This is a genomic window from Photobacterium sp. 53610, assembly GCF_036409375.1.
Taxonomy (GTDB): domain Bacteria; phylum Pseudomonadota; class Gammaproteobacteria; order Enterobacterales; family Vibrionaceae; genus Photobacterium.
On the sequence record NZ_JAXOFS010000001.1, the window covers coordinates 170,103 to 227,773 of the forward strand.

Annotated in this window: 54 protein-coding genes (2 of these 54 cut by a window edge); 35 read left to right on the forward strand and 19 right to left on the reverse strand. The window is 50.2% G+C overall.

What is annotated here, in order from left to right; translation table 11 throughout:
- Positions 1–362, reverse strand: the 5' end (the start) of a protein-coding gene (locus tag SPK40_RS00850; RefSeq protein WP_330959124.1) for a hypothetical protein. The gene continues 526 nt to the left of window position 1, outside the view; the window shows 362 of its 888 coding nt (coding positions 1–362); the start codon lies at positions 360–362; its stop codon lies beyond the left edge, outside the window.
- 520 nt (positions 363–882) lie between these two features.
- On the opposite strand from SPK40_RS00850, the gene SPK40_RS00855 reads away from it, so the two are divergent.
- Positions 883–3,150, forward strand: coding sequence for a tetratricopeptide repeat protein (locus SPK40_RS00855; RefSeq protein ID WP_330959125.1), 2,268 nt, complete (start codon positions 883–885; stop codon positions 3,148–3,150).
- A 125-nt stretch (positions 3,151–3,275) separates the two neighbouring features.
- On the opposite strand, the gene SPK40_RS00860 is transcribed toward SPK40_RS00855, so the two are convergent.
- Together SPK40_RS00860 and metG are read right to left on the reverse strand one after the other, a co-directional pair.
- The gene (locus tag SPK40_RS00860; RefSeq protein WP_248140977.1) at positions 3,276–4,577 is read right to left on the reverse strand and encodes a dicarboxylate/amino acid:cation symporter; all 1,302 of its coding nucleotides are present in this window, start codon (positions 4,575–4,577) and stop codon (positions 3,276–3,278) included.
- Positions 4,578–4,983: 406 nt separating this feature from the next.
- Complete coding sequence (gene metG / locus SPK40_RS00865) at positions 4,984–7,023, reverse strand: methionine--tRNA ligase (protein WP_330959126.1); 2,040 nt, start codon at positions 7,021–7,023, stop codon at positions 4,984–4,986.
- Between the two features lie 154 nt (positions 7,024–7,177).
- On the opposite strand from metG, the gene apbC reads away from it, so the two are divergent.
- The 5 genes from apbC to SPK40_RS00890 all read left to right on the forward strand — a co-directional run bounded on the left by apbC (position 7,178) and on the right by SPK40_RS00890 (position 13,529).
- Positions 7,178–8,266: an iron-sulfur cluster carrier protein ApbC gene (apbC, locus tag SPK40_RS00870; protein WP_330959127.1), complete on the forward strand. Its 1,089-nt coding sequence runs from the start codon at positions 7,178–7,180 to the stop codon at positions 8,264–8,266.
- A gap of 213 nt (positions 8,267–8,479) precedes the next feature.
- Positions 8,480–9,124: a uridine kinase gene (gene udk, locus SPK40_RS00875; protein WP_248140971.1), complete on the forward strand. Its 645-nt coding sequence runs from the start codon at positions 8,480–8,482 to the stop codon at positions 9,122–9,124.
- 213 nt (positions 9,125–9,337) lie between these two features.
- Positions 9,338–9,934 (forward strand): dCTP deaminase, encoded by a 597-nt coding sequence (dcd, locus tag SPK40_RS00880; protein ID WP_248140970.1) that lies wholly within the window; start codon positions 9,338–9,340, stop codon positions 9,932–9,934.
- A 165-nt stretch (positions 9,935–10,099) separates the two neighbouring features.
- Complete coding sequence (locus tag SPK40_RS00885) at positions 10,100–12,343, forward strand: AsmA family protein (protein ID WP_330959128.1); 2,244 nt, start codon at positions 10,100–10,102, stop codon at positions 12,341–12,343.
- Positions 12,344–12,476: 133 nt separating this feature from the next.
- Positions 12,477–13,529: a metal-dependent hydrolase gene (locus SPK40_RS00890; protein ID WP_248140967.1), complete on the forward strand. Its 1,053-nt coding sequence runs from the start codon at positions 12,477–12,479 to the stop codon at positions 13,527–13,529.
- Here the strand turns inward: SPK40_RS00890 and cobO are convergent, their stop codons facing one another.
- Together cobO and SPK40_RS00900 are read right to left on the reverse strand one after the other, a co-directional pair.
- The gene (gene cobO / locus SPK40_RS00895; protein WP_330959129.1) at positions 13,530–14,135 is read right to left on the reverse strand and encodes a cob(I)yrinic acid a,c-diamide adenosyltransferase; all 606 of its coding nucleotides are present in this window, start codon (positions 14,133–14,135) and stop codon (positions 13,530–13,532) included.
- Between the two features lie 197 nt (positions 14,136–14,332).
- Positions 14,333–16,771 (reverse strand): arylsulfatase, encoded by a 2,439-nt coding sequence (locus tag SPK40_RS00900; RefSeq protein WP_330959130.1) that lies wholly within the window; start codon positions 16,769–16,771, stop codon positions 14,333–14,335.
- A gap of 336 nt (positions 16,772–17,107) precedes the next feature.
- Between SPK40_RS00900 and SPK40_RS00905 the strand changes: the two genes are divergently transcribed.
- Complete coding sequence (locus tag SPK40_RS00905) at positions 17,108–17,539, forward strand: glycine zipper 2TM domain-containing protein (RefSeq protein WP_248141693.1); 432 nt, start codon at positions 17,108–17,110, stop codon at positions 17,537–17,539.
- 40 nt (positions 17,540–17,579) lie between these two features.
- Here SPK40_RS00905 and SPK40_RS00910 read toward each other — a convergent pair whose 3' ends face one another.
- Positions 17,580–18,140: an NADPH-dependent FMN reductase gene (locus tag SPK40_RS00910; protein WP_330959131.1), complete on the reverse strand. Its 561-nt coding sequence runs from the start codon at positions 18,138–18,140 to the stop codon at positions 17,580–17,582.
- 344 nt (positions 18,141–18,484) lie between these two features.
- On the opposite strand from SPK40_RS00910, the gene SPK40_RS00915 reads away from it, so the two are divergent.
- Together SPK40_RS00915 and SPK40_RS00920 are read left to right on the forward strand one after the other, a co-directional pair.
- Positions 18,485–18,889 carry a hypothetical protein gene (locus SPK40_RS00915; RefSeq protein WP_248140960.1) on the forward strand — a complete coding sequence of 135 codons (405 nt, stop codon included), beginning with the start codon at positions 18,485–18,487 and terminating at the stop codon, positions 18,887–18,889.
- A 5-nt stretch (positions 18,890–18,894) separates the two neighbouring features.
- Complete coding sequence (locus SPK40_RS00920; protein WP_330959132.1) at positions 18,895–19,356, forward strand: hypothetical protein; 462 nt, start codon at positions 18,895–18,897, stop codon at positions 19,354–19,356.
- 76 nt (positions 19,357–19,432) lie between these two features.
- Here SPK40_RS00920 and SPK40_RS00925 read toward each other — a convergent pair whose 3' ends face one another.
- Positions 19,433–19,963, reverse strand: a complete 531-nt coding sequence (locus tag SPK40_RS00925; protein ID WP_330959133.1) for a hypothetical protein — start codon at positions 19,961–19,963, stop codon at positions 19,433–19,435.
- 252 nt (positions 19,964–20,215) lie between these two features.
- Here SPK40_RS00925 and SPK40_RS00930 point away from each other — a divergent pair, with 252 nt between their 5' ends.
- Positions 20,216–20,674, forward strand: coding sequence for a low molecular weight protein-tyrosine-phosphatase (locus SPK40_RS00930; RefSeq protein WP_330959832.1), 459 nt, complete (start codon positions 20,216–20,218; stop codon positions 20,672–20,674).
- An 80-nt stretch (positions 20,675–20,754) separates the two neighbouring features.
- Here SPK40_RS00930 and SPK40_RS00935 read toward each other — a convergent pair whose 3' ends face one another.
- Both SPK40_RS00935 and rne read right to left on the reverse strand, forming a co-directional pair.
- A complete protein-coding gene (locus tag SPK40_RS00935; RefSeq protein WP_248140953.1) occupies positions 20,755–22,311 on the reverse strand; it encodes a SulP family inorganic anion transporter in 1,557 nt (518 codons plus the stop codon).
- A 169-nt stretch (positions 22,312–22,480) separates the two neighbouring features.
- The gene (gene rne / locus SPK40_RS00940; RefSeq protein ID WP_330959134.1) at positions 22,481–25,681 is read right to left on the reverse strand and encodes a ribonuclease E; all 3,201 of its coding nucleotides are present in this window, start codon (positions 25,679–25,681) and stop codon (positions 22,481–22,483) included.
- Between the two features lie 442 nt (positions 25,682–26,123).
- Between rne and rluC the strand changes: the two genes are divergently transcribed.
- The gene (gene rluC, locus SPK40_RS00945) at positions 26,124–27,068 is read left to right on the forward strand and encodes a 23S rRNA pseudouridine(955/2504/2580) synthase RluC (protein WP_330959135.1); all 945 of its coding nucleotides are present in this window, start codon (positions 26,124–26,126) and stop codon (positions 27,066–27,068) included.
- Positions 27,069–27,176: 108 nt separating this feature from the next.
- Here the strand turns inward: rluC and SPK40_RS00950 are convergent, their stop codons facing one another.
- Entirely contained in the window at positions 27,177–27,791 is a 615-nt protein-coding gene (locus SPK40_RS00950; protein ID WP_330959136.1) for a S1 RNA-binding domain-containing protein, read from the reverse strand.
- Between the two features lie 224 nt (positions 27,792–28,015).
- Positions 28,016–28,597, reverse strand: coding sequence for a Maf family protein (locus SPK40_RS00955; protein WP_330959137.1), 582 nt, complete (start codon positions 28,595–28,597; stop codon positions 28,016–28,018).
- Between the two features lie 213 nt (positions 28,598–28,810).
- Between SPK40_RS00955 and yceD the strand changes: the two genes are divergently transcribed.
- The 15 genes from yceD (at position 28,811) to SPK40_RS01030 (ending at position 42,439) form a co-directional block, all read left to right on the forward strand.
- A complete protein-coding gene (gene yceD, locus SPK40_RS00960; RefSeq protein WP_250684107.1) occupies positions 28,811–29,341 on the forward strand; it encodes a 23S rRNA accumulation protein YceD in 531 nt (176 codons plus the stop codon).
- Positions 29,342–29,346: 5 nt separating this feature from the next.
- A complete protein-coding gene (gene rpmF, locus SPK40_RS00965; RefSeq protein ID WP_248140945.1) occupies positions 29,347–29,517 on the forward strand; it encodes a 50S ribosomal protein L32 in 171 nt (56 codons plus the stop codon).
- Between the two features lie 9 nt (positions 29,518–29,526).
- Positions 29,527–30,555: a phosphate acyltransferase PlsX gene (plsX, locus tag SPK40_RS00970; RefSeq protein ID WP_330959138.1), complete on the forward strand. Its 1,029-nt coding sequence runs from the start codon at positions 29,527–29,529 to the stop codon at positions 30,553–30,555.
- 5 nt (positions 30,556–30,560) lie between these two features.
- A complete protein-coding gene (locus tag SPK40_RS00975; RefSeq protein ID WP_248140943.1) occupies positions 30,561–31,517 on the forward strand; it encodes a beta-ketoacyl-ACP synthase III in 957 nt (318 codons plus the stop codon).
- Positions 31,518–31,631: 114 nt separating this feature from the next.
- A complete protein-coding gene (fabD, locus tag SPK40_RS00980) occupies positions 31,632–32,555 on the forward strand; it encodes an ACP S-malonyltransferase (protein WP_248140940.1) in 924 nt (307 codons plus the stop codon).
- 99 nt (positions 32,556–32,654) lie between these two features.
- Positions 32,655–33,389: a 3-oxoacyl-ACP reductase FabG gene (fabG, locus tag SPK40_RS00985; RefSeq protein ID WP_248140938.1), complete on the forward strand. Its 735-nt coding sequence runs from the start codon at positions 32,655–32,657 to the stop codon at positions 33,387–33,389.
- Between the two features lie 158 nt (positions 33,390–33,547).
- Positions 33,548–33,787 carry an acyl carrier protein gene (acpP, locus tag SPK40_RS00990; protein WP_027253507.1) on the forward strand — a complete coding sequence of 80 codons (240 nt, stop codon included), beginning with the start codon at positions 33,548–33,550 and terminating at the stop codon, positions 33,785–33,787.
- A gap of 88 nt (positions 33,788–33,875) precedes the next feature.
- A complete protein-coding gene (gene fabF, locus SPK40_RS00995) occupies positions 33,876–35,114 on the forward strand; it encodes a beta-ketoacyl-ACP synthase II (RefSeq protein ID WP_248140937.1) in 1,239 nt (412 codons plus the stop codon).
- A 63-nt stretch (positions 35,115–35,177) separates the two neighbouring features.
- Positions 35,178–35,987, forward strand: coding sequence for an aminodeoxychorismate lyase (pabC, locus tag SPK40_RS01000; RefSeq protein WP_330959139.1), 810 nt, complete (start codon positions 35,178–35,180; stop codon positions 35,985–35,987).
- Positions 35,981–36,991: an endolytic transglycosylase MltG gene (gene mltG, locus SPK40_RS01005; RefSeq protein WP_330959140.1), complete on the forward strand. Its 1,011-nt coding sequence runs from the start codon at positions 35,981–35,983 to the stop codon at positions 36,989–36,991. The genes pabC and mltG overlap by 7 nt, the downstream gene beginning before the upstream one ends.
- Positions 36,991–37,629: a dTMP kinase gene (tmk, locus tag SPK40_RS01010; RefSeq protein WP_330959141.1), complete on the forward strand. Its 639-nt coding sequence runs from the start codon at positions 36,991–36,993 to the stop codon at positions 37,627–37,629. Before mltG ends, tmk begins: the two co-directional genes overlap by 1 nt.
- Entirely contained in the window at positions 37,626–38,588 is a 963-nt protein-coding gene (gene holB, locus SPK40_RS01015) for a DNA polymerase III subunit delta' (protein ID WP_330959142.1), read from the forward strand. Before tmk ends, holB begins: the two co-directional genes overlap by 4 nt.
- 27 nt (positions 38,589–38,615) lie before the next feature.
- Positions 38,616–39,392, forward strand: coding sequence for a TatD family hydrolase (locus tag SPK40_RS01020; protein WP_330959143.1), 777 nt, complete (start codon positions 38,616–38,618; stop codon positions 39,390–39,392).
- A gap of 455 nt (positions 39,393–39,847) precedes the next feature.
- A complete protein-coding gene (ptsG, locus tag SPK40_RS01025; protein ID WP_248140925.1) occupies positions 39,848–41,278 on the forward strand; it encodes a PTS glucose transporter subunit IIBC in 1,431 nt (476 codons plus the stop codon).
- A gap of 279 nt (positions 41,279–41,557) precedes the next feature.
- Positions 41,558–42,439 carry a hypothetical protein gene (locus SPK40_RS01030; protein ID WP_330959144.1) on the forward strand — a complete coding sequence of 294 codons (882 nt, stop codon included), beginning with the start codon at positions 41,558–41,560 and terminating at the stop codon, positions 42,437–42,439.
- Positions 42,440–42,609: 170 nt separating this feature from the next.
- Here SPK40_RS01030 and SPK40_RS01035 read toward each other — a convergent pair whose 3' ends face one another.
- From SPK40_RS01035 to SPK40_RS01045, 3 genes are all read right to left on the reverse strand, one after another.
- A complete protein-coding gene (locus SPK40_RS01035; protein ID WP_330959145.1) occupies positions 42,610–43,509 on the reverse strand; it encodes a lysine exporter LysO family protein in 900 nt (299 codons plus the stop codon).
- A 205-nt stretch (positions 43,510–43,714) separates the two neighbouring features.
- The gene (locus SPK40_RS01040; protein ID WP_330959146.1) at positions 43,715–44,638 is read right to left on the reverse strand and encodes an HDOD domain-containing protein; all 924 of its coding nucleotides are present in this window, start codon (positions 44,636–44,638) and stop codon (positions 43,715–43,717) included.
- Between the two features lie 95 nt (positions 44,639–44,733).
- Complete coding sequence (locus tag SPK40_RS01045; protein ID WP_330959147.1) at positions 44,734–45,339, reverse strand: LON peptidase substrate-binding domain-containing protein; 606 nt, start codon at positions 45,337–45,339, stop codon at positions 44,734–44,736.
- A 278-nt stretch (positions 45,340–45,617) separates the two neighbouring features.
- Here SPK40_RS01045 and SPK40_RS01050 point away from each other — a divergent pair, with 278 nt between their 5' ends.
- From SPK40_RS01050 to SPK40_RS01060, 3 genes are all read left to right on the forward strand, one after another.
- Complete coding sequence (locus tag SPK40_RS01050; protein ID WP_248140917.1) at positions 45,618–46,268, forward strand: TfoX/Sxy family DNA transformation protein; 651 nt, start codon at positions 45,618–45,620, stop codon at positions 46,266–46,268.
- Between the two features lie 387 nt (positions 46,269–46,655).
- Positions 46,656–46,880 carry a hypothetical protein gene (locus SPK40_RS01055; RefSeq protein WP_330959148.1) on the forward strand — a complete coding sequence of 75 codons (225 nt, stop codon included), beginning with the start codon at positions 46,656–46,658 and terminating at the stop codon, positions 46,878–46,880.
- Positions 46,881–46,974: 94 nt separating this feature from the next.
- Positions 46,975–47,292, forward strand: a complete 318-nt coding sequence (locus SPK40_RS01060) for a VF_A0006 family four-cysteine protein (protein ID WP_248140915.1) — start codon at positions 46,975–46,977, stop codon at positions 47,290–47,292.
- Here the strand turns inward: SPK40_RS01060 and znuB are convergent.
- Complete coding sequence (znuB, locus tag SPK40_RS01065; RefSeq protein WP_330959149.1) at positions 47,289–48,074, reverse strand: zinc ABC transporter permease subunit ZnuB; 786 nt, start codon at positions 48,072–48,074, stop codon at positions 47,289–47,291. The genes SPK40_RS01060 and znuB overlap by 4 nt on opposite strands.
- The gene (gene znuC / locus SPK40_RS01070; RefSeq protein ID WP_330959150.1) at positions 48,067–48,834 is read right to left on the reverse strand and encodes a zinc ABC transporter ATP-binding protein ZnuC; all 768 of its coding nucleotides are present in this window, start codon (positions 48,832–48,834) and stop codon (positions 48,067–48,069) included. The genes znuB and znuC overlap by 8 nt, the downstream gene beginning before the upstream one ends.
- 99 nt (positions 48,835–48,933) lie before the next feature.
- Here znuC and znuA point away from each other — a divergent pair, with 99 nt between their 5' ends.
- From znuA to SPK40_RS01095, 5 genes are all read left to right on the forward strand, one after another.
- Positions 48,934–49,827, forward strand: a complete 894-nt coding sequence (gene znuA / locus SPK40_RS01075; protein WP_330959151.1) for a zinc ABC transporter substrate-binding protein ZnuA — start codon at positions 48,934–48,936, stop codon at positions 49,825–49,827.
- A 2-nt stretch (positions 49,828–49,829) separates the two neighbouring features.
- On the forward strand, positions 49,830–51,191 hold the full coding sequence (gene mepM / locus SPK40_RS01080) for a murein DD-endopeptidase MepM (protein ID WP_248140910.1): 1,362 nt from the start codon (positions 49,830–49,832) through the stop codon (positions 51,189–51,191).
- Between the two features lie 208 nt (positions 51,192–51,399).
- On the forward strand, positions 51,400–51,627 hold the full coding sequence (locus SPK40_RS01085) for a FeoA family protein (RefSeq protein ID WP_248140908.1): 228 nt from the start codon (positions 51,400–51,402) through the stop codon (positions 51,625–51,627).
- Positions 51,624–53,939: a Fe(2+) transporter permease subunit FeoB gene (gene feoB, locus SPK40_RS01090; protein ID WP_330959152.1), complete on the forward strand. Its 2,316-nt coding sequence runs from the start codon at positions 51,624–51,626 to the stop codon at positions 53,937–53,939. Before SPK40_RS01085 ends, feoB begins: the two co-directional genes overlap by 4 nt.
- Positions 53,936–54,181, forward strand: a complete 246-nt coding sequence (locus tag SPK40_RS01095) for a FeoC-like transcriptional regulator (RefSeq protein ID WP_248140905.1) — start codon at positions 53,936–53,938, stop codon at positions 54,179–54,181. The genes feoB and SPK40_RS01095 overlap by 4 nt, the downstream gene beginning before the upstream one ends.
- A 41-nt stretch (positions 54,182–54,222) precedes the next feature.
- Here SPK40_RS01095 and SPK40_RS01100 read toward each other — a convergent pair whose 3' ends face one another.
- Positions 54,223–54,651, reverse strand: coding sequence for an HIT domain-containing protein (locus SPK40_RS01100; protein WP_330959153.1), 429 nt, complete (start codon positions 54,649–54,651; stop codon positions 54,223–54,225).
- A gap of 168 nt (positions 54,652–54,819) precedes the next feature.
- On the opposite strand from SPK40_RS01100, the gene SPK40_RS01105 reads away from it, so the two are divergent.
- Entirely contained in the window at positions 54,820–55,419 is a 600-nt protein-coding gene (locus SPK40_RS01105; RefSeq protein WP_248140903.1) for a DUF924 family protein, read from the forward strand.
- Between the two features lie 8 nt (positions 55,420–55,427).
- Here SPK40_RS01105 and SPK40_RS01110 read toward each other — a convergent pair whose 3' ends face one another.
- A complete protein-coding gene (locus SPK40_RS01110) occupies positions 55,428–56,480 on the reverse strand; it encodes a GGDEF domain-containing protein (protein ID WP_248140902.1) in 1,053 nt (350 codons plus the stop codon).
- A gap of 125 nt (positions 56,481–56,605) precedes the next feature.
- Positions 56,606–57,671: the 3' portion of an arginine--tRNA ligase gene (gene argS / locus SPK40_RS01115; RefSeq protein WP_248140901.1), read on the reverse strand. Its footprint extends 665 nt past the window's final position; 1,066 of the gene's 1,731 nt are visible here — the last part of the coding sequence; the start codon falls outside the window, past its right edge — the gene reads right to left on this strand; it ends in the stop codon at positions 56,606–56,608.

Here is a 57,671-nt window from a genome sequence, read left to right on the forward strand (position 1 = left end):
CTTTTCCCGTGCATTGCCTGATTTCGGGACAATGAATGTGCAGGCCACTCATGACACAGCTGCTGCAGGTTCTGGTCAAGAATACGGTACATTGGCTTTTGTTCCAGGCTGACCTGACTGACCAGCTGGCTGCTCATTAGCAGGATCACGTCCTGTTCATGAAAGACCGGGATTGTATGACCTGAACTTTTCATCAGATGGCTGTGCGATAAACGTCTGTGCTTGCGCAGCAGCTGAATCAGCTGTCGTAATCCGAGAATCTGCTCAAAGTGGGCTTCGGTTTGTGCCTGTTGTTGCTTGTTGTAGAAATACCAGGCTGTCAGTGCCAGTACCGTCAGCGTTAAACCGAGAATAATCCACATATCGACTCCTTATCTGCCAGATGAGTGGCATCAATACTTTGTTGTTCCTCTTTGACGTTTTGATTCTGTTTTGAAGTCAGCTTCTTGAAGCTTGTGTGCAGTTTCTTAACGACGTTTTACCCCAGCATTTCAATCATGTGTATGGGCAAAAAGCATGCCTTTCCAACTGCCTGTGGGAGATAGAAAAAGCGTGCTGATGACTGAATAACGCAAAAACTGAGCCAGCTTTTCAACGGGGTTGAAATTGAGAAAAACTCAGGTGGATACGGGTGAGAAGAAGCCCCCAAAAGAAAACGAGAGTTTTTTGTTGCACTATTTAAGTGCGTTTTGTGGTTTGGAATGCTTTCTTATAGTGCAGTCAGGATTCGGAAAATCTTGAATTGAACCGCGCCGGGTCGGATTGGGAAAGGCGGGGCGGGGAAACTTCTGTTTCAGGGTATTTTTGTGAATCTCAATTATCATTGATATATCAATCAAATCTTAATGAAGAACAAATTGTGTTATGCCGCATTGTTATCTTATGAATTTATTGATTTTCCTCAGCCTGATGTCCTTGTCCACGCTGGCCGCTGCGGAAAAATTTGAGGTCAGCCGTTGTGCTTCTTGCCATGAAAAAGAAGTACAGCAATGGCAGGGTTCCCATCATTTTCATGCCATGTCGCATGCTTCTGAAAAGACAGTTCTTGGTAATTTTCAAAACATCAAACTTCAAAAAGACGATTTACAGTTGCAGCTTCGCATTGATGATGGTGAGTATCTGGTTGAAATGAAGAGTGATTCTGGCGAGGTGGTCCGGTATCCGGTGCGCTATACCTTTGGGTACTATCCTTTGCAGCAATATGCAATTTCTGTGGGGAAGGGAAAAATTCAATTCATCCCTTTTGCCTGGGACAGCCGGTCAGAATCTGAAGGTGGAACACGATGGTTTGAGTTATATCCGGATCAAAAAACACATGATTTATTTCACTGGACTCAAATGGGGCAAAACTGGAATCAAATGTGTGCCGATTGCCACACAACTGATTTTCAGAAAAATTTCGATCCGAAAACCCAGCACTATCAGTCCACTTACAGTGCAGTAAATGTCAGCTGCGAAGCATGCCATGGCCGTAGCCAGCAACATTTGGAATGGGCGGGGGGCAACTCTGAAATTTCACAAAAAGGTTATCCTCAACCGATCGGAAAACGAACGCCACTATTTGTTTCTCAGCCCAATGGTCAGATGAAAGCAATGACAGGGTTGAAAGAAAGCCGGCAGGTTGCCGTGTGTGCCACTTGTCATGCACGCCGGACCCAACTGTCAGACAGAACAGCACCGCATCATTTTTCGCAAGACTATCAGGGCGCTTTGCTGACCTCAGACATTTATCATGTCGATGGTCAGATATGGCAGGAAGACTATGTCTGGGGCTCGTTTCTGCAAAGCAAGATGTATCAGGCTGGGGTGACTTGCACCAATTGCCATAATCCCCATTCCGGAGAAACGGTCCTGCCCGGCAATCAAACCTGTATCCAGTGCCACAGTGCAACAACCTATGACAATACCACGCATCACCGGCATGCCGCAGGTCGTGCCGGGAGTCAGTGTGTTGACTGTCATATGCCAGCCACGACTTACATGCAGATCGATTCAAGGCGTGACCATAGTTTTCGGATTCCGCGCCCCGATCTGACCGTCAAAACCCAGGCGCCGAATGCGTGTCAGCAGTGCCATGCTGATCAATCCGCACAGTGGGCTAGCCAGCAAATCAAAGCATGGTTTCCCCATAGCACGCACCGGTCTCCCGATCATTTTTCACTCACATTTCAGGCCGCGGATCAGGGGGCGCTCTCTGCTTCGGAGTCGCTGACGCGGATCGCCCAGAGCAGTCAGTATCCTGAGATTGTCCGGGCATCCGCGATTGTCCGGATGGCCGCTTATCCTGACAGAAATTCACAGGTCGCGATTGCACGCGCTGTCCGTGAAGATGAGCCTCTGAAAAGACAAGCCGCGATCAGTGCGACGGCTTTGTATCCCGTTGCTGAGCGCTATCGTTTACTGGCGCCATTGCTGGAGGATAATCGCGCACCCATCAGAGCCAGTGCGGCGCAAGCGCTGGCCCCAATGCTGACCATGCCGCATGTGATACAACTGACCGAGGCACAGAAATCTGTGCTGGAGCAGGGATTGGCGACTTATCGCGATATGCAGCGCTATCAGTCGGATCGTGGCTTTTCGTATGCAAATCTGGGAAATCTCGCTTTGGCGCTGGGGGAGATGGACGAAGCTGAGTCGAATTTTCTGGCAGCCATTGAAGTGGAACCGATTTTTATACCGGCTTATGTCAATCTGGCAGATGTATACCGGGTGAAAGGGGATGAAATGAAAGCGCGAGCTGTGTTGGATCAGGCGCTGAAGGTTCATCCGAACGAACCGAGCGTGTTGTATGCCAAAGCGATGAGCTGGGTACGAAGCGGGGAGAAAGTAAACGCAGCCCCGTTCCTGAAACGGGCGGTGGAATACTCGGAAGGGAACGCTGATTATCTCTATGCTTATGGATTATTACTGCAGGAACTGGGACAAACGCGCCAGGGGGTGGGGTATATGCATCAGGCGATGAAAGTCGCTCCCCGAAACCCAGAGATTTACTACACCGTGGTGCAGAGTTATCTTCAGCTGAAAGACTTTGATCAGGCGTTGTTTTATGCGCAGAAGCTGGCTCTGATGGTTCCCGGAAATGCGCAGATTCAGCAATTGATCCAACAGATTCAATTGATGCGCTCAGTACAACCTCGTACTGAGGGGTAATCTCGGGCTGTGCGATGAAACAGGATTGAAACCAGGTTGAGCCCCGGTAAAGGTTTTCCTGCAGGAACAAAAACGCCAGTCCCGGAAGACTGGCGTGTAGGGGAGTTGCGTTGTCGTCAGCCGGATCAGGCTTTATGCAGATGAACTTCTTCGTCTTTCTCACCCGCTTTCGGGTCGTTAAAGCGTTTGATGTCCATCTCGTTCTCTGACTTGCCGACAATACAGGTCACGACACTGTCACCAGTAATGTTGACCGCAGTACGGATCATATCCAGCAGTCGGTCCACACCCATAATGATGGCAATACCTTCAACAGGCAGACCCACCTGGTTCAGAACCATGGCCAGCATGATCAGACCCACACCCGGTACACCGGCTGTGCCGATAGAGGCCAGGGTGGCTGTCAGGATCACGGCCATGTAGTCACCCATGGTCAGATCGACGTTGAATGCCTGCGCAATGAATGCGGTCGCAACACCCTGCATAATTGCGGTGCCATCCATATTGATGGTTGCACCCAGTGGCACGGTGAATGAAGCAACTTTGTTGCTGACACCCAGACGTTTGGTTGCCGTTTCCATCGTTACAGGAATGGTCGCATTAGAAGAGGCGGTGGAGAAAGCGAACATGACCGCATCTTCCATCTTCTTGAAGAAAGTGAACGGGCTCAGGCCGGAGAACACTTTCAGCATCAGGCCATAAGTCACCAGAGCGTGCAGCATCAGGGTGCCGCTCAGGACCATGAAATAGCTGATCAGGTTCTTGATAGCATCCAGCCCCAGACCTGTGAACAGCTTCGCCATCAGGAAGAACACACCATAAGGGGCAATGTGCATCAGCAAAGCAACCAGCTTCATGATCACTTCGTTCAGATCGGCAAAGATACCGGCAATGCGTTCACCCGCTTTTCCGGCAGCGCTGATTGCAATACCAAACAGCAGGGCAAAGACAATGATTTGCAGTGTATTACCTTGTGCCATGGAGTTAATCGGGTTCGTCGGGAACATACCGATAATAACTTGGCCCAGAGATGGCGCTTCTTTGGCAGCAAAAGAGGTTGCAGCGGCAAGGTCAGCCCCTTCACCTGGTTTGAACAGCGTACCCATGGTCAGGGCGAGTGTGATAGCGACCGCTGTTGTGGTCAGGTAAAAGGCAAGGGTTTTTCCGCCCAGACGGCCCAGGGTACTGATGTCGCTCAGGGTGCTGGTACCGCACACCAGAGAAACAAAGACCAGTGGCACAACCAGCATTTTCAGGCTGGCAATGAAGATAGAGCCACCGACTTCAAACAAACCATTGACGATATAGTCGTGTACAAAAGGGACGTCCGCGAAAAGCGAGCGGATAACAAATCCAGTTAAAATACCCGCAACCATGCCGATAATAATGCGGGTGGTCAGGGACATTTTTTTGTTTTGGGTTTTCATGAAAGAACACTCCTTATTATAAGTTGCTCTGTTTACTGCTCTATTCTTTGAGCTTCAGAGCGCGGAGCAGATTACCAGTTCCGGTTACGAAGTCGTGGTGTAAAATCAATGTCATGATTTAAAGCTTGTTTGAGATCACACTTTATTGAGCTGTTTGTTACTTAATGCTCATATCTTTTAACAAAACGAAAACCTTTTGGTTGCTTTGTATACTGATATAGCAAGCATTTTTTGGTTCGATCGTCTGTTCTTTGCGAATAAATCAAAAGCAATTTCTGTCGGGTATCTGTTCCTTGCTCTGGAACGGAAGATATGAAACGGGCAGGATTGATGTGAAAGGGAGATCGAACAGAATAAAAAAAGGAGCTTTCGCTCCTTTTTTATGTTCAATTTGTGCGGCGATAAATTACATCACTCGCATCCCAGGCTGGGCACCATCATGGGGTTCCAGCAGCCACAGGTCTTTACCGCCAGGGCCAGCAGCCAGGATCATGCCTTCAGACATGCCAAACTTCATCTTCCGTGGTTTGAGGTTTGCAACCACCACGGTCAGCTTACCGACCAGATCTTCCGGATTGTATGCTGATTTGATGCCAGAGAAGACCTGACGGGTTTCACCGCCGATATCCAGCTGGAATTTCAGAAGTTTGTCTGCTTTCGGTACAGACTCACAGCTGATGATTTTAGCAATGCGCAGATCCACTTTGGCAAAGTCGTTAAAGTCGATTTCATCTGCAATAGGCTCATCAATCAGCGGGCCGGCAGCCGGTGGGGTTGCAGCGGCTTTTTCTGCAGCAGCATCTTCTTTTGATGCTTCGATCATCGCTTCCACGTGCTTACTGTCAATGCGGTTGAACAGTGCTTTGAACTTGGAGATTTCATGGCCGGTCAGTGGCTGTGCAATCCCTTCCCAGGTCAGCGTTTCGTTCAGGAATGCTTCAACACGCTCAGCCAGTTTTGGCATGACAGGCTTCAGGTAAGTCATCAGAACCCGGAACAGGTTGATACCGACAGAGCAGATTGCCTGCAGCTCAGCATCTTTGCCTTCTTCTTTCGCGACAACCCATGGGGCTTTCTCATCCACATACTGGTTGGCTTTATCCGCCAGCGCAGTCACTTCCCGGATGGCACGGCCAAACTCACGGTTTTCGTACAGTTCTGCAATGCGATCGGCAGCAGCAGCAAATTCCTGATACAGTGCCGGTTCTGCAAAGTTGTCAGCCAGCTTGCCGTCGAAACGCTTGGTAATAAAGCCAGCGTTACGGGAAGCCAGGTTGACGATCTTGTTCACCACATCGCTGTTTACGCGCTGGGTGAAATCTTCCAGGTTCAGGTCCAGATCATCAATCCGGTTGTTCAGCTTGGCAGCGTAGTAGTAACGCAGGCACTCAGGATCCAGGTGATTCAGATAAGTGCCGGCTTTCACGAAAGTCCCTTTTGATTTGGACATTTTCGCGCCGTTCACTGTGACATACCCGTGAACGAAGACATTGTTCGGCTTGCGCAGACCGGCACCGTCCAGCATTGCTGGCCAGAACAGGCTGTGGAAATACACAATGTCTTTACCGATGAAGTGGTACAGCTCAGTGGAACTGTCTTTGTTCCAGAACTCGTCGAAGTTCAGGTCGTCACGTTTGTCGCACAGGTTTTTGAATGAACCCATGTAGCCAATGGGTGCGTCCAGCCAGACGTAGAAGTATTTGCCGGTTTCACCCGGGATCTCAAAGCCGAAGTAGGGCGCATCACGGGAAATGTCCCACTGCTGCAGACCACCGTCGAACCATTCCTGCATTTTATTGGCTGTTTCTTCCTGCAGCGCGCCCGACTTGGTCCATTCTTTCAGCATGGATTCAAACTGCGGCAGATCGAAGAAGAAGTGGACGGAGTCTTTCATCACCGGCGTCGCACCGGAAACCGCTGATTTCGGGTTAATCAGATCGGTCGGGCTGTAAGTTTCGCCGCAGTTATCGCAGTTATCACCGTACTGGTCTTCTGCTTTACATTTCGGGCAGGTGCCTTTCACGAAACGGTCCGGCAGGAACATTTCTTTCTCTGGGTCGAACAGCTGAGAAATGGTGCGGCTGGTAATAAAGCCGTTTTTCTTCAGTTCGGAATAGATGAAAGAAGACAGCTCGCGGTTTTCTTCAGAATGCGTGCTGTGGTAGTTATCAAAACTGATATCGAAGCCAGCAAAATCCGCCTGGTGCTCTTTGCTCACTTCGGCAATCATCTGCTCTGGCTCCATCCCCATCTGTTGGGCCTTGAGCATGATTGGTGTGCCGTGTGCGTCGTCAGCACAGATGAAATGAACTTCGTTGCCGCGAAGGCGCTGATAGCGCACCCAGATATCCGCCTGGATATGCTCAAGCATGTGGCCAAGGTGGATAGAACCGTTAGCGTACGGCAGGGCGCAGGTCACCAGAATTTTTCTTGGGTTTGCAGCCATATTTCTCTATTCGCTCATGATGGGTAAAAAAGATATTAAGCCTTGAATACTACCCCAAGGCAGGCGTGATTCATAGTCTGACAATTGCAGCTGTCCGCGATGGAAAGTGGTAGGATAACAACAGCGTATTTCTACAACGGAGCAGGTAATTCCAATGTCGAATCATCCCGTGGGTCCATTTGCGGATAAATCAAGCTTATGTACCTGGCTGAATCAGTTCACCCACCCCTGGCTGCAGCATGAATGGGCAGACACACCGGGAATCGTTCAATGGCAGGGCGGCGGGCAGCTCAGCATTACGTTGCCTTTTGCAGCTTCGAGTGTGGCCGGTGCACTGGCCGACTGGATTGGCGATCAACAGGCAAAGCAGCGGGTGAGCAATCTGAACGTGACAATTTCGGTCAGAGTGGCTCCGCTCGCAGCTGGCGGGAAGTCGCCACTCAAAGGTGTGAAAAACCTGCTGGTAGTCAGTTCCGCTAAAGGTGGTGTCGGTAAATCGACCACCGCAGTGAATCTGGCGCTGGGTTTGAAGGCGCTCGGTGCCAGAGTCGGGTTGCTGGATGCGGATATCTACGGGCCTTCAGTACCGATGATGCTGGGGGCTGCCGATGAAAAACCATCTTCACCCGATGGCAAAATGATGTCTCCGGTCGAAGCGCATGGCCTGTACACCAATTCCGTCGGTTATCTGGTGCCAGCCGAAAATGCCACAGTCTGGCGCGGTCCGATGGCATCAAAAGCACTGTCGCAAATCGTGAATGAAACCTTGTGGCCGAACCTCGATTATCTGGTGGTGGACATGCCGCCGGGGACCGGGGACATCCAGCTGACAATGGCCCAGCAGATGCCGGTGACCGGTGCTGTCGTGATTACCACGCCGCAGGATCTGGCGCTGGCCGATGCCGTTAAAGGGGTCAACATGTTCCATAAGGTGAATATTCCTGTGCTGGGAGTGGTCGAGAACATGAGTTACCACGTCTGCAGTGCCTGTGGTCATCATGAACCGATTTTCGGAACCGGCGGCGCAGAGAAGATGGCGCGGGATTATGCGATTCCGCTGCTGGCACAATTGCCGCTGCATATTCAGATCCGTCAGGATATCGATCAGGGGTTGCCGACAGTTGCCGCTTCTCCGGACAGCGAGCAGGCGAAAGCTTATGTTGAACTGGCCGGTCGGGTTGCCAGCCGACTCTATTGGCATGGGCAACCAGTGGCAGAGCAAATCAGTATCAAAACGCTGTAATTGTAGATGATGTAACTGTTTTCACCTGGGTTGTCGTTGCATTTGCATCATGCTTTGCGATTAAGATCGCATTTGCTCTGGCATCCCAGGCACCAACTCCTTATAATCGTGCGGTTTATTTTTTACCTGCAGTATAGTGCTGACACATTTTGTCAGCGATTTGCTGCCTTTGAGTAAAAGACCCGCTAGATTATCTTACAGGTGCTTTCTGATATGTCTGAACATTCACACCAGTGCGTTATTATCGGGATTGCAGGCGCGTCTGCATCCGGTAAAAGTTTGATCGCCAGAACCGTTTACAATGAGTTGAAAGAAAAAGTAGGCGATCAACAGATCGGTGTTATTACGGAAGATTGTTACTACAACGATCAAAGTCACCTGAGCATGGATGAGCGGGTCAAAACCAACTATGACCATCCGAATGCGCTGGACCATGATTTGCTGTGTGAGCATCTGGAAACCCTGATTCGCGGTGATGCAGTTGAAGTTCCTCAGTACAGTTACAGTGAACACACGCGTACGCAGGAAACCACCACGCTGACACCGAAGAAAGTGATCATTCTGGAAGGGATTCTGCTGCTGACGGATCCGCGTCTGCGTGATCTGATGCATGCAACCGTCTTTATGGATACGCCGCTGGATATCTGTCTGCTGCGCCGTTTGCAGCGTGATGTGGCTGAGCGTGGCCGGACCATGGAATCAGTTCTGCAGCAGTACCAGAAAACGGTTCGCCCAATGTTCATGCAGTTCATTGAACCCTCAAAGCAATATGCGGATATTATCGTTCCGCGTGGCGGTAAAAACCGGATTGCAATCGATGTGCTGAAAGCACACATTGCCCGCTTGCTGAAAGCGTAAAAAGCAGAAAGGCTGACGCAGGTCAGCCTTTTTTGTCTCTGGCCCCGGAGGCAAATCACAAGCGGCTGAGTCAAGCAAAGATAGACCTGATGCAGCACGCTCGTTATAGTGTCGGCACGTGAATATACCCAAGTGACCTGAATGTTTTTTCAGAGGTGATTTGGGTATATTTCTGACTGTTTTTGAATTTTTGCCCTGGAGAGACCCCGCAACATGAGACTCTGTGACAAGGACATTAAGACTTATCTTGATGAAGGTAAAATCAGTATTGAGCCACGCCCGTCAAACGATGTGATCAGTGGCCTGACCGTGGATGTGACACTTGGCAACAAGTTCCGTATTTTCAATGACCACGGCGCACCTTATATCGACCTGTCCGGGAAGAAAGAAGATGTTGCGGCTCAGATGGACAAAGTGATGAGCGATGAGATTGTCGTGGAAAACGGCGATGCTTTTTTTCTGCATCCGGGACAGCTGGCGCTGGCCGTGACGCATGAATCCGTCACATTGCCGGACAATATTGTCGGCTGGCTAGATGGCCGTTCTTCGCTGGCGCGACTGGGTCTGATGGTGCACGTGACTGCACACCGGATTGATCCGGGCTGGGAAGGCCGAATCGTGCTGGAATTTTATAACAGTGGCCGTCTGCCGCTGGCGCTGCGCCCGCACATGCCGATTGGTGCCCTGAGTTTTGAGATACTGTCGGGCTCGGCAGAAAAGCCTTATAACAAAAGGGCCAACGCCAAGTACAAGAATCAGCAGGGTGCGGTGGCAAGCCGGATCAGTGAAGACGAGAAAAAACACGGCTGATTTTTGGTCTCAAGTTCATTAAATTGCATTCTGTTTGATAAGGTCACCTTAACGGTGGCCTTATTTTTTGCTTTAATGAAGCCGGTATTTTGACATTTTTTGTTGGCATTTTTTGTGCTGTGAGCAAAAAATCTAACTCCCCTGGCACAGGTTCCTGAGGACAAAATGAAGAAAATTCTCTATTTGCTACTGGCGATTGTCGTGGTGGTCGTCGTGGGTATCGGCGTTTTAGTGACGCTGATCGATCCGAATCAGTTCAAACCCCTGATTGCAGAACAGGTGAAGAAAGCCACGGGTCGGGATCTGGTGATGGAAGGTGACATCAGCTGGCGTTTCTTCCCGAGTATTGGTTTTGATATTGGCCGCACGGAATTCCGGAATCCGGAAGGGTTCGCCGAGCCAAATCTGGTGCAGTTTAATGAAGCCGGTGTGTCCGTCTCTGTATTGCCATTGTTCTCACATCAGCTGGAAGTGGGCAAGGTCACTTTAAAAGATGCCCGTGTCTTTATTCAGACACGCAAAGACGGTGTCAGTAACCTGGATGGTCTGACTGGCGAATCGGGTTCAACCGCCCAGCCGACACCGGAAAGTAGTCAGACAGAACCGCAACCGCAACCGCAGCCAGCCGGTGACGGTGAACCGGTGGTTGAAGGGGAAACCGCAACCGGCGAGAAGTGGGTGATTCGTCTGGCAGGTATTGCGCTGGATAATGCCAGTGTCAGTATTCGTGATGACAAAGCCGGTACGATGACGGCACTGGATTCGCTGAACCTGAATCTGAGTCAGTTTGCGCCGGGTGAATGGGCTGATTTGAGTTTTGATCTGGCCGGACAAAATGGTGCGATGCGCTTTACCGCTCAGGGTAAAACGGGCTTACAGATTGCGGAAACCCTGGATGATGCGTCACTGCGCAATACGGAATTGTCTGCCAGTATGACGGAAGGCGGGACGAAGCTGGAAAACGTCACGGTGAAACTGGACAAATTCACGCTGGGTGACTGGGGTGAAGTGTCTCTGGCTGCCAAAGGGCAGGTACCGGATCTGGCTTTTGATGCCTCCGGTAAAATGCGTCTGATGGTGAATCAGGACAAGAACAAAGTTTCGGTTCAGGGGCTTGATCTGAATTCCTCGCTGGAAGGGGCAACGCTGCCGCGTCCGACCATGACGGTCGGTATTGCCGGTGATGCTGAATATGATCTGAAAGCCAGTCTGGCGAAGCTGAGTCAGTTTACCCTGAAAGCAGACGAGCTGGCTCTGAAAGGGGATGCGTCTTTCAAACAGGCTGCGATCCCGGTGATCCGGTTTGATCTGAACAGCGACGAAATCAATGTGGATAACTGGATTGGCAGCCCGGAAGAAGCGTCTGCGGAATCAGGACAGGCGGAGACCGGACAAAAGCAGTCGGCTTCGGCGAAGCAACCAGCTTCACCTGCAGCACCGGCAACTGCCAGTGATCAGGAGCCGGATCTCTCGGCACTGAAACAGTTCGACGTTGCCGGAACCGTGAAAGTTGGCCGGTTTGTGGCGGCAAATGCCAAACTCAGCCATGTGGATCTGTCTGTTGCAATCAAGAACGGTGTACTGGATCTGAATCAATTTGCGGCGGAGCTGTATGACGGCACGATTGCTGCTAAAGCCCGTCTGGATGCGACGGGTAAGCTGCCGGTTTATCAGGTCACTAAAACTATCAAAGGGGTTCAGGTTCAGCCGCTCCTGAAGGATGTTGCGGATAACGATATTCTGGCGGGTACAGGAAATATTGATGTCGAAGTGAAAGGCAAAGGCCTGGCGGAATCTCGTCTGAAGAAAAACCTCGACGGTACTGTTGCCATCAACTTTGCGGATGGTGCAGTGAACGGCATTAATATTCCGAAGATGATTCGTGATGCCAAAGCGAAGTTAAAAGGCAAGTCTGATTCTGCAGGTGATGAAGCGAAGAAAACCGACTTCTCTGCGATGACGGCGACTTTCGTCCTGAAAGACGGGAAAGCTTCCACCAACAATATGTATCTGGCTTCGCCGCTGTTGCGTGTGGATGGCCGCGGAAATACTGATCTGATCGAACAGACGCTGGATTTCCAGATTGATACCTCACTGGTTGCCACCAGCAAAGGGCAGGGCGGTAAATCGGTTGATGAGGTGGCAGATATTACCGTCCCGCTGGATATTACCGGAACCTGGCTTGCACCCGACTATAAGGTGAATTTCAAGGAACTGGTGAAGCGGAACAGTGAGCTGGATAAGCGCGCGAAAGAGCTGGAAGCCAAAGCGAAGAAAGAAGCAGACCGGCTGGAAGAAAAAGCCAATAAGGAAGTTCAGCGGGGTCTGGATAAACTGCTGGGCGATAAATCCAAAGATGACAAAGTCCAGAAAGCCGCAGATAAATTGTTAAAAGGTTTGTTTAACTAATTATCTGATTTTTCAGATGAAAACGGTCAGTTGCTTATGTGGCTGGCCGTTTTTTTGTGACGGGACGTTACCTGTATCCTTCATTGGCGCACTGTTCTGATACAATCGGGAAAAAATTCGTGGAGAACAGTTGGTGGATTCAGTCACTCAAGCCGCTTTGGGCGCTGCGGTTGCCGGTATGATTGCCGGACGGAAAGCATCGCCGAAAGTGCTGGTGGCCGGCGCGATGCTCGGCACCATTCCGGATTTAGATGTTCTGATTGATTACGGTGATCCTGTTTCAGACATGGTAAAACACCGGGGATTCAGTCATTCATTGTTTGTACTTTTTCCGTTTTCTTTTCTGCTGACGCTCTGCTGGCAGCGGTGGCGGCCAACTCAGTTTGGCTTTGGCCATCTGTGGTGTCTGGTGGCAGCCTGTTTGATCACGCATCCGTTACTCGATGCTTTTACGGCCTACGGAACCCAATTGTTCTGGCCTATGCCTGTCAGTGTGGCGATCTCCAGTATTTTTATCATTGACCCGCTCTATACGCTGCCCTTACTACTGACGTTGCTGGCGGCGCTGATCTGGCGTGAACGGATAGCCAGCCTTTGCCGGGCGGGGATCATTCTGTCCGGGATTTATCTGGCCTGGTCGGTCGCGGCGCTTCATCTGATTGAGCACAAGGTCGAGAAACAGCTTGCCGGGACGGCACTGGAGGGACAGCCGGTATTGGTGACTCCCACGCCATTCAATACGGTGTTGTGGCGTATCGTTGTGCTGGATAACGAACAGTACTGGGAAGGGCTGTCTTCTTTACTGGATGGCAGCCACGACGTGGCTTTTATCGTCAAACCCCGCGGTCACTGGCCGGAAGACGTTGCAAAACCGACAACCTTACAGGCGCTGGAAACCTTTACGGATCGTTTTGTGCGCTATGAAACGCAGGACGAGCAGTTGATTGCCACAGATCTGCGTCTGGGCATGGTCGACTATCTGCCTTTTCGCTTTGTTTTTGCCAGCAAAGATGAGCACCAGGACTGGCAGTTGCAACGTCCGGTTCAGCTGGAAAGTCCGTCCGTTCGAATGAAGCATCTGCCATCGCTCTGGCTGAGGCTGCTGGGAAGTCAGGATATCAATGCCGATCTCTGCCATGTTTCAGAGACCTGCCAGGCCACAGCAGCCCGTCCGTTATCCGGGTAATTACCAGTCCACGCCTTTGCGGGCTTTGATACCGCTCTCAAAGGCGTGTTTGACATTCCGCACTTCAGACACGGTGTCCGCCATATCCGTCAAACGGCGGTGGGCCCCGCGACCGGTGACGACGACCGATTGTTCTGGCGGTCGGCGTGCAATCGTCTCCAGGACGTCTTCAATATCCAGATATCCATAGGTCAGCATATAGGTGAGTTCATCTAGCAGCACCACATCATAGCTGTCATCGGTGAGCATCTTTTTACATTCAGCCCAGGTTTTTTCTGCGGCCAGCGTATCAGCAGTTTTGTCCTGAGTGTCCCAGGTGAAGCCGGTACCCATGACTGCAAATGTGACCCCGAGTTTTTCCAGCAGATTCCGCTCGCCATTATCCCAGGTGCCTTTGATGAATTGGCCTACACCACATTTCTGGCCATGCCCGACTGCACGGGCAATAGTGCCGAATCCGGATGTCGATTTCCCCTTACCGTTTCCGGTAATCACCAGCAGGATGCCTTTTTCTGTCTGGGCGGCGGCGACACGGGCATCCACCTCATCTTTTACTTTCTGTTGTCTGGCTTTGTAGCGATCCTGCTTGTTCTGTTCGTCTGCCATGAGTTTCTCTTCGTTGCCGTTTGATTTGGAAAACCATCATTCTGAGGGAGGCAGTTTTGAGGTGCAAGGATTAACCTCATTGATTTCAGCAGCTCGTATTGCGAGGGATATGTTGTGTGAGGGGCGACCGAAGCGATCCGGCGCTCGCTTGCAAGGGATGTAAACAGCGAGCGCCGGAGGAAGCTTGAACGATGGGATTAGTGTTGCATTAACATCCGTTTGGCTTCCAATTCCAGGTTTTTATACGGCTGCCCAGAAACAGACACGCCAACGGCCTGTATGACACCGCCTTTGAAATCACCCGGTGATTTATAGAGGGCGCTGACCGCATCGCCGCTGTCATAGCCGACACATAGGCCGTCGCCCGATAGGGTAAATTTCGCGGGTTGCGTTTTCATTTCACCAGAAGCTACTTCTTTGTCATTGATGTAGAGCTGGGTTTTACCCAGAATCTCACCATTTTCACCTGTGCCTGTTTTTTCAAACGCCATGCCCAGCGTGTACTTACCGGGTTTCAGTTCTTCTGACGATTCAAAGACCTGCTCAGGCTGAATGCCCAGGAAGTTATAGACGTAATACAGTTTTTTATCTTTCAGGAACAATGAATGTCCTCCAAAGCGGGAACCATGGGCAAAGATGACCCCTGAGGCGTTTTCATCTTTGATTTCCACATTGGCAAGAATTTTATAAGAACGGCCCCGAATGTTCACGGCGACCCCTTCCGGGACCGGTGCTGTATCGGGGTAGTACACGTAAGTGTCTCTGGGGGCTTCTTCAGATGGCCGTTCAATGCCGAGAACTTCAGCAGCACTGCGGTCATCTAAGGGAAGCACATTGTTTTTCCTGGCTTCTTCAAACCAGGTGTCGACCAGTTCTTTCAATTTCTCCGGATTTTCTTTGGCTAAGTTTTTAGATTCAGAGCGATCTACTGCCACGTGATAAAGCTCCCATTCGTCTTTATCAAATTGACCGTGACCCGTCAGTGGCGAATGGATCGCAGAAGCTTTCCAGCCATCCTTCCAGATACCGCGTGTACCGAGCATTGAATAGTATTGAACTTTTTTCTGGGTTGGATCATCCGGCTTCGCATCAAAGGTGTAAACCATTGAAACGCCTGAGAGCGGATACTGCTCAACACCATGATTCACTTTGGGCATTTCATTCCCGGTAATTTCCAGAATGGTCGGGACGATATCGACCGAATGGTGGTACTGATGCCGTATTTCCCCTCTCGCCTTGATGCCTTTTGGCCACGATATGATGAGGGGATCAGCGGTCCCGCCCGCAAATTGTGAGTAGCGTTTGAACATTTTAAATGGCGCTGAAAACGCTGAAGCCCAGCCGGTCGGATAGTGGTTGTAGGTATCCGGTGAGCCGAGACTGTCCAGATACTTCAGGTTTTCTTTAATGTCATCGGGGTAGTTATTAAAGAATTTGTTTTCATTTACTGAGCCGTTTTCCGTCCCTTCGCCAGAAGCACCATTGTCGGCAGCATAAATGATGATGGTATTTTCCAGCTGTTTCGTCTCTTCAAGGTAGTCAATGATACGGCCCACCTGAGCATCGGTGTATTCTGAAAAACCGGCATAGACCTCAGCCATTCTGGCGAAGAGTTTTTTCTCATCATCACTCAAGGTATTCCAGGGGCGGACATGATCAGCTGGGTTTGCCTGATCTTTGGGCATGGGGTTCATGGGCGTGTTGACGGTGCCTTCAGGCAAGATGCCTTTTTCGATCATTTTTTGGGTCACCCATTCCCTGTATGCATCATAGCCATCGTCAAATTTACCTTTGTATTTGTCTGACCATTCTTTCGCGACATGATGCGGTGCATGGTTGGCGCCCGGGTTAAACCACATATACCAGGGTTTGGATGGGTTGGTTGCATTCTGGTTTCGCAGCATTTTTATTGCCTGATCAGCCAGATCTTTTGACAGATGGTAGCCATCTTCCGGACTGTAAGGTGCATCAATAAAGCGGTTATCTTCAACTAAATCCGGATACCAGTTATTGGTCTCGCCGCCCAGAAATCCGTAAAAGCGATCGAATCCCTGTTGAGTCGGCCACTCTTTGCGGGTGGCGCCCGGTGCAACATCCTGCTCCGGAACATTATGGTTCTTACCGATCCAAAAGGTACTGTATCCATTGTTTCTTAAGACTTCGGCAATGGTTGTGACCTGATCCGGGAAGCGGCCACTGGCACCGGGAAATCCATTTGCGGCTTCCGTAATGGCTGCCATCCCGTTTAAGTGGTGATTTCGACCGGTTAGAAGGGTAGAACGGGTTGGTGAGCACAGGGCCGTTGTATGCCATTGGGTATAAGTGAGGCCGTTTTGCGCGATTCGGTCAAGCGTCGGCATATTGATTCTGCCACCATAAGGTGACCAGGCACCCAAGCCGGTATCGTCGTAGAGGACAAATAAAATATTGGGAGAACCTTCTTTGGCCTTTTTCGGGGTGAAAGGTGTCCAGTCTGCTTTCGAATCTCTGACGTCAAGCTCCATTGTTCCCTGAAACCCTGCATTGACAGGGATCCCCATGTCATCGACAGCCGGGGCCGGGCTTTCTTCGGAAGCATGTGCCATGAACACACAAAGTGAACAGGCCAGGCTCAGTAAAAGCTGTTTTGGTTTCATGTGTGAGCTCCATGTTGGATTGATGGCAGGTTCCTGTTGGAAGCTGTCACGGGCGTTGTGACCAGAGCCCGTGAAAGAGACACGCATCAAATACTGTCTGAAATTTTAGGAGTCAGGCGACAGGACGCTGTATCGCTTTTCAGAACATTGAGTCAATAATCAGTGATGAAACTGTCCTGGACTTCGTTTCAGCGGCCGGGATAATCCCCGTGCTGAACAGGCGCAGGCTCTCAAGGATTAGTCACTGGCAACATCCGGGTCTTGCTATACTTTTAGCGTCCAGGTGAAGTAAAACGGGCAGGTGATGTTGTGAAGTACTTACTCTTAATCTTGTGTATGGCCGTGCTGATACTGAGCGGGTGTGCCAGCAATCCCTACGGGAACAGCTATGGCAGGTCTCAGGCTCAGCATATTCAGCAAGTGAAATACGGCACCATTGTCCAGATTGACCCTGTGACGATTCAGGGCGAGCAAAATGTCGCCGGTACGATTGCAGGGGCAGCCATTGGTGGTCTGATTGGTTCGACGGTCGGGGGCGGTAAAGGTTCTGATATCGCCGCAATTGGTGGTGGTCTGCTGGGTGGTTACGCCGGTAACAAAGCCTCGCAAAGCATGTCTGAAAGCAACGGGGTAAACCTGACCATCAAATTGGATTCCGGCGACACCATTGCCATCGTTCAGGCTGCCGATCCCAATATGGTTTTCCGTGTCGGTCAGAAAGTCCGGGTGAATATCTCAGGCAGTACCGCAAGAGTGGTACCGAACTAAGCGGTACCCGCCTTTCGACTTTTCTGCTTCTCAGAACTGTCTATTGATTCTGACGGACCAGCACAGCCATGCGATGTAATTCTGTGAGCAGACCATGTAGTCCTTTTTTCATCGGTTCATTGGCTTCCAGAACGCCATCTTCTTTGATGTATTGCTGATAAAAAGCAATCGGAACGGATCCGGACAGCGTCATGTTATTGACTGCGGACAGTAGCAGCCGCAGAGCCTGTGTAGAACGCAGTCCGCCTGAGACCCCGCCGTAACTGACAATCCCAATCGGCTTTCCGGCCCATTCTTTTGCCAGAAACTGAATGGCATTGACCAGAGCGGCCGGCGGGAAATAATCGTACTCCGGAGTGACAAAGACAACCGCATCTGCGGCACTGACTGTCTGGCTCCAGGCTTTGGTGTGATCTTTGGTGTATTTCTGCTGAGCCGGGTGCTCAGGTTCATCGAGCAATGGCAGATTCACGGTTTTCAGATCCGCGAACATCACGTCAAAGGTGCCCGCTTGCCTGGCTTCCTCCAATACCCAGTGTGCGACGGGCAGGCCACCCCGCTTGGGACGGGTGCTTCCGAAAATGATCAATAACTTAAGCATATCCTTCCTTCATGCATGCTGATGAGCTGTGTGATCTGAAATGTAGTCTATTTCAGACGCTTTTGACGCCGGGAATGAGGTACCGCCGGGCTGGATGTATCAGCGCCATCCGAATTGAGGGGAAACGGGTAGTTGATGGCTGTCCAGCGACCGGTTGCACAGAATATGACCATGAACACATAATGAGCAGAAAAATCTTTGGGGCTTGCACGGGACGTCTATTCTCGGAAAGAAGCATATTCCGGAAGGAAGCATATGTTGGTTGTCTGATGAGTGATTGCCCGTGAAAAGCATCACACATCGATATTTTGGGGCGTTCACGGACTGAACAATGGGGACATAGCATGACAGATTTAGAGCTTACGCATATTGCCAGCCAGGTTGTCAGCAATACCAAGTTCTGGATTGCGCTGGTGGGGGTTGTCGGTGCAATCATCGGCTCTATCGTTGCGATATTGGGGAACATGTCGCTGGAATGGTATAAAAACCGGGATCAGCGAAAGATTGACCAGGCCCGCCAGCTGACGCTGCAAACGATTTTGGAGCAGTCCGAATCGGGTTGGTGCGATCTGTCTGCTCTGGCTGCCGTCATTGGTTGCAACGAAGAGCAGACAAAAACACATCTGATTCAAATCCATGCTCGGGGATCAGAGCATTTTCCGGGTAAATGGGGGCTGATATCACGCTGTCCATTACATGAAATCAGCCCGGAAGCAATCAGACAGGCCTCGCTCAAGCCATCGGTATGATATCTATGAAATACGTTCTTACTGTATTGCTCATTTTGCTGGGCGCTGTTTCAGTCTATGCCAGTCTCGATCGTCAGGCCGATAACGCCGACAATAAGAAGGACAAGACAATGGATACGGAAACGAAGTTGTTTCAGGTGAATGATATCGAAATGCTTTATCTGAAAACCAATCCGCCGCAGCTGGAGATCAAGGTTGCCGGATTTGCTTCGACACTGGGGTGGGACAATGTCCGGCTGAACCCGTTTGTGTATGTGGTTGCACCGCTTGACGGCATCTATGAGTTTGATTTTGTCGCTACGCCTCCGGAAGGCTTTGCCGCTGAGGCCATCATGCCTGTGGAAGCGAACTTTATCATGCAGAGTGTTCCGAGTGACCTGAAAGGCATTCGGGTCTACGCATTGAGCAATCAACTGGAAAAATTGCTGACTGAAAGTATTCAGTATGCCGGGTCTGATTCTAACTGATGAAATCCAGAAGCTGGTGCTTTTCTGTCTAATAAAATGGAGGCGATGCCTCCATTTTTATCTTGGATTCATCGGGTTAAGATGCCCCGTTCACCGCAAGAGATTTTACCAGTCTCGCGTTTATCCGGCGAATCAAGACCCAGTGCCAGATCCAGAACACAATGGCGATGAAACCTGCAACCGACCCGATTTGGTTGGGGAGCAAAGACAGGATTTGTGCGCCGCACCAGACCATGCCAATCGAAAAACCGAACGACTGAATTCCGGAAAGCGCGGGGTTCACCTGTGCCTCGGCGGCAAGGGAGCGGGACACATTTCTGATAATGAAAAAATCTTCAATGAAATTATACGGAAGCAGGAACATCAGCCACACACTCCGGGGACTGGCTTGTTGTGAGGATGGCGAGACCAATTCCAGTGATCGCATCAAATCTTTCGCATACAGATAGACCAGAAAAAAGAAGAGTGCCGCTGTGATGACAAAGCCTGCATTCCCCAGCATTCTGAACTCGCCAAGAATACCGCCCGGATTGTCGGGAAAAAAGAACGGGTACAACAGCCCGATACCCACCGGAATACTGAGAAGCACTTTCAAGCATGTGAACATGGTTTTCCCTCACCTGGTCTGAATCGACACATTGATTGACATAATACGCAATAGTGTTCACATCGTGGCATGAATGGGTTTCAAAGGAAACGAAATTCATACAGAGATTTGTAAGTGTGAGGGATGGTATTGCCTCTTGAAAGGAATCACGGGCATATGTTTCCCCGCCTTGCAATCCAGCTCAATCAAGGCATAGTCTTTCTATCAGGTTCATTGAATGATATGAATGAGGAAAGCATGGCAACAGGAAAGATGCCTTCTGTGTTAGTTGTTTGTATGGGCAACATTTGTCGTTCGCCCACCGGTGAGGCGGTGCTGAGAGCCCGGGCACAGGCGGCGAGTATGGCAATCGAAATTGATTCGGCAGGCACGATTGGTTATCACCAGGGAAACCCGCCGGACAGCCGTGCCCGTGCTGCGGGAGAGGCGAGGGGATACAGTTTCAAAGGCATGCGCGCCCGGCAGGTGATAGCTGAAGATTTTGAACGGTTTGACCTGATCCTGGCGGCAGACCGGCAAAATCTGTCGGATCTGATGGCGATATGCCCTGATGAACATCTGTCGAAACTGGCCTTGTTTCTGGATTATGCCGATGTTGCGGAAGATGAGGTGCCAGACCCTTATTATGGCGGCGATCAGGGTTTCGAATATGTGCTGGATCTGGTCGAGCTGGCTGCAGAGGGTGTGCTGGCGAGTCTGAAAAACCGATGACATTCACGTCAGGGCAGAAACGCCCGGCATAAAAAAGCCCGCATTGAATGCGGGCTTGTTTGATTCAGAGCACAGGGGGATTAACCCAGCGTATCTGTAGCGACTTTATAGGTCGGGTCTTCCATCACATTGACTTCCACCAGATCACCCGCCTTGCGCAGCAGGCTGCGGCATTCCGGACTCAGGTGGCGCAGGTGCAGGGTTTTGCCTTCTTTGGCATAACGCTCTGCAATGGTATCGATCGCTTCAATGGCAGAATGGTCTGCAACCCGGGAATCGGCGAAGTCGATGATCACATCTTTCGGATCTTTGGCGGCATCAAACAGTTCCAGGAAATGCGAGACGGAACCGAAGAACAGCGGGCCGTTCAGGTGATACACCTTGCTGCCGCTTTTATCTGTTTTGCTTTCTGCATTGATGTGCTTGGCATGTTCCCACGCGAATACCAGTGCAGAGTAGATGACACCCACAAAGACAGCAATGGCCAGATCAGCCGCAACCGTTACACAGGTCACCAGAATAATGGTGAAGAAGTCGTGTTTCGGTACTTTGCGCGCCATCTTGAAGCTGGCCCATTCGAAGGTACCAATCACGACCATAAACATCACACCAACCAGCGCAGCCAGCGGGATCATTTCGATCAGGTCGGATCCGAACAGGATGAACAGCAGCAGACCAATGGCAGCCGTGATTCCCGACAGACGACCACGGCCACCAGAGTTAATGTTGATCATTGACTGACCAATCATCGCACAGCCACCCATCGCCCCGAAGACGGAACAGGTGACGTTGGCCAGGCCCTGACCGACACATTCACGGTTGCTCTGACCACGGGTCCCTGTCATTTCATCCAGGACCGTCAGGGTCAGCAGTGATTCAATCAGACCTACAGCTGCCAGAACCACAGCATAAGGCAGAATGATATACAGAGTTTCCAGTGTCAGCGGGACAGTTGGCACCGAGAAGGTTGGCAGGGAACCTGCCAGTGTGGCTTCGGCATTACCGCTCATACTGCGGACAAAGTCGATCACGGTACGGGTTTCCAGATCCAGACCATGGACCAGACCGGTGACCACCAGAATCGCAACCAGAGAGGATGGAACGGCTGTCGTCAGCTTTGGCAGAAAATGAATAATCATCATGGTCAGCAGGACCAGCCCACCCATGATGTAAAGTTGTGTGCCTTGCATCCACTCCAGCATGCCGGATGCATCCGGAACTTTAAATTGTCCCAGCTGTGCCAGGAAAATCACAATTGCCAGACCGTTCACGAAGCCAATCATGACCGGGTGTGGGACGATGCGGATAAATTTACCGAGCTTGAGTATCCCGGCAAGAATTTGCAGTAAACCAGCCAGCAGAATGGCGGCAAAAAGGTACTGGATACCGTGTTCGGCCACCAGACTGACCATGACGACGGCCATGGCGCCGGTTGCGCCGGAGATCATCCCCGGACGGCCACCTAAGGTTGCTGTTACCAGGCCCACGATGAAAGCGGCATAAAGGCCGACCATCGGGTCGACACCGGCAACAAAGGCGAAAGCTACAGCTTCCGGCACCAGTGCCAGGGCGACTGTCAGCCCCGAGAGCATGTCATTTTTGACAGACTGGTGTGTAAACTTGGGAAATTCAAACATTGTCGTTTCTGTCTTTTTTCTGAATAGATTGGGTTTAGCGGGCAAATGCTACCGATAACCGTGAGCTGGTTCAACTTTTAATCAGGTTATCAATGTGGCGGGCCCATCGCTGAAGACAACAAAAAGCCATGCAAATGCATGGCTTTTTGAGATTGAGCGAAGCCGGAACTTAGTGTTGTTCAAAAACGGCTTTCGTCATCGGAGCAGAGGCAACATTGGTTGCGGTCTGACTGCCGGCCTGACGCGTTTGTGCCAGTACTTCACGTTTCGGCGCAACAGCGACCGGAGTGGTATCCAGAACCTGCTCTGGTGCAGGTGCTTTCGCCATCGGCGAAACGCTGTGGAATCCACGCGGCGAGCTTGCCGTCACCTGAGCAATTTTCACTGCAGATGGTGCAGGCTGTTTCACGACGGCTTCCGGTGCTTCAGTCACCTGAATTTCAGCAGGTTCAGCCACTACGTCCGCAACAGGTGCTTCTGTCGCTTTCACTGGCTCAGGCTGAGGTTCAGCAACGGCCACTGGCTCTTCAGCTTGCGGTACAGGCTGACGAAGCGGCATCACTTTACCCATAGCCATTTCCGGTATAGCCATACCACTCAGCGTCGGTGCCTGGGACACCTGTTGCTCTGCGGCTGTCTCTGCAACCACCGGCGCTGCTTCAGCCGCCGTTTCAACGACGTCTTCGGCATGAACTGCTGGTTTGTCAGCGCGCGGCCATACTTTACCCATAGCCATTTCCGGTGAAGCAACACCTGTTGTCGGGCGTCGTTTCGGACGCTCAACAATCGTGACCACGTTTTCCAGCTCGCTCAGGCTTTCAGAAGCTTCTTCTACCGCATGGGTAATGGCGTCAGAGACGACCTGATCAACTTCTTCTTCCTGATTCGGACGCGTGTCACGCATGCGGCGGCGACGCTGTCCGCTGGCACGCAGGTGACGTGGTGAACGACGGTTACGACGCTGACCTTCCTGAGCACCATTTTCCGTGTCACCCTGAAGCTCTGCTTCTGTGTCATCCACAGCATCCTGAACAGCGCCTTTGACAGACGCTTGAGCAACCTGACTGGCTTCTTTCGCGACAGCCGTACCGATGGATTGCAGCTGGCTCGCTGGTTCGTCTGAAGCGACTTCTGCCGATTGCAGTTCAGTATCTTCAATGCGGATTTTCTTCTGCAACTGACGACGTTGACGGCGTTGCTTCACCTTCTCTGTCTTCTGCTGTTCAGGAGTCTCTTGCGTTTCCTGCAGCTGTTCAGTTGCTTCAGTTTGTGCCAGTTGCTGCTTCTCTTTACGACGTTGTTTCTGAACTTCGTCGCGGCGCTGGCGTTTCTGCTCTTTGATTTCTTCATCTGCGACAGTACGGGAAGCCGCTGCCTTGGCTGGTTTTTCTACCTGTGCCTGGCGGTCTTGCTTCGGACGATCACTGCGACGGCGTTGCTGACGCTGGCCTTTTTCGCCGGACTTCGAGTCACGAGATTTAGCATCGCGAGACTCGCGTTCTTCGTCCTGACGGTTGCGGCTCTGGCGGCTACCGTCTTTGCCCCGGCGGTTATCACGGCGGTTGTCGCGACGATCATCGCGGCGGTTGTCACGGCGTGGTGCCTGCTTCTGCTCTGTTTCCGCAGGTTGTGCTTCAGTTTTTCTGCCGCCAAACAGGCTGGCAATCTTCTGGAACAAACGCTGGAATAAACCTGGTTTAGATTCAGCAGCCGCTTCAGGTTTTGCTATCACTGGTGCTGGCTTCGCCACTGGCGCTGGTGTTTTTGGTGCTGTGAAGCCTTGCAGTACAGGTTCTTCACGTTTCTTCACAACACGTTCTGCCGGGCTTTCTGACGCTTCGCTTTCACGAGCGGCTTCAATCAGCTGCGGAATATGGTATGACAGTGTGTCTTTTTCATCACCGGTGCGGACACGATGCACATCAAAGTGCGGTGTTTCCATGTCTGCATTCGGGACAATAATCACTTTCACATCGTGGTATTTCTCGATGTGTTGTACCGAACGGCGTTTTTCGTTCAGCAGGTAAGACGCAACAGCGACTGGCACAATGGCTTGTACCTGAGCACTGTTATCTTTCAGGGCTTCTTCTTCGATCAGACGCAGAATCGACAGAGAAAGCGATTCGTTATCACGAATCACACCCGTTCCCTTACAGCGTGGGCAAACGTGGTGGCTGGCTTCAGCCAGAGAAGGGCTCAGACGCTGACGGGACATTTCCAGCAGACCAAAGCGGGAAATGCGGCCGATCTGTACGCGGGCACGGTCCATGCGGACGGCTTCGCGCAGTCGGTTCTCAACTTCGCGCTGGTGGCGAACCGGTGTCATATCGATAAAGTCGATAACGACCAGACCACCCAGGTCACGCAGACGCAACTGGCGGGCAATTTCATCGGCTGCTTCCAGGTTGGTTTGCAGTGCCGTTTCTTCGATGTCGCCGCCTTTGGTTGCACGGGCGGAGTTGATGTCAATCGAAGTCAGGGCTTCGGTCGGATCGATCACAATCGAACCACCGGAAGGCAAACGCACTTCACGCTGGAATGCAGATTCAATCTGACTTTCAATCTGATAGTGACTGAACAGCGGTACTTCGCCGTCATATGGCTTCACTTTAGGTTCAAAGTCAGGACGTACCAGCTTGATATGATCGCGTGCACGCTCGAAAATTTTCGGGCTGTCGATCAGGATTTCACCAATGTCGCGGCGCAGATAGTCACGGATCGCGCGGGCAATCACGTTACTTTCCTGGTGAATCAGGAACGGAGCCGGATGGGAATCGGCCGCTTCTTTCACTGCGTTCCAGTGATTCAGCAGGACGTTCAGGTCCCATTCCAGTTCTTCAGCTGATTTACCCACACCTGCGGTGCGAACGATCAGGCCCATGCCGTCCGGCAACTGAAGGGTGCTCAGTGCGGCTTTGAGCTGGGTGCGTTCTTCACCTTCGATACGACGTGAAATACCACCGGCACGCGGGTTATTTGGCATCAGGACCAGATAACTACCAGCCAGTGAGATGAAGGTTGTCAGGGCGGCACCTTTGTTACCACGCTCTTCTTTATCAACCTGAACGATGACTTCCTGACCTTCTTTCAGCACTTCCTTGATGTTCGGGCGGCCTTGGTAGGTGTAACTTGCTGGGAAGTAATCGCGGGCAATTTCTTTCAGAGGGAGGAAACCGTGTCGCTCGGCACCATAGTCTACGAAAGCAGCTTCAAGACTTGGCTCGATACGGGTGATGCGTCCTTTGTAGATGTTAGCTTTCTTAGATTCGTGGCCAGGACTTTCGATATCCAAATCGAACAGCTTCTGACCGTCCACTAATGCGACGCGCAACTCTTCCTTCTGAGTTGCGTTGATCAACATTCTTTTCATTCTGTGTACTCATTTATTGTCGTTGTTTTAGTGAGCCAATGTTGGATCATTTACCGATGCTGCCTGACTCCAAGTCTGATTTACGGTTGCAACCTCACGGTTGGATGTTTCAGGAGTGCTCTTTGGCTACACATATCTGCCAGCTGTACTTAAGATGGTTAGATCCGGGATATACAGCCGGTAACACCGCGTTGTCGCGGTTGTATCTCTAACACCGATAAAAAAAATCTGCGATCGGAACACTAAGATTGACTCTGCATGACTTGTCGTCTTACGCCTTTTGCTGCGATGACAGGCAGAGCAGGATAAAAAACATTCATCATGGCGTAAAATTGTCCGCCATGGCATGGAAATTGGGATTTTCCCTGATTCCAGACTGCAATCATAGCAGGGTGACTTTTTTGCGGCAATCTGCTTTATAGCCATGATAGAATCTTGGACCATGAAAGATGACAAACCGAAAGTGCAATTCATCGCTATTGCTGATGATTTTGCCGGGCAAAGGATTGATAATTTTCTCCGTGCCCGATTGAAAAACGTTCCCAAAAGTATGATTTACCGCATTTTGCGTAAGGGAGAGGTGCGAGTAAACAAAAAAAGGATAAAACCTGAATACAAGCTTCAAGAAGGCGATCTGGTCCGGGTGCCGCCTGTCGTTGTTCCTGAAAAGGAAACTGCGGCGCCAGTCAGTACCAAACTGGACAAAGTGGCAGAGCTGGAAAACTGCATCATTTATGAAGATGAGCATATGCTGATCCTGAATAAACCTTCGGGTACTGCGGTCCACGGCGGCAGCGGTCTGAAGTTTGGTGCAATCGAAGCTCTGCGGGCTTTGCGTCCGGATGCTCGTTTTCTGGAGCTGGTTCACCGGATTGACCGGGATACCTCAGGAATCTTGCTGGTAGCGAAGAAACGTTCAGCACTGCGTAAACTCCAGGAGCAGTTCAGGCAGAAGACGGTTCAGAAATACTATTTCGCACTGGTCATGGGGCAGTGGCCAAAAGGTTGCAATAAGGTCACCGCGCCACTGCTGAAAAATGAAGTGAACAGTATTGTGCGGGTGAACCCGAACGGGAAGCCTTCAGATACACGCTTTAAGGTCCTTGAGTGTTTCAAAGAGGCAACACTGGTGCAGGCGAGCCCGGTGACCGGGCGGACACACCAGATCCGCGTGCATTGTCAGTATACAGGCCATCCTATTGCCTGGGATGACAGATACGGTGATCCGCGGTTTGATGCCTACACGAAAAAAGCAGGTCTCAACCGCTTGTTCCTGCACGCGGCCAACATCTGCTTTGAACATCCGGGGACAGAAGAGCGGATGGAGATCAATGCCCCAATGGATGCGATGCTGAATCGCACGCTGGAATCTTTGAGAAAAGGCTGAAGCATTTTCAGACACTCAGCGGCTGGCACAGGTGATTCAACTCGCCAGCCGTTGAGTGAAACCGGACTAATTATTAATTGAGTCAGTCATTAATTTACATTGCTTGGCTTACATTGCTTTCACGGAATCCCAGATATTGAGCAATGATTGCAGGTCCGCGGTGAGTGTTTCAACGGGCTGCTTGGAAGCCGCCAAAGACACCACCACGCTCATCTCTTCTTGTTCCGATTGTGTGCGTAACAATGTTGTCAGTGCCGACATGGCATCGGTATCCAGCGGATGAGACACATCAACGCCCCCTGGCGTATTGGGTCTTAAGGTCAGATACTGACCTGGAATGGCAATCAATGTTGTGAGATGGGCGTGACAATACCTCTGATCCAGCTTTTCAACCTGAATCAGAACTTCCTGCCCGATTCGAACGACATCGCGAATCTGTGGACGACCCTGATAAGCATAACTTTGGGGATAATAATGAAGCGCAATTTTTCGAAGGGGAAGGAAACCAGGTTCCAGTGCACCGATGTCGATAAAAGCGGCTTCAAAGCTGTTTTCGATCCGGACGACTTTTCCTTTGTAGATGCTGTGCTGTTGGGGGCTGTGGGACTGTTCTTTCATTTCGGTCAGACAAAATACATGGTCTTCCCGGAAAGCTGCGTATAAGGGCTTGCGTTTTAATCCGCTGGTATAAGTTTTCAGCAGCGATAATATTTGTCCAATCATTCCATTAACTCAGTGTTTTTGACAGTCAGAAGGCTGTCACGGGTCTGCTTATAGCAATATATGTTTTGACTGTAACAGGCGACGCACTAAGTGATCTGTTGAATATGTTCTGTGGAGAGAGGTCATAAAAAACATATCTTTTCAGAATCGTGAGAGATCCGAAGGGAGGGTAAATGCAAAAGCAGAGACCACCCATGACGAAAGCAAGGGTGGTTCAGGCGGGCTCAGAGAACGCTGACACCTTGTCGGGAAAGCATCTCTCTCAGTGTGATGAGCGGTAACCCAACCAGTGTATTGGGATCCCGGCCATCCAGGCGATCAAACAGGGCAATCCCCAGTCCTTCACTTTTAAAGCTGCCGGCACACTGTAATGGCTGTTCGCGCAGGACATATTGCCGGATTTCATTCTCGGTGAGTTCACGGAAATGCACATGGAAGGGTTCACAGATGACTTCAGCTGTATCATTTGCGGCGTTATACAGACATAAACCTGTATAGAAAGTGACGGTTTGTCCGCTTGCTGCCATGAGTTGTGTGCAGGCATTTTCCGTGGTGTGGGGTTTACCTACGATGCTCCCGTTGATGACACAGACCTGATCCGAGCCGATGATCAGATGATTCGGGTGTCCGGGACGGCAGGCTCTGGCTTTGGCTTCAGCCAGTCGTTTGACCAGCGCTTCGGCATTTTCACCAGGAAGCGGGCTTTCGTCGATATCTGGCGCGGCACAGGAAAACGGTAAGCCGAATTTTTCCAGCAGGCTGCGGCGAAACGGCGATGTGGAGGCCAGAAGTAAAGCTTGTTTCATGAGGTGACTCTGTCTTGTTTGGTTGTGAGGTAATCGAACGGGCGTGCGAGTGAAATCTACGCTAGTTTTAACTCAGAACCAACCTTATTATACCCTTGGTGCCATTGACCCAAACGGTGAAGTAAAACCACTGAAGATGAAATGGCCAAAAGCTGGGATTTCGGACACATTTCCTTTGACTCAAACCAATTAGAAGGCTAATATTCGCGCCCTATGCAAAAGGTAAAATTGCCGCTGACGGTTGATCCGGTCCGCGCCGCTCAGAAAAAGCTCGACTATGATGGCATCATCAAAGCCGGGCTTTTAGAGCGTCTGGCTGAATCGGCTTCCAGCGTATTAAGTGATGCAAACGTCACCTTATCATTTGACTTTGACCAGCGTCACATGGCGTACATGCGTGGGCATGCAGAAGTCGATGTGATGTTAACCTGTCAGCGATGCCAGGAAGAATTCCAACACCATTATGGTGTGGATTTCTGTTACAGTCCGCTCCTCAGACCCGAGGAAGCAGATGAATTTCCGGAAGCTTATGAGCCGGCTGAAGTCGACGAAAATGGTGAGATCAATTTGCTTCAGATCATCGAAGATGAGTTGATTCTGGAGTTACCGCAAGTGCCAATGCATGACGAAGCAGACTGTCCGGTCTCTGCGTCAGGTATGAGCTTCGGTGAGATCCCTGTTGCTGATGAGCGTCCGAATCCGTTTGCAGTATTGAAAAACTTGAGTAAAAGTAATAAGGAGTAGGGTTAATGGCCGTACAAAAGAGCAAAAAATCACGTTCAGCACGTGGTATGCGTCGTTCACACGATGCCCTGACTACCGCTGCTGTTTCTGTCGATCAGACTAGCGGTGAAACCCATCTGCGTCACCATGTGACTGCTGACGGTTTCTACCGTGGCCGCAAGGTTATCAACAAATAAGGTTGAACCTTGACTGGTCTAACCGTTGCACTTGATGCAATGGGTGGGGACTTCGGTCCCCAGGTAACAGTGCCTGCCGCCGTGCAGGCACTGTTGCAATACCCGTCGCTAAAACTGCTGCTATTTGGTGATCAAAGTGCAATCACCGCCCAACTCTCATCGCTCGATCATACCCATCATCCCCGTTTAAGTATCATTCACTGCGATCGTGCTATCGCGGATCACACACGTCCGTCACATGCATTACGTCAAAGTCAGGGCTCATCGATGCGTCGCGCACTGGATGCCGTGGCGGAAGGTGAAGCCGATGCTTGTGTCAGTGCAGGTAATACCGGCGCACTGATGGCATTAGCGCGCTATACCCTGAAGCAATTACCCGGCGTCGAGCGCCCGGCGCTGGTTTCAGCCATTCCAAGCCGTAACGGCGGTAAAACCTGGTTGCTCGACTTAGGGGCGAATGTGTCCTGTGATGCTGATACTTTGTTTCAATTCGCCGTGATGGGCTCGGTACTTGCCGAGCAGGATATGACCGGCCGTCCGCCCAGAGTGGCCTTGCTGAATATTGGCGCGGAAGAAATCAAAGGCAATGATCTGGTGAAGCGCTGCGCATCGATGCTGAGCCGTTCGCAGGATGTCCATTATATCGGCTACGTCGAAGGCAATGAGCTGTACGATGGAAAAGCGGATGTGATTGTGTGCGATGGTTTTGTCGGAAATGTCAGCCTGAAAACAAGCGAAGGGGTTGCTAATCTTTTTATAGAGAGTTTCAAAAGGGCAGTCAGTCAGCATCCGCTCAAGCGACTCATCGCTAAGTGGCTGTTTGGTGACCTGTTCCGGGAACTGCAAAGCCTGAACCCCGACCAGTACAATGGCGCAAGTCTGTTAGGATTGCGCGGTATTGTCGTGAAGAGCCATGGAAGTGCTGATATTGCTGCCTTCACCAATGCGATTGGTGAAGCGGTACATGAAATCAAGCGGAAGATACCGACAAGAATTAGTGACCGTTTGGAACACGTACTACTTGAGAGGCATTATTAGTCTTCATGTATAGCAGAATTTTAGGTACCGGCAGCTACCTGCCAGAGCAGGTCCGCACCAATGCGGATCTGGAAAAAATGGTCGATACCAGTGACGAGTGGATTGTTGCCCGGACTGGTATTCGTGAGCGCCGTATTGCCTCTGAAGAAGAGACGGTTGCTGTGATGGGTTATCAGGCTGCAGCCCGTGCTATTGATATGGCCGGGATTGAAACCGATGACATCGACCTGATCATTGTTGCCACCACATCAGCCAGCCACGCGTTTCCATCCGCAGCCTGTCAGGTACAGGGCATGCTGGGCGTGAAAGGCTGTCCGGCATTTGATATTGCAGCGGCTTGCTCCGGCTTTGTCTATGCCTTGAGTGTGGCGGATCAGCATATTAAAACCGGTATGGCAAAAAATGTGCTGGTGATTGGTGCCGATGCCCTGTCGCATAAGTGCGATCCGGATGATCGTTCGACGATCATTCTGTTCGGAGATGGCGCGGGTGCAGTGGTTCTGGGTGCCAGTGAGGAAGCCGGAATTATTTCGACGCATCTGCATGCCGATGGTCACTTTGGTGGCTTGCTGAGTCTGGCTGTGCCTGAGCATGGCGAGAACTTTGACAGCGACAAGTGGCTGTATATGGCTGGCAATGAAGTCTTCAAAGTCGCTGTGACCCAGTTGTCGAATCTGGTGAAAGACACACTGGCTGCCAATAACATGGATAAATCTGAGCTGGACTGGTTAGTTCCGCATCAGGCCAATTTACGAATCATTGCAGCGACGGCGAAAAAGTTGTCGATGCCAATGGATCAGGTCGTGGTGACTCTGGATAAGCAGGGGAATACTTCGGCTGCAACTGTTCCTGCTGCGCTTGATGAGGCTGTTCGTGATGGCCGGATTCAACGGGGACAGACACTGTTGCTGGAAGCCTTTGGTGGTGGTTTCACCTGGGGTTCAGCTTTAGTGAAATTTTGATAGAAGCGCACACTTTTTGAATATGCGGTTCGGGCGTGTTAATCAATATCCGCCTGTCAGCCGCATCAACGATGGCATCTTTGATGCCATTTCTCTTTGTAGAAGGATTCTCGAATGTCTAAGTTCGCGATTGTTTTTCCTGGGCAGGGTTCTCAGGCTGTCGGCATGCTGGCTGAACTGGCTGAGCAGTACGAAAGTGTACAACAAACGTTTGCCGAAGCGTCTGAAGCACTGGGTTATGATCTGTGGGCATTGGTCCAGAACGGACCTGCTGAAGAGCTGAACCAGACTCACCGTACTCAGCCTGCGCTGCTGGCGGCATCTGTTGCTATCTGGCGTGTATGGCAGGAAGTTGGTGGGGCTCAGCCAGCCGTTCTGGCAGGCCACAGCCTGGGTGAATACTCAGCACTGGTTTGTGCTGGCGTGCTGAATTTCAAAGAAGCAATTAAGCTGGTTGAACTGCGTGGTCAACTGATGCAGGAAGCGGTTCCTGCTGGTGTGGGCGCAATGTCTGCCATTATTGGTCTGGACAATGACGCGATTGCCAAAGCCTGTGAAGAAGCAGCACAGGGTGAAGTGGTCGCGCCTGTGAACTTTAACTCACCAGGTCAGGTTGTTATTGCAGGCCACAAAGCTGCAGTTGAGCGAGCAAATGAGCTGTGTAAAGCCGCGGGTGCCAAACGAGCACTGCCGCTGCCTGTTTCTGTCCCGTCTCACTGTGAACTGATGAAGCCAGCTGCTGAAAAACTGGCTCAGGCACTGGAATCTGTTGCATTCAGCGCACCGGCAGTTCCGGTCATCAATAATGCTGATGTGGCAACTGAGACTGATCCTGCTGCAATCAAGCAGGCACTGGTGAAGCAGCTGTATGGCCCGGTTCGCTGGACTGAGTCTGTAGAGCGTATGGCTGCCGAAGGTGTTGAATTGTTGCTGGAAGTTGGTCCGGGTAAAGTTCTGACCGGCTTGGCAAAACGCATCGATAAGTCGCTGAATGCTGCCGCCGTGAACGATCCGGCCAGCCTGGAAGCGGCAAAATAATTGAATCATGATCGTGGTTCGGGAATGCCCGGATCACGGCAAAATTAGTCATCAGTCTGTCCGTATTCAAAATGACGGGCTATATAAAGAGGAAGAAACATGAGCCTGCAAGGTAAAGTTGCGCTGGTAACAGGCGCGAGCCGTGGCATTGGCCGTGCGATTGCAGAAATTCTGGCAGAGCGTGGTGCAACTGTCATTGGTACTGCAACATCAGAAAGCGGTGCGGAAGCAATTAGTGCTTACCTAGGTGACAAAGGTCAGGGCCTGGCACTGAATGTGACGTCTCAGGAGTCGATTGATGATGTTCTGAAACAAATCAAAGAAGCCTACGGTGACGTCGATATTCTGGTGAACAATGCGGGTATCACGCGTGACAACCTGTTGATGCGTATGAAAGATGACGAGTGGCAGGACATCATTGATACCAACCTGACTTCTATTTTCCGCCTGTCGAAAGCCGTATTACGTTCTATGATGAAAAAACGTTACGGCCGTATTATCAGCATTGGTTCTGTGGTTGGTACGATGGGTAACGCGGGCCAGACAAACTATTCAGCAGCGAAAGCAGGTCTGATTGGTTTCACCAAATCAATGGCGCGTGAAGTTGCTTCTCGTGGTATTACCGTGAACGCAGTGGCGCCTGGTTTTATCGAAACCGATATGACCAAAGCACTAAATGATGATCAGCGTGCATCGACTCTGTCTGCTGTTCCTGCTGGTCGTTTGGGCGAGCCGCGCGAAATTGCAGCAGCTGTTGCATTTCTGGCTTCTGACGATGCAGGTTATGTCACCGGTGAGACACTGCACGTGAACGGCGGCATGTACATGATTTAACCAAAAAAGTTGAAATCTTTTTGGATGCAGGTCAAACTCGGGTGGATTTAACGCTGAATCGTGGTTTGACCAGCACCCTTAGTCTTGCAACTTTTACAGTAATGAATAAACTACAGCAAATCGCAATAGCGAACTCTTGTTTAAGGAAATAGATTAGTATGAGCAACATCGAAGAACGCGTAAAAAAAATCATCGTTGAGCAGCTGGGCGTAGATGAGTCTGAAGTTAAAAATGAAGCTTCTTTCGTTGACGACCTGGGTGCTGACTCTCTGGATACTGTTGAGCTGGTAATGGCTCTGGAAGAAGAATTCGACACAGAGATCCCAGATGAAGAAGCTGAGAAAATTACTACGGTTCAAGCTGCTATCGACTACGTTGTAAGCGCTTCCGCAGAGTAATTTCAAGAACACTTCCAGGCGGTCTCCATGACCGCCTGATTTTCATTTGTAAACCCAAATTAATCCTTCATTCCCGGAGAAATAAATCGTGTCTAAGCGTCGCGTAGTTGTAACTGGTATGGGTATGCTTTCACCAGTTGGCAATACTGTCGAATCTTCATGGAAAGCCTTATTGGCAGGCCAGAGTGGTATCAGCAATATTGAGCACTTTGATGCGAGTGATTTTGCAACCCGTTTTGCTGGCATGGTCAAAGACTTCAATTGCGAAGAATACATGACCAAAAAAGATGCCCGTAAAATGGACCTGTTTATCCAGTATGGCGTGGCTGCTGGTACTCAGGCGTTGAAAGACTCTGGTATTGAAGTCAGTGAAGAAAATGCCGGCCGTTTTGGTGTGGCAATTGGTTCAGGGATTGGTGGTCTTGGTCTGATTGAGCAAAACCATCAGGCAATGCTGGAAAAAGGTCCGCGTAAGATCAGCCCATTCTTTGTACCGTCTACAATTGTCAACATGATCGCAGGTCACCTGTCGATTATGTATGGCCTGCGTGGTCCGAACATTGCAATTTCTACTGCCTGTACGACTGGTTTGCATAACATTGGTCACGCTGCCCGTATGATCGCATACGGCGATGCTGACATGATGCTGGCTGGTGGTGCAGAAAAAGCATCTACGCCGCTGGGTATGGGTGGTTTCGCTGCAGCGAAAGCACTGTCTACCCGCAATGATGATCCTCAGGGCGCTTCTCGTCCTTGGGACAAAGAGCGTGATGGTTTCGTACTGGGCGATGGTGCCGGTATGATGGTTCTGGAAGAATATGAGCACGCGAAAGCCCGCGGTGCAAAAATCTATGCAGAACTGGTTGGCTTTGGTATGAGTGGTGATGCTTATCACATGACTTCACCAAGTGCTGATGGTTCAGGTGGTGCACTGGCGATGGAAGCGGCTATCCGCGATGCCGGTATCAGCCAGGATCAAATTGGTTATGTGAATGCTCACGGTACGTCGACGCCTGCCGGTGACGTTGCTGAAACACTGGGTATCAAACGTGCCATGGGCGCGGCTGCTGATAAAGTCCTGGTGTCTTCAACCAAGTCAATGACCGGTCACCTGCTGGGTGCGGCTGGCTCTGTTGAGTCAATCATTACGGTGATGTCTCTGGTTGATCAGGCGGTTCCGCCAACAATCAACCTGGAGAACCCGGACGAAGGTTGTGACCTGGATTATGTACCAGGTGAAGCACGCCAGGTGAAGTTGGAGTATGCCCTGTGTAACTCCTTTGGCTTCGGTGGCACAAACGGCTCACTGCTGTTCAAGAAAATCTAAGTCATATCTGTTATGCTAAGCGGCCCGGTTCAATGACCGGGCCGTTTTTTTATGGGGTATACAATGGCGTGGATCAACGGTGTTGAATCAGACAGTGTCAGCGTATCGGACCGGGCTTTTCAGTATGGCGATGGCTGTTTCACAACTGTATTAGTGGAAGAGGGTTCGCCGAGGCTCTGGCCACAACATTTGAAGCGACTGCAAAACACGCTGCTGAAACTGAACATTGCGGCACCGGATTGGTCGCCCATTTCCAGAAAGGTGATGTCTTTAGCTCAGAACTATCCTGAGAAAGGCGTCATCAAAATACTGATCAGCCGTGGTGCCGGTGGCCGGGGGTACAGTCCTGCAGGGTGTCAGCAGACTCAGGTGATGATTTCTGATTTTGCCTGGCCGGCTCATTACGAGACATGGCAGCAGGAAGGGATTGAACTGGGAGTGTGTCAGCAACGTCTGGGGCTGGTCCCTATGTTAGCCGGACTGAAGCATTTAAACCGCCTTGAGCAGGTGATGCTGAAACAGGAAATTGAAGCCAATGGCTGGCTGGATGCGGTCGTGCTGGATATCCACGATCATATTACCGAAACTTGCGCTTCCAATATTTTCTGGCGTCACGGTCAGATTTTATATACCCCTGAACTGAGTCAGGCCGGTGTTCATGGCCTCATGCGCGCGCATGTCTGTGAACTGGCGAAAGAGCTGGGCTATTGTCTTGAGTTTGTTAAAAGCCCGTTAGACGCCTTGCTTTGCGCTGATGAAGTCTTTATTACTAATGCTCTCATGGCCTTGGTGCCTGTGACAAAAATTCAATCTGAAACGTACGATGAACGCAGTGCGTCAGAAGCAATAATGAAGAGGTTGTACACGTGCTAAAAAAGTTGGCATTGGTGTTTGTACTGCTGGGAGCAATTCTGGCCGGCGGTGCAGGCTGGGCATATTTACAGGTGAAGGCCAGTATTGAACAGCCAATTGTAGAGGTCGATGAGCCTTATCTGACGGTCAGACAAGGCACGACTTTCCGTGGTTTAATCTATCAGCTCAACCAGATGGGTGTACTTGCGGATTCACCCTGGACCCGCTGGATTGGCAAACTGGAGCCAACCTTAGCGCGCATCAAGGCCGGGACTTATTCGATTGAAAATGCCCGGACGCTCAGAGATGTGCTGGCCATTGTTGCTTCCGGTAAAGAGTATCAGTTTTCGATTACGTTGCTGGAAGGTGATCGTTTTTCAGATTGGCTGAAAGCACTGGAAAATGCACCGATGCTGAAAAATGAAACGGCGCAGATGAGCGAGTCCGATATCGCTGAAGCGATAGGAGCTGATGTGAAGAAGCTGGAAGGCTATCTGTTGCCTGAAACTTATCATTACACCGCGGGCACATCTGATCTGGCCTTACTGAAACGCGCTTATGCACATATGATGTCTCTGCTTGATGAGGCGTGGAAAGAACGCGATGCATCGATTCCGCTGAAAAATCCGTATGAAGTCCTGATCATGGCTTCCATCATTGAAAAAGAAACGGCTGTAGATCATGAGCGTGCCAAAGTTTCTTCGGTCTTTATGAACCGATTGCACAAAGGTATGCGGCTTCAGACCGATCCGACCGTGATTTATGGTCTGGGTGAAAAGTTTGACGGCAACATTCGTAAGAAAGATTTGCGCACCCCGACACCGTACAATACCTATACCATTTTTGGGTTGCCGCCAACCCCGATTGCCATGCCGAGTGCTGCGTCGGTACTGGCTGCCGTGAAACCGGCCCAGACCAGTTATTTCTATTTTGTGGCTGACGGCAAAGGCGGCCATACGTTTTCAAAAACACTCAGCGAACATAACCAAGCTGTTCGCCATTATCTGAAGATACTCAAACAATAATGAACGGAAAATTTATCGTCATTGAAGGCCTGGAAGGGGCAGGGAAGAGCACTGCGATCTCAACTGTGCAGCATGTACTGGCTGAACAGGGAATCACTGAGATTGAGTCGACCCGTGAACCGGGTGGTACTCCCCTTGCCGAGAAAATGCGGACTTTGGTGAAAGAAGGCCATCCGGATGAACCTCTGACGGATATGGCTGAGCTGCTGTTGCTGTATGCGGCACGCAGCCAACTGGTTGAGCATGTGATTCAACCAGCCTTAAAAGCTGGAAAGTGGGTCATCGGGGATCGTCATGATATGTCTTCCCAGGCTTATCAGGGTGGTGGTCGCGGGTTTGATACCCAATTGATGACCAATATTAAAACCATGGTGCTGGGAACATTCGAACCGGATTTAACCATCTACATGGATATCGATCCGGAACTGGGCCTGGCACGTGCGCGCGGACGCGGTGCGCTGGATCGGATTGAGAAAATGGATCTGTCTTTCTTTGAGCGGACCCGGGAACGTTTTCTGGCCTTGTCCCGGAATAATCCGAAAGTCATCATCATTGATGCCTCTCAGAGTCTGGATGATGTGACGGCTGATATCCGGCGGCACCTGACACACTGGCTGTCGCAGCAGGAGCACGCATGAGCTATCCCTGGCTGACTACAGTCTGGCAGCAATGGCAGCAGCTGTTGACGCAGGATCGGATGCATCATGCGATGTTGCTGATTGCACCTTCCGGTTGTGGCAGTGAAACGTTGATCCGGCAGTTGGCCAGAACTGTGCTGTGCCAGAACGGGATGACGGAGCCGTGTGGCATCTGTCACAGCTGTCAGTTGTTTGCCGCTGAAACGCATCCTGACTGTCACACGATCCGGCCCCAGGACGGGAAAGCGATCAGTATTGATGCCATTCGTCAGTGTAATCACTGGGCTTGGGAAACGTCGCAGTTAGGCGGAAAGCGGGTTGTTTTAATTGAACAGGCCGACTGCATGGGTGAGGCCGCAGCTAATGCGCTGCTGAAAACGCTGGAGGAGCCCCCAGCTAATTGTCAGTTTATTTTAACGACGACAGAGCTGGATCGCCTGTTACCCACAATCAACAGCCGCTGTAACAAATGGCGTTTACCATTGCCTGCAGAACAGGATGTGAAGCGTTGGGTTGAAAGTCAGCTCAAGCAGGCAGTGAAAGTCGAAGCTATCCGATTGAACGGCAATGCGCCACTGGCTGCTTTACACTTTATTGAGCAGGGACAGGACATCCGGCATCAGAACTTGCTGGAAAGTTTTCATCAATTCCTGGTCCCACCTCATTCTGGCTTGTTCAGCGTGGCAGAGCACTGTATGAAAGATGGCCTGCTCAGTCTGAAGTGGCTGAGCTATTTTTTGGTGGATTGCCTGAAAATACAACAGGGCGTGGTCGGCTATCTTGTCCATGCGGAGTCATCGGCTCTGGCAGGGCAGGTCGCGGCTCAGTTACAGCAGTCGCTCTTGCTTGGGCAAATAAAAGCCTTGAATGCATTAATCCGCGAACTGGAAGCACATCCGGGTCTGAACGATGAGCTCCTGATAACGGATTGGTTATCAGGTTTTATCTCTTCTCAGTAAACACACCGAACTCAAGAGGATATTCAGGTGTTAGTAGATTCACATTGCCACCTCGATAAACTGAATTATGACGAACTGCATACCGATGTGGCCGATGTCCTGGCAAAAGCACAGGCGAAAGGCGTCGAGTACTTTCTTTCAGTGGGGGTAACGCTGAAAAGTTTTCCTGCAATGATGGAAATGATTGCGCCTTTTGACCACGTTTTTGCCTCCTGTGGTGTTCACCCGCTGGATATAGAAGCCGGTTTTGATTACGACAAACTGAAGGCTTATGCCAGTGACGACAAAGTCGTTGCGATTGGCGAAACGGGTCTGGATTATCATTACCAGCCTGAATTGGCAGAGCAGCAGCAGGAAATCTTTCGTCAGCACATCCGCCTGGCTGTTGAACTGAATAAGCCATTGATTATTCACACCCGAATGGCGCGTGAAGATACGATCCGTATTTTAAAAGAAGAGGGTGCGGAACGTTGCGGTGGTGTCCTGCACTGTTTCACTGAAAGCCTGGAAATGGCAGAAGCTGCGATGGAGTTGGGGTTTTATATCTCGATTTCAGGGATCGTCACTTTTAATAAAGCCGCTGAACTGAAAGATGTGGTGAGTCGTTTGCCGCTTGAACGGTTGTTGGTGGAAACGGATTCTCCTTATCTGGCTCCGATTCCGTACCGCGGCAAAGAGAATCAGCCTGCTTACGTGAAGGAAGTTGCAGATTATATCGGTTTGCTGAAAGGTGTGTCAGGGGAAGAGGTTGCCAGAATTTCGACCGAAAACTTCTTCCGGCTTTTTTCGCAGGCCAAACGATAAAAGTGTCAAAAAAGGAGCGAAAGCTCCTTTTTTTGTATATTTAATTGATTGCTTCAAAAAATTATTAGCTCTATTGTTCATTCCTGCACAAATCTTCGCTTTTTTTCCGATCTGAATTGTAATGTTGTTTCGTTACATGAAGAAACATGGGTTACAGGGGTGAAATATAATTACAATTTAATGATAGGTATGTTTTTAGATTAACCTGTTGGTTTTTAATTATTTTTTGTGTTTTTTGACGTTTTTGTGCACTGAGTTCATTTGTGATCTATGTGTCAAACTGAAATTTACTTTCACGATCCGTTGGTATTCTTGATTACTGTCACGTTATATTTGGCGCCGCATTTTATACTTATGCCGAACAATAAAAACGGGTGGTGCTAGCATTATGACTACGGGGGTAGGTCGCTGGTAACCGCTGGATACGTCGTAAATATCTCACTCAGGAGCACAATATGTTTAAGAACTTTTTTGCGAACCTGCAGAAAGTCGGTAAGGCGCTGATGCTGCCAGTATCGGTTCTGCCGGTAGCAGGTATTCTGTTAGGTGTAGGGGCGGCTAATTTTAGCTGGTTGCCAGCAGTTGTTTCTCACCTGATGGAACAGGCTGGTGGTTCCGTATTCGGCCAGATGCCACTGCTGTTTGCCGTTGGTGTTGCACTGGGCTTTACCAAGAATGACGGTGTTGCTGGTCTGTCTGCAATTGTCGGCTACGGCATTATGGTTGCCACACTGAAAGTGATGGCGCAAGTCATGGGTGTTGAAAGCATCGAAACGGGTGTGCTGGGTGGTATCCTGGCGGGTGGTGTTGCTGCCTGGGCATTTAACCGTTTCTTCAAAATTCAGCTGCCGGAATATCTTGGCTTCTTTGCTGGTAAGCGTGCGGTTCCAATTATCACGGGTTTCCTTTCTATCGCACTGGGTGTCGTTCTGTCTGTGATTTGGCCACCGATTGGTGCCGGTATCGCTGCATTTTCTGACTGGGCTGCGAACCAAAACCCTGTACTGGCATTCGGTATTTACGGTGTGGTTGAGCGTTCTCTGATCCCATTTGGTCTGCACCATATCTGGAACGTTCCTTTCTTCTATGAAGCGGGTACTTGTGTGAACGGTGCCGGTGAAACGGTTCACGGTATCATGACTTGTTTCCTGACTGCTGATGATGCATCCCGTGCCGCGGGTAATGGTTTCGGTCAGCTGGCGGGTGGCTACCTGTTCAAAATGTTTGGTCTGCCAGCAGCGGCTTTCGCGATTGCTCACTGTGCGAAGCCAGAAAACCGTGCCAAAGTTGTTGGTATCATGGCATCTGCTGCACTGACTTCATTCCTGACCGGTATCACTGAGCCAATTGAGTTCTCATTCCTGTTTATCGCACCGGTTCTGTATGCGATTCACGCGGTACTGGCTGGTCTGGCTTATGTTCTGACGAACGCCCTGGGTGTTGTTCACGGCCATACCTTCTCGAATGGTTTCATTGACTTCATCGTTCAGATGCCACGTGCTGAAAACGTATGGACGCTGGTTGTGCTGGGTCTGGGTTACGCTGTACTGTACTACGTGGTATTTACCTTCGTGATTCGTGCACTGGACCTGAAAACACCTGGCCGTGAAGATGAAACGGCTGAGACTGAAACAGCTGCGGGTACTGAGCTGGCGGGTGAGCTGGTTGAAGCTTTCGGTGGTAAAGCAAACATCACGAACCTGGATGCATGTATCACACGTCTGCGTGTGAGTGTGGCAGATACAGCGATTGTTGATCAGGACAAACTGAAACGTCTGGGTGCTGCGGGTGTTGTGGTGGTTTCCGGTGGTGTTCAGGCCATCTTCGGAACGAAGTCTGACAACCTGCGTACTGAAATGGATGAGTGGATTCGCAATAACGCGTAATTTCTGAAGATTCTCAGTGTTCAAAAGCCTGGCTCCTGCAGCCAGGCTTTTTTGTTTCTGTTGTTTCTGTCGTCGAGACTCCTATCCATCTGAAAACGCAGTTGCCTGATATTCCCCTGCAACAGTCATCACACAGAGGACTCATCATCCAGGAGAGATTTTCGATCAATGCAATGAGATGTAATGATAGTGAACATATTGCAACTTATTGAGTATTAAGGTTTCTGGTGGCATTATGCGCGCTGTTGTGGCTTTTAAATTCACATGGAGTGAAATTGTATGATGTCGATGGACCGAGCCTGCAGTGAAACGAAAAGGGTGGTGATCAATGAACTTAAATCTGATGATTATCCTGCATTACTGACATTACTCCGACCGAAACAATTGGGGGATGTTGAGGAAGCGCGGCTTGAGCGTATTTTTAATCGGGCTGACAAAAATGCTGTGACCGGTGTGGGTATCCGGGTCTCCGGGAAACTGGTTGGAGCGATAGGTATTATTCCCCAAAAGCGTGTCAGCCGTTCAGGAAAAGTTGTGAATACGATTAATCTGACCTGTGCCGTGACACATCCCGATTTTCGAGGTTACTGGTTGCGAACCCTTTCTTTTTTGAGACAACATTTCAGTGATACCTTGTTCACGATTTTGTCGGCAAGCCAGATCGCTGACAGCGTTGCAAAGAACTTCCTCAATGCAAGGGAAGAGTCAGATCGGTTTCAGATCATTGCGGCACCCGAATCAGAATCGGATTCACTGTTTGATATCTATACCGGCAAGAAGGGCATCGCCTTTTTGACGGATGAGCAGCAATCGATTTTTTTTGCGCATGAAGTCCTGGAATGTGAGCAGCACGTCCTGAAATATGAGCAGGAGGTTTGTTATATCGTGACCCGAAAAGCGACGCTGCGCGATATTCAGTACACTGAGATTGTGTACTATTCCAATCCGGATCTGCTGTTTCGAAGCCGAGGAACGATTTCAAGGTATGTGACGACTTATGATCAAACCCAGAAATGTGTGATCAGTCTGAGCGATACACCTGAATGCCTGATTGATGAAAATTGTCAGCTCATGATGAGCTCACCACGCATTACATTTGGTCTGGATGCAGACGTCCCGTTTCTCTCTTTATATTCAGAAAATCTTGTACTGGGTCTTTGATCGTTTGGCGATCAAGTATGTGTGCCGGATTCATCCGTCTCATTGACGGGGTCACTGGGTCAGAGTCATCGCTGAACGCCACCAAATGCGTATCGTGTGACGATACGCATTTGAGTAAGCCTGGTATTAAGCGCAAATTTACAGCCTGTCAGGCGCATGGAAGAAACGCTTTAAAGCGACAGGAAAAACAGGATGAACACAGGAACCAGCAGGCTGAGGATAAAACCGCTGACAATCGCAATCGGCACGCAGCGAATACCTCCGCAGTTCTGGATCACAGGCAGGGTGAAATCCATCGCAGTTGCCCCTGCATAGCCAATCGCTGTGTTTGGATAGCGGGCGATGACAACAGGAATCAAAGTAAGCGCAATCAATTCCCGAAGCAGCTCATTCAGGAAAGAAGCCCCGCCAAATACCGGTCCCAGTCCGTCTCCGATCAAAATACCGGCCAGAGAATACCAACCGAAACCTGAAGCCATGGCTAGTCCGTGAGTCATCGGAATATCCAGCATCCATGCAGCAATCAGACCACCGGGCAGAGACGTTGCAATGATTGTCAGCGCAATCATAATTCCTTGTTTATTGAGCAGAATCTGTCTGAGGGTCATGCCGCTGTTGCGCAGCTGAATTCCAATCAAAAACAAAAGCAGCAACAGGATAATTTCACTGGCCTGGTCAACCCAGCTGAGATCCATATTGATGATTAATCCGAGACCCAGCCCGGCAGCCACGACCAGAATCAGTTTGGCGGACTCCATCAGCATTTTGGCTTTTGGCAGCTGCTGATGCCCATGCTGTGTTTCCAGCGGATAGTATTTGTCGAGAAGCGGCAGAGCCAGGGCATTACAGGCACTGATGCAGACAAAGAACGTGAAGGTATATAGCAGGATTTGGCTGAGGTTTTCCCCCAGGTTGTCTAATCCCGCCAGGCTGAGCCCCATCAGAGTCAGAATAACCAGGACCAGCCGGGATGTCTGAGCATGAATAAAATCAAGGACCGATGCATTTCTGACCGGGATGAAATAGCCGATGATAAGTGGCAGGAAAATAAAAAGCATTCCTGAGAACATGAGTATCCTTACAGAGGTTGTCTGGCTATGACATCGCTGGCAGCCAGTGAAATCCAGGGTTTCATTACGTCATTGACCCGCGCAGGTGTAAACGTGCTGTTAATGAATGCAGAAGCTTATCAGGCTGTTTAACAAAGGGTCAATAGAGCGCTGTTTTTCAACAGCGCAAGCAGGCAGATGAATGAACCACGTGCTGCTCGGCAGCTTAAAAGCCGCTGCTGAGCAGCACGTGGTTGATCTGGCGATCAAACTCGTCATCAGGCAGGTTGGTCAGGGTATACATCACTTCTGCACCTGCCAGATCAAGCTCTACTTCATGGTCATCAATGTCGTCGTCGTCTTCTTTGAACAACAGCAGGTGATTGGCCATGCGCGCGACATCAAGGTAGGTAATGTCCTCATCTTTTTTATAGGCAGGGAAGACCCGCTTATTACTGGCAACTTCCAGATAATCCTGGTCAAACCCCCAGTGCTTCAGAATATCCAGGCTGGCCTTGTTGCAGCAATGTTCGAAGACATACTTTGCATATTGGATGTCCAGGAAATTGCCGCTGTCGAGGTAGTTTTGATATTCATAGATCAGGCTGAACAGGCCAATATCTGCAAACAGACCGGCGAGCAATGCTTTTTCTGGCTCCAGTTTCAGCTCAGGGCGGTGTATGAGCAGGTTTTGTGTGACCAATGCCATACTGCCGGCTAATTGACGCGAGCGGGCGGCACTGCCGGATAACAGGAGCTTACATTCATAATCAAAGCTGCTGTTCAGTTTAATATCAAGAACCGTTTTTGCTGTGATGATGTCTCTGACCCGAATGATGCCTAGTCGGCTGACCGCAGTCTGGATGTCATGGCAAACGATATTACGTCGGTTAAACATCATCGTGTTTGATGTTTTAACGACTGTGGCAGTCATGCCGGGATCATTGAGTAAAACGGTGGCTGCGTCACGCACCGTGGAATCATCCCTGTTACACAGTGCTTGGAGTTCGGCCAGAACATCGGGGATCGGCGGAAGTGTCAGGCGGTTTTCTTTAATCGCGTCTTTCACGAGTCCGTGAAATTCCGATTGAAGGCCTGTCAAAATTTTGTCGTTTTCGGGTTTTAACCAGAAAAAAGATAGATGCGACATGAAAGATTAATAACCTAAGATATTTGTATTTATTTTATCTTGGTCAGATGAGTGGAGTACACCAAGGCGGGCGATTTTTGAGAACAAAGTAAGAGTTAGTTGATATCATCATCAAATAACTGTGGATTATCGAAAAGTTTGAGCAAGAAGCGTGCAGTCAATGCTGGTGAATCCTGTGCGATAAGTAATTGCTTATAATGTACTTCTAGCGGCAGGCACTCGATCCAGCGCTGGCAAACCCAGCTTAAATTATCATATTCGCTATTTTGATAGAGTGCGCCGATTTCAGGCATGGTCGCAAAGAACAGCTTTAATTTTTCAATCAGACACTCATGTTTTCCGGACACGGGCACAGGAGGCCAGGCTTTAAAAGGCAGATATTCAGCAATCAGTAAGTGATCACTTTCGTGCTTGACTGAAAGGATACGGATCTTCGTTTTGCCTTCAACCAGAATACTGAGTAAACCGTTTTCCAGTGCATTGAAATCAACCACGTTCACTTTGGTCGCAATGGCCGGAATTCGTGTAATGGATTCATCCTCATTATCTTCTTCTTCACTTCGCATGCACATCGCAAAATCACGCTGTCCTTCAACGGATTCTTTCAGCATGCGTTGATAGCGTTGTTCGGCAATGGTGATTTCCAGTTTACCTTCAGGTAAGACATGGCTCGCCGAAGGAAATAGGGCAATCTCAGGCATATTTCTCCCTCTGTTCTCTAATAACCTTAGTCTCTGTGAGCCGGTAAAACGATCCGAAGCGAAGGAAAATGTCCTGAATTACACGAATCTCAGTTATTGATACAGACTCTAAGAAGCTGAAATTTCATTTTATTTCGCTCTATAACATGCGCAATGTCTCACTTTGATTTGTGTATTGTTTCATATGTGGAATTTATAATTTCTGTGTGTCATGGTTGCATATGATAGTTGGCGTTGGTTTTAAATCGATAACGAAGAATAATATTAGGAATAATGCTGTGTCACTCACGAAAGAAACATTCATTGATTACCTAGATACCTTTGTGCCGAATGAACAGCGATCGATGTTTGGTGGTACAGGTATCTTCGTCCAGGGAGCAATGTATGCTCTGTTGTCTGACGAAAAGCTCTACATCCGTGGCGGTGAGAAGTTAGATCATCAGCTGCTGGAATTAGGATGCCACAAGTTTAAGCATGTTAAACGAAGTACAGTGGCCATCGTAAATTACTATGATATCTCAGATATTTATGATTCTCAGCCTGCACTTTGCACTGAGCTGGTTCAAAGCTCGATTGCAATTGCGCTGAAAGAAAAAGTCATGAAAGGCACGGCACGCAACAGAAGGTTGCGAGATTTGCCGAACCTGCGTCTGACGCTGGAGCGGATGATGAAAAAAGCAGGCATCGAAGATGTTGATGCTTTTTATGACATGGGCGCAGTTGATGCTTATCTGCTGGTCAAGCAGTCTCAGGGAAAAAGTGTTGATCAAAAACTGTTGTGGATGTTTGCCGGTGCTGTCGAAGGCTGTCACTGGACATTGCTGAATCCATCCCTGAAAGATGAGCTGCTGCTGCAACTGGAACAACGAAAGCAGTTTTATCCGTATCAGACTGAATCGGAAAAACATGCTGCTGACGTATTCAACTGACACTAAAAGTTGTCAGACTCTATGAAGTGAACCAATAAAAAACGGGGGTATCAACTACCTCCGTTTTTTATTGTCTGCAGATTGTCCGCTCAGATTTTCTTCCATTCTCCCTCAATTTCTTCTGGAATAACTTTCCAGAGTGAACTTGAATAGTCGTGCAGTCATTCATGGCGATATAACCCGGGAGATAAAGATTCTGTGATTCATATATATCGTGATGTGTCATTTGCTTTTATTTTGGATATTTATATTTTGCAATCACTTATGAGAACCACTTCACTTCTGTGAGCGAATGCCTTTCATGATAGAGAAAGAATTTGATTGAGTAGCTTTCTATTCGGAGTAGCTTTTCTCACGGCGTTGTACTGACGATATGGTGATGTCCCCTTGCTGGTCATGTCCAATGAGCTCTTTGCCTCCTACGCCCAACAAGTGATCCAACAGCTGGAGAGTGAAGGGAAAAAACAGATTCTTCATTATTCGTATTCTATTTACCAGTTCGGTGAGGGTTGTCACTGGCACCCCAATGTGAAAGAACATCAGCGTTTTGCCAGTGATATCCTGCATGTGATCAGCCAGTCTGGTTTGCAGCTTTTTTCGGCATCGATCTGATACGGGGATGGTAAGACAAACGGGTTATGGTTGAATCCGGGGTGCTTGGCCTCGGCTATGCTTAGATGAAGCGTTGTTTGGTCTGGTATGGCCTATGAAGACTCTGGTGATGATTGGATGGCTGGCATACTGGCTGTGCCAGAGTAATGCAGCTGCCGCCAGTTTTTCTGAGCAGCGTGAACAATATAACAATTGTGTTCTGCAGTACGTGTCTGCCGCAGAGGAGCCCGCAGCCATTACGTGGTTACTGAATGCCTGCCGGGAACTTTATCTCGATAATATTTTACTGACAGAGAAAGATAAGGACTATTACCAGTGCCTGCTTGATTTTATGTCGAAATCAAGCAGGCTGGAGGCAACGCTCAGTATCAAGCAAGCCTGTCAGGACAGGTATCGCTCTTTTCTGCGTTAGGCTTCGGAGCGTTTGAACTGGCTGAACAGAAAGAGTAATGCGGCAGATACAACGACGGATGGTCCGGCTGGCGTATCGTAGTGCCAGGACATCCAAAGCCCCAGTACAACAGCAATGCATCCCAATACAGAAGCCATGATGGCCATGCGCTCCGGACTCTGAGCAAAACGCCGGGCCGTAGCGGCCGGAATGATTAGCAGTGAAGTGATGATCAGCGCGCCGACAAACTTCATCGCAACGGCAATCACCATGCCGACCATCAGCATCAACAAAAGTCGCATCAGATCGACATTTACGCCTTCAACCTGTGCCAGATCTTCGTTGATTGTCATCGACAGCAACGGCCGCCACAGAGTGATCAGTAAGCCCATGACGATCGCACCGCCGCCGTAAATCCAAATCAGATCGTCAGTTGTGACGGCCAGCAGGTCACCGAACAGATAGGCCATCAGATCAATACGGACATGATCCATGAAGCTGATGGCAACCAGACCAAGTGACAGGGCACTGTGTGCCAGAATACCCAGCAGTGTGTCTGTGGCGATGTAGCGTTGCTTTTGAAGGCTGACCAGAATGACAGCCAGTGTCAGACAACAGATGACCAGCGCAAGATTCAGGTTGATGTTGAACAAAAAGCCCAGCGCGATTCCCAGCAGGGAAGCGTGTGACAGGGTGTCCCCGAAATACGCCATTTTACGCCAGACAACAAAAGAGCCCAATGGCCCGGCAAGCATGGAGATGCCAATACCTGCTGCAAGGGCAGGTAACATGAATTCAAGCATTGTGATTTCCGTGTTGACAAGGACCAAGCGGGCTGCCGCCCAGATCATGTTCGTGATTATGATGGTGATGATACAGCGCCAGCTGTTCGCTCTGCTGTCGTCCAAACAAGGCCACGTAAGACGGGTGACTGGTGATGGATTCAGGTTCGCCGGAACAACAGACGTGATGCTGCAGACAGATGACATGATCGGTTTTAGCCATCACCAGATGCAGGTCATGCGACACCATCATGATTGCGCAGTTGAGTTTGTCCCGCAGAGACTGAATCAGACTGTAAAGCTCTAACTGGCCACTCACGTCGACCCCTTGTACGGGCTCATCCAGAACCAGTAAATCAGGATTTTGCAGCAATGCCCGAGCCAGCAGGACGCGCTGCATTTCACCGCCGGACAGGCTGTGCATGTCACTGTGGGCCAGATGCGCACTGCCAGCCAGAGCCAGTGCATCCAGGCGCTGCTGGAAGCTGTATCTGCCTGCGAGTGCCATAAAGCGGTCAACAGTCAGAGGCAGGCTGTTGTTAAGCTGGAGTTTTTGCGGAACATAACCAATACGTAAACCTTTTGCCAGACGGACTTTGCCGGAGGTTGGTTTACGTAAACCGGTAACAACCTTCACTAAGGTCGATTTACCTGCGCCATTCGGACCGATAAGTGTGGTGATCTGGCCACGTTCCAGACGAAGTGACACCTGATCAAGAATGTGGCGGCCGGATGCGCGAACGGTAACATTTTGAAGTTCTACCAAAGGATTGGCGGACATTGAGCTGGCCATAAAAGGGTGTGAATCTCGTTGCTATCTTGAGGTGTTATATTATAACATCCCCGACTTCTTTTCATGGAATATTTTAAGGGGAGTCCCATGTCGCGTTTCGGTGCCTTGTGGTGTGCCATCACATTGTTTCTGTCTTTCACTGCTTCAGCAAAGTCTTTGCAGGTTGTGACGACCGTACATCCGATGAATCTGATTGTACAGGAACTGGTTGAGGGCGTAGGCTCAAGTGAAACCTTGTTACCGGCAGGGAGCTCGCCTCACGATTACGCTTTGCGGCCTTCGGATGTGGAAAAACTCAAAACAGCAGATTTAGTGGTATGGGTTGGACCTGAGCTGGAATCCTTTCTGACCAAAATTCTGTCGCACCAGACGAATACACTGGCACTGACGGCACAGTCCGGAATGGCTTTGCGGGAGTACGGCAGTGAACATGAAACGCATCATGACGAACACGGGCATGATCATCATGGCGTCGATCCGCATCTGTGGCTGGGTCCGGATCAAGCAATTGAAGCGGCAAAAGTGATCAGCACTGCATTGATTGAACGGGATCCATTGAATCGCACCCGATATGAGGCTAACCTGTCCCGGTTTACTGCCAGCGTGACGGAAACAGTACAAAACCTGAAAAAACAGCTTCAACCTGTGCAAAACGAAGGGTACTACGTTTTTCATGATGCTTATGGCTATTTTGAAGAAACGTTCGGTTTGAATAATCTGGGACACTTCACGGTTTCCCCTGATCGTCGGCCTGGCGCAAAAACCTTGATTACCATCCGGAATACCTTAAAAAAATCTCAGGTTAAGTGCATTTTCAGGGAACCGCAGTTCTCACCTGCGGTCATTCAAAGCGTCGTAAATGGCAGTGATATTAAAATTGGCACCCTGGATCCAATGGCAACGGACATTGCAGCGGAACAGGGAGGATATGTCCGGTTCCTGCAAGAACTCGGATACAGTTTCACCGAATGTCTTAAATAACAATGAAAATATTAACGGTTGCAGCCAGACGGTTTTCTCAGCTCCCCCGTCAACACCGAATTGCGCTTGCTTCAACATCACTATTAATTGCGGCTGCTCTGATGTGGCAGCCTGCTAACGTTCATTCGCCTTCTCACGGTTCTCGTACTGAGTCGGAATCAAGGCGGGAAGTACCGATCACGCCGGAAGAGATGGTTTCACTGTCAGAACAGAACAGTGAGCCACTTGGGGTGGTACTTGACCCGGAAGACCCGGATTTTCAGATCCCGAAAGATGAATTAGAGCAGCAGCTGGATAAAGCGACAGATATTGCTCATGCCCATAAGGTTGCTTCTGGCGAAACTCTGGGAGAAATTTTCACCCAGTACGCGTTGCCGCTTTCAGATATGTACCGTTTGATAGATGCCGACAAATCGATCCAGTTTCTTCGGGTCGGGCAGCGTATTGAATGGTCGCTCGATGATGAGGGGAAAATCAGCGAGCTGTCTATTGAGAGAAGTGCGAAATATACCGACACCTATCAATTGACGCCGAACGGGTATAAGCATCAGAAGGTAGAACGTGCCGGTGAGTTTAAACCTGTTCGCCTGACCGGACGTGTATCGGGCAGCTTCTACCAGTCAGCCCGGGCGTCGGGTATGACGCCGGCTCAGATCCAAACCCTGGTGAAAGCCCTGCAATGGCGTTTTGATTTAGGAAAGGAAGCCCGGAAAGGGGACCGTTTTGCGATCACGCTTGAACGTGAATTTATCGACGGGAAAGCCGTCGGTGAAGGAGAAGTGAAAGCGTTGTATTACATGAGTGGCAATCATGAGCTGTTTGCCATGCGGTACGACGATGGTGAATTCTATGATGAAGATGGTCGCAGCCTGAACCGTGCGCTGAACCGTTATCCGACCCAGAAGCGTTTCCGGATCAGTTCTTCGTTCGATCCGCACCGCAAGCACCCGGTTACGCACAGAGTGTCACCACATAACGGAACAGATTTTGCGGCTCCGATCGGAACCCCAGTGGTCGCGACGGGTGATGGCGTGGTTGTGAAAGCGCAAAAGCACTCACTGGCAGGGAATTTCATCATGATCAAACATGGTCGTGAGTATTCCACCCGTTATCTTCACCTGAGTAAAATCCTGGTGAAAGTCGGACAAAAAGTCCGAATGGGTGAAAAAATCGGCCTGAGTGGAAATACCGGCCGTTCAACAGGGCCACACCTGCATTATGAACTGCTCAAGTATGGCCGTGCTGTGAATGCCATGAAGGTACCGCTTCCGCAGGCAGATCCAGTGCCCAATAAGACCAGAACCGAGTATCGCAAACTGGCGAACCGGGAACGGCAAAATCTGCTGGCAGTGATGCCGGGATAACCTTAAAAACGCATCCATAGGATGCGTTTTTTGATGGTGAAGCCTGAATCACTGCCGACTGCGGCGTGCTTGGTTCTGTTTTTGAAAACCTCTGTTTTTGAAAACATAGTCTTCACAGTTTTAATCGAGTTATTTGATAACGATCAATCCTTTCATCACGCGCATCATTAACATTTGAAAATAAGAATGATTATTGTTGAGTGTTAATATGCGTTTATCAGAACTTTCCATTGGTGATTGTGCGGTGATCACCGATATTGCCAGCCTGCCAATGGAACAGCGAAAGCGTCTTGTCGCGTTGGGATTATTGCCGAACACCCCCGTTCAGCTGATTCGTCGCGCCCCACTCGGAGATCCGCTGCAAATTCGTCTGCGGGGATGTGATCTGGCCATTCAGAAAAAGATCGCAAGTAGTATAGAGGTAACGCTGAAATGAAATCACACGTGATGCTGACGATAGGCAACCCAAACAGCGGGAAAACCACCTTATTTAATGGCCTGACCGGCGCCCGGCAAAAAGTCGGTAACTGGCCCGGCGTTACCGTAGACAAAAAAACAGGTCGCTATACCTATCTTGATGAACAGTACGTGATGACCGATCTGCCCGGTCTTTATCAGCTGGATAGTGATGCCTCCGGCGCCGGTCTGGATGAGGCGATTGCCTCTCAGGTTGTGATGGCTGAAAACGCAGATGTTATTTTGAATGTTGTGGATGCCAGCTGTCTGGAACGGGGACTGTATTTGACATTGCAACTGCTGGAACTGGGGCTGCCTGTGGTGGTGGCGCTGAACAAAATGGATGTCATTCAGTCCAACCGGCAGCATATCAATACGGAAAAGCTGGCGGCACAGCTGGGATGTCCTGTGCTTACTGTTGCTGCGAACCAGTCAGAATCTGTGACCCGGTTTAAGGAAGAACTGGCTCAGGTGATTGCTGCGAGTCCGGGCCGAAAAATCAGTGCCGGGCAACCGGAGATCTGCTTTGATGACTGCATTGAGCGTGAAGTTGCTTTGCTGCTGCAAAAAGGCCTCAGAGCTCATGCTGCGTCTGACGGTTTGAAGCCTTTGGCGGAGCGGGGCATTGCGCTCAGAATGCTGGAGGGAGATGAACTGTTGCTGGAACATCAGGCAACTGATGTTCAGCAAGCCGTTGTGCAGGGCTGTGCACGCATTGCCACTCAGCTGGATCCGGAGATCAGTTTTGCCGAGAGTCGTTACAGCTTTTTGCACCAGTTGTGCACTCAGGTCAGACGTCAGCAGGGGCAGTGCAGTCTGGCGGCCAGCGATGCAATTGACCGCTGGGTACTGCATCCGTGGCTGGGCTTACCGATTCTGATGTTAGCCATGTATCTGATGTTCATGGTGTCGATTAATCTCGGCAGCGCATTTATTGATTTCTTTGATATCAGTGTCGGGACAGTGCTGGTCGACGGCGGACATCATCTGCTGGATGGGCGTCTGCCAGCCTGGCTGGTCACTATCCTGTGTGACGGGCTGGGGGGCGGCATCCAGACGGTCGCGACGTTTATTCCTGTCATCGCGTTTCTCTATCTGTCGATGACATTACTGGAAAGCTCAGGCTATATGGCAAGAGCAGCGTTCGTGCTTGATCGTCTGATGCAGAAAATCGGCTTGCCCGGCAAAGCTTTTGTGCCGCTGGTACTGGGATTTGGCTGTAACGTTCCTGCGATTATGGCCACCCGGACTCTGGAGCAGGAGCGCGAAAGACAGCTGGCTGCTGCTATGGCACCTTTTATGTCCTGTGGTGCCCGTCTGCCAGTTTATGCGCTTTTTGCGGCGGCTTTTTTTCCGCATCAGGGGCAGCATCTGGTCTTTGCCCTGTATCTTGCCGGGATTGTTGCGGCAGTTCTGACTGGCTTGCTCCTGCGCCATACGATTTTGCCCGGAACCAGTGATGCGCTGATTATGGAGATACCGCGCTATGAGTGGCCGAAAGCCAGTGCTGTGATGATTAATACCTGGCATAAACTCAAACGCTTTGTATTTGGGGCCGGTAAAACCATCGTGCTGGTGGTGACTTTGCTGAGTTTCCTGAACTCGATTGGCACCGATGGTACTTTTGGTCATGAGAACAGCCCGGATTCAGTGCTGGCAAAATCGGCTCAGCTTGCGACACCGCTGCTGTCGCCACTGGGTGTCCAGGAAGATAACTGGCCAGCGACCGTTGGGATTATCACTGGTTTATTTGCCAAAGAAGCTGTTGTGGGGACACTGAACAGCCTGTACGCCACCAGTGAGGAGGCTGACAGCGATTACGATTTGTGGGGCGGTCTTGCTGAGGCTGTAGCATCTGTACCGGCAAACCTGGCTGCACTGAATTACAGTGATCCGCTTGGTATCAGTGTTGGGGATGTGGAAGACTCCTCTTTAGCTGCATCTGAGCAGGGGGTCAGTGTATCGGTATACGACAGTTTGAGATCGGGATTCAGCAGTGAGGCCGCTGCACTGTCATATTTAATCTTCATTCTGCTTTATACGCCGTGTGTTGCTGCAATGGGCGCTTATGCACGGGAGTTCGGCCGTCGCTTTGCGGTGTCGATTGCCGCGTGGACTATGTGGCTGGCGTTCAGTATCTCAACCTTGTGTTTTCAGATTGCTGAATTGGGTACATCAGGCAGTATGGGCTGGATTGCGCTTATCCTGAGTCTTAATCTGCTCGTTGTCTTTGCGCTGAAGCGATACAGCCGTCGTCAGACAGACCAAGGTTTGAAACGGGTACTTTTATGATTTTGCAGCAGTTACGGGAACAGGTTGAACAATCTGGCCGGATCAGCCGCCGTCAGCTGGCGCATCGGTTTGGTCTGAGTGAAGACGGGGTGGATGCCATGATGGCGCTGTGGGTGAAAAAAGGCCTGATCGGACAGGAACGTGATGGTTGTGGTTCGGCCGGGTGCTGTAAACCACAGGGTGAGGTTTGGTACCGGGTGCTCAAAGCGAATGAGTTACCGGTGACGGTCATTTGTGAGTAAATATCAGGGAGAGCATTGCTCTCCCTGATGATTTGGTGCCGTTATACCGGTAAAAAGCCGGGCAATTGACTGAATAAGGATTTCAGTCGTTCTGCCAGGATTTTTTCGTCGCTTTCGGTGCGCTGGCTGCCGTCTGTATTTCCCCATACCGGTCCGGGCCAGGCAATATCCGTTGTAAATCTGGCAATATGATGGATATGCAGTTGCGGAACCAGATTGCCTAATGCACCGATATTGATTTTGTCCGGGCTGAAATATGTTTCCAGAAGCTGCGCTGTGGCAGAAGATTCAATCATCAGTTGCTGCTGATCGGCCGCGGTCATGTGATGGATTTCTCTTAAGGATTCATAGCGCGGGACCAGAATGAGCCAGGGGCCAATGGCTTCTTTCGATAACAGAACCCGACACAGTGGTAAATCGCCAATGACCTGAGTATCCGCGCTCAGTCTCGGATGAAGGGTGAAACTCATTGTTGTATTCCTTCTTTCTATTAAGTGCTTCACAAGTCAGCTATCGGGTCGATACAAATTGCATTCACACCAGTTCAGCTCACCCTAGGATAAACTACAGAGTGCGGCTGCGAAAGCGCCGAAATTACAGTAACCTTGTGAGAGGTTACGGTTTGAGAGGGGAAAACGATGGCAGATATTGAAGACGTTCTGGCCTATTGGTTTGGTCATCTGCAAGGTGACGTGACAGCGGAGAACAAACGGAGTCTCTGGTTCAAAGGCAGTGAGGAGATTGACCGTGAAATCACGGAACGTTTCCGGGATCTGGTCAGTCAGGCTGGCCGGGGAGAATTAAATGCCTGGACGGAAACGCCCAGAGGTACACTGGCGCTCCTGATTCTGCTGGATCAGTTCAGCCGGAATATCTATCGTGGCTTGGCAGCTGCTTTTCGTTATGATTCGCTGGCTCAGGCATTGTGTAAGCGAGGGCTGGCCAAAAACTTCGACCGTTCGCTGACCCCCATCGAACAGGCTTTCTTTTATATGCCGCTGGAGCATTCTGAGGCGCTGGAAGATCAGGAAGAAAGTGTCTTCCGGTTTGATCAGTTGCGTCAGTCAGTTCCTGCTGAACATAAAGCGGTGTTCGATGACTTCTATCAGTATGCGGTGAGCCATTATCAGGTCATCAAAGATTTCGGGCGTTTCCCGCACCGCAATGCAGCATGCGGCAGATTATCGACCCGGGATGAGATCTCTTACCTGCAGACCGCACATCGTTTTGGCCAGTAACTGCACCCTCAAATCAGAGGTAAGACACGGTTCCGGCCCAGGCTTTTGGCCTGAAGCAGGTACTTATCGGCTCTGGCCAGAACAGCCAGGCCGTTTTCTTTTCCTGTCTGCTCCGCAATACCCATAGAAACCGTGATGGAGCTGACGGTTTTACCGGACTGTTTGTCCTGAACGGCAATCCCGGAAATGACCTGACGCAGCTTCTCAGCCTTTTGCCAGCTTTGCTGGAGCGTCGCGCCGGGTAAAATCACCACGAATTCTTCTCCGCCGTAGCGATATGTCTGCATGCCCCATTCGCACCAAGCCTGGAGATGCCGGGCGACGGAACACAGGACTTTGTCTCCCATCAGGTGGCCAAAGTCATCGTTGAAGGTTTTAAAGTTATCAATGTCCAGCAGCACCAGACTGAAAGGAGTGCGGTGCTGGATACAGCTGTTCAGATCCTGCTGAAAAGCCCTGCGGTTGAGCAAGCCGGTCAGCGGGTCTTCATTGGCATGTTTCAGGCTGTCTTTCAGTGCTTTTTTCAGGTTTTCAATTTCTTGATGAGCGCTTTCCAGCTGCTGATTCAGCAGGGCGCTGGATTGATGCATACTTTTCGACTCATCAAGCAGCTCCTGCACCAGCCCGTTGGCTTCATGCACATTAACCCCCTGTGCCACTTTTTGACTGAGCCGCTGATAGGTTTTCGACAGAGATTGATGAAAAGCCTGGGTCTCATTTTTAGAGCCGTCCATGGTGTGGCAAAGCTCATCCATAATGGCTTGCAGGCTGTGACTGATCTGCCCCTGCTCACTGTCCGGCCCCTGGCTCAGGTGAGTACGATACAGAGAGTCAGACAGGCTGGGCGGGCAATGACCATACTGAGCCAGACTTTGATCGAGTGCCTGATTGAGCAGCGGCATCTGATTCGTTGTATAGCTGTACCATAAAGCATAATTGACTGGTGTGGTCGGAACTTTATGCTTTATCATCAAAGGAATGGTTTTACGCAAGGTTTGAGTCGACGACAGAAAGTCGTCAGTAAGACTGATGCCGGTATCTTTTGAGTCTTCAAGGCTCATAAACATTCCATGTTTAAGTAAAAGGTCTTCAACCTCTAATGGCACTAAAAAGCCTTCTAAGAATACCCTAGAAGGCTTTTCAAGTTTAGTTCTGCTGTATTAGATAAATGTGATGTTCAGTCAGATTACATGCGTTCCAGTGTTTCGATACCCAGCAGATCCAGACCTTGCTTGATGGTCTTGGCTGTCAGCAGTGCCAGTTTCAGACGGCTTTGCTTTACAGGCTCATCAGCATTCAGGATAGGGCAGGCTTCATAGAAGCTGGAGAAGTTACCGGCCAGTTCAAACAGGTAGCTGCACATGACATGCGGGTGACCTTCACGGGCAACGGTTTCCACGGCTTCTTCAAACTGCAGCAGTTTCGACAGCAGGACCTGCTCTTTTTCGTCGTTGATCACAACCGGATGAGTCAGCTCGTTTTCGCTCAGGCCCGCACGTTTGAATACAGACATGACGCGAGTGTAGGCATATTGCATGTACGGCGCAGTGTTGCCTTCGAAGGCCAGCATGTTGTCCCAGTCAAATACATAGTCTGTGGTGCGGTGCTTGGACAAATCTGCATATTTCACTGCCGCCATCGCAACGGTTGAGGCGATCTTCGCTTTTTCTGCGGCATCCAGTTCCGGGTTTTTCTCTTCAATCAGTGCATTCGCGCGTGATTCGGCTTCATCCAGCAGATCGGTCAGACGCACAGTACCGCCAGCGCGGGTCTTGAATGGACGGCCATCTTTACCCAGCATCATTCCGAAAGCATGGTGTTCCAGTGACATCGTTTCCGGGATGTAGCCCGCTTTGCGGACAATCGTCCAGGCCTGCATCAGGTGCTGGTGCTGGCGGGAGTCAATGAAATACAGAACACGGTCGGCATTGAATTGCTCGTGACGGTATTTAGCGCATGCGATGTCCGTTGTGGTATACAGGAAACCGCCGTCGCGTTTCTGGATGATCACACCCATTGGCTCGCCGTCTTTGTTTTTGAACTCGTCCAGGAAAACAACCTGAGCGCCGTCGTCCTCAACCGCCAGACCTTTTGCTTTCAGATCCGCAACGATACCCGGCAGCATCGGGTTATACATGGATTCACCCATGACATCGGCACGAGTCAGCGAGACATTCAGACGGTCATAGTTGTGCTGGTTTTGTTCCATGGTGATGTCCACCAGCTTTTTCCACATTTCAGCACAGTACTGA

Coding starts and splice junctions, on each gene's coding strand:
- SPK40_RS01110 (WP_248140902.1), bottom strand. CDS start 56,480: ATGAGCCTTGAAGACTCAAAAGATACCGGCATCAGTCTTACTGACGAC.
- tmk (WP_330959141.1), top strand. CDS start 36,991: ATGAACGGAAAATTTATCGTCATTGAAGGCCTGGAAGGGGCAGGGAAG.
- SPK40_RS01045 (WP_330959147.1), bottom strand. CDS start 45,339: ATGCCTGAGATTGCCCTATTTCCTTCGGCGAGCCATGTCTTACCTGAA.
- SPK40_RS00925 (WP_330959133.1), bottom strand. CDS start 19,963: ATGTTCACATGCTTGAAAGTGCTTCTCAGTATTCCGGTGGGTATCGGG.
- SPK40_RS01060 (WP_248140915.1), top strand. CDS start 46,975: ATGAAGACTCTGGTGATGATTGGATGGCTGGCATACTGGCTGTGCCAG.
- SPK40_RS00855 (WP_330959125.1), top strand. CDS start 883: ATGAATTTATTGATTTTCCTCAGCCTGATGTCCTTGTCCACGCTGGCC.
- SPK40_RS00920 (WP_330959132.1), top strand. CDS start 18,895: ATGAAATACGTTCTTACTGTATTGCTCATTTTGCTGGGCGCTGTTTCA.
- SPK40_RS00885 (WP_330959128.1), top strand. CDS start 10,100: ATGAAGAAAATTCTCTATTTGCTACTGGCGATTGTCGTGGTGGTCGTC.
- feoB (WP_330959152.1), top strand. CDS start 51,624: ATGAAATCACACGTGATGCTGACGATAGGCAACCCAAACAGCGGGAAA.
- udk (WP_248140971.1), top strand. CDS start 8,480: ATGTCTGAACATTCACACCAGTGCGTTATTATCGGGATTGCAGGCGCG.
- ptsG (WP_248140925.1), top strand. CDS start 39,848: ATGTTTAAGAACTTTTTTGCGAACCTGCAGAAAGTCGGTAAGGCGCTG.
- fabG (WP_248140938.1), top strand. CDS start 32,655: ATGAGCCTGCAAGGTAAAGTTGCGCTGGTAACAGGCGCGAGCCGTGGC.
- SPK40_RS01095 (WP_248140905.1), top strand. CDS start 53,936: ATGATTTTGCAGCAGTTACGGGAACAGGTTGAACAATCTGGCCGGATC.
- SPK40_RS00915 (WP_248140960.1), top strand. CDS start 18,485: ATGACAGATTTAGAGCTTACGCATATTGCCAGCCAGGTTGTCAGCAAT.
- SPK40_RS00955 (WP_330959137.1), bottom strand. CDS start 28,597: ATGAAACAAGCTTTACTTCTGGCCTCCACATCGCCGTTTCGCCGCAGC.
- SPK40_RS01100 (WP_330959153.1), bottom strand. CDS start 54,651: ATGAGTTTCACCCTTCATCCGAGACTGAGCGCGGATACTCAGGTCATT.
- metG (WP_330959126.1), bottom strand. CDS start 7,023: ATGGCTGCAAACCCAAGAAAAATTCTGGTGACCTGCGCCCTGCCGTAC.
- pabC (WP_330959139.1), top strand. CDS start 35,178: ATGGCGTGGATCAACGGTGTTGAATCAGACAGTGTCAGCGTATCGGAC.
- SPK40_RS01035 (WP_330959145.1), bottom strand. CDS start 43,509: ATGTTCTCAGGAATGCTTTTTATTTTCCTGCCACTTATCATCGGCTAT.
- SPK40_RS00900 (WP_330959130.1), bottom strand. CDS start 16,771: ATGAAACCAAAACAGCTTTTACTGAGCCTGGCCTGTTCACTTTGTGTG.
- acpP (WP_027253507.1), top strand. CDS start 33,548: ATGAGCAACATCGAAGAACGCGTAAAAAAAATCATCGTTGAGCAGCTG.
- rpmF (WP_248140945.1), top strand. CDS start 29,347: ATGGCCGTACAAAAGAGCAAAAAATCACGTTCAGCACGTGGTATGCGT.
- SPK40_RS00950 (WP_330959136.1), bottom strand. CDS start 27,791: ATGATTGGACAAATATTATCGCTGCTGAAAACTTATACCAGCGGATTA.
- dcd (WP_248140970.1), top strand. CDS start 9,338: ATGAGACTCTGTGACAAGGACATTAAGACTTATCTTGATGAAGGTAAA.
- holB (WP_330959142.1), top strand. CDS start 37,626: ATGAGCTATCCCTGGCTGACTACAGTCTGGCAGCAATGGCAGCAGCTG.
- SPK40_RS01030 (WP_330959144.1), top strand. CDS start 41,558: ATGATGTCGATGGACCGAGCCTGCAGTGAAACGAAAAGGGTGGTGATC.
- fabD (WP_248140940.1), top strand. CDS start 31,632: ATGTCTAAGTTCGCGATTGTTTTTCCTGGGCAGGGTTCTCAGGCTGTC.
- znuC (WP_330959150.1), bottom strand. CDS start 48,834: ATGTCCGCCAATCCTTTGGTAGAACTTCAAAATGTTACCGTTCGCGCA.
- znuA (WP_330959151.1), top strand. CDS start 48,934: ATGTCGCGTTTCGGTGCCTTGTGGTGTGCCATCACATTGTTTCTGTCT.
- SPK40_RS00910 (WP_330959131.1), bottom strand. CDS start 18,140: ATGCTTAAGTTATTGATCATTTTCGGAAGCACCCGTCCCAAGCGGGGT.
- yceD (WP_250684107.1), top strand. CDS start 28,811: ATGCAAAAGGTAAAATTGCCGCTGACGGTTGATCCGGTCCGCGCCGCT.
- SPK40_RS01105 (WP_248140903.1), top strand. CDS start 54,820: ATGGCAGATATTGAAGACGTTCTGGCCTATTGGTTTGGTCATCTGCAA.
- rne (WP_330959134.1), bottom strand. CDS start 25,681: ATGAAAAGAATGTTGATCAACGCAACTCAGAAGGAAGAGTTGCGCGTC.
- apbC (WP_330959127.1), top strand. CDS start 7,178: ATGTCGAATCATCCCGTGGGTCCATTTGCGGATAAATCAAGCTTATGT.
- SPK40_RS00930 (WP_330959832.1), top strand. CDS start 20,216: ATGCCTTCTGTGTTAGTTGTTTGTATGGGCAACATTTGTCGTTCGCCC.
- SPK40_RS00975 (WP_248140943.1), top strand. CDS start 30,561: ATGTATAGCAGAATTTTAGGTACCGGCAGCTACCTGCCAGAGCAGGTC.
- SPK40_RS00860 (WP_248140977.1), bottom strand. CDS start 4,577: ATGAAAACCCAAAACAAAAAAATGTCCCTGACCACCCGCATTATTATC.
- rluC (WP_330959135.1), top strand. CDS start 26,124: ATGAAAGATGACAAACCGAAAGTGCAATTCATCGCTATTGCTGATGAT.
- SPK40_RS01085 (WP_248140908.1), top strand. CDS start 51,400: ATGCGTTTATCAGAACTTTCCATTGGTGATTGTGCGGTGATCACCGAT.
- znuB (WP_330959149.1), bottom strand. CDS start 48,074: ATGCTTGAATTCATGTTACCTGCCCTTGCAGCAGGTATTGGCATCTCC.
- SPK40_RS00935 (WP_248140953.1), bottom strand. CDS start 22,311: ATGTTTGAATTTCCCAAGTTTACACACCAGTCTGTCAAAAATGACATG.
- SPK40_RS01040 (WP_330959146.1), bottom strand. CDS start 44,638: ATGTCGCATCTATCTTTTTTCTGGTTAAAACCCGAAAACGACAAAATT.
- mepM (WP_248140910.1), top strand. CDS start 49,830: ATGAAAATATTAACGGTTGCAGCCAGACGGTTTTCTCAGCTCCCCCGT.
- cobO (WP_330959129.1), bottom strand. CDS start 14,135: ATGGCAGACGAACAGAACAAGCAGGATCGCTACAAAGCCAGACAACAG.
- SPK40_RS00905 (WP_248141693.1), top strand. CDS start 17,108: ATGGCCGTGCTGATACTGAGCGGGTGTGCCAGCAATCCCTACGGGAAC.